The 53,517-nt window shown below is 62.7% G+C and carries 57 protein-coding genes and 2 pseudogenes (2 of these 59 cut by a window edge); 23 read left to right on the top strand and 36 right to left on the bottom strand.

Going from position 1 to position 53,517, the window contains the following annotated elements:
• The 3 genes in view from ACFOJ9_RS24475 to ACFOJ9_RS24465 are tightly spaced (at most 49 nt apart) and all read right to left on the bottom strand, a layout consistent with a single transcriptional unit that may run on beyond the window.
• On the bottom strand, positions 1-863 hold the 5' portion of the coding sequence (locus ACFOJ9_RS24475; protein WP_378982115.1) for an ATP-binding protein. Its footprint begins 553 nt before the window's first position; the window shows 863 of its 1,416 coding nt (coding positions 1-863); its start codon is at positions 861-863; its stop codon lies beyond the left edge, outside the window.
• A gap of 49 nt (positions 864-912) precedes the next feature.
• Positions 913-1,632, bottom strand: a complete 720-nt coding sequence (locus ACFOJ9_RS24470) for a response regulator (protein WP_378982113.1) — start codon at positions 1,630-1,632, stop codon at positions 913-915.
• Entirely contained in the window at positions 1,619-2,152 is a 534-nt protein-coding gene (locus ACFOJ9_RS24465) for a MarR family winged helix-turn-helix transcriptional regulator (RefSeq protein WP_378982111.1), read from the bottom strand. Before ACFOJ9_RS24465 ends, ACFOJ9_RS24470 begins: the two co-directional genes overlap by 14 nt.
• A gap of 241 nt (positions 2,153-2,393) precedes the next feature.
• On the opposite strand from ACFOJ9_RS24465, the gene ACFOJ9_RS24460 reads away from it, so the two are divergent.
• The 3 genes from ACFOJ9_RS24460 to ACFOJ9_RS24450 all read left to right on the top strand — a co-directional run bounded on the left by ACFOJ9_RS24460 (position 2,394) and on the right by ACFOJ9_RS24450 (position 4,529).
• A complete protein-coding gene (locus ACFOJ9_RS24460; RefSeq protein ID WP_378982109.1) occupies positions 2,394-3,287 on the top strand; it encodes a branched-chain amino acid aminotransferase in 894 nt (297 codons plus the stop codon).
• 146 nt (positions 3,288-3,433) lie between these two features.
• Positions 3,434-3,751, top strand: coding sequence for a hypothetical protein (locus ACFOJ9_RS24455; protein WP_378982107.1), 318 nt, complete (start codon positions 3,434-3,436; stop codon positions 3,749-3,751).
• 139 nt (positions 3,752-3,890) lie between these two features.
• Positions 3,891-4,529: an MBL fold metallo-hydrolase gene (locus ACFOJ9_RS24450; protein WP_378982105.1), complete on the top strand. Its 639-nt coding sequence runs from the start codon at positions 3,891-3,893 to the stop codon at positions 4,527-4,529.
• Positions 4,530-4,627: 98 nt separating this feature from the next.
• On the opposite strand, the gene ACFOJ9_RS24445 is transcribed toward ACFOJ9_RS24450, so the two are convergent.
• Positions 4,628-4,954 (bottom strand): hypothetical protein, encoded by a 327-nt coding sequence (locus ACFOJ9_RS24445; protein ID WP_378979101.1) that lies wholly within the window; start codon positions 4,952-4,954, stop codon positions 4,628-4,630.
• Complete coding sequence (locus tag ACFOJ9_RS24440) at positions 4,951-6,057, bottom strand: IS5 family transposase (RefSeq protein WP_378979100.1); 1,107 nt, start codon at positions 6,055-6,057, stop codon at positions 4,951-4,953. The genes ACFOJ9_RS24445 and ACFOJ9_RS24440 overlap by 4 nt, the downstream gene beginning before the upstream one ends.
• A 164-nt stretch (positions 6,058-6,221) precedes the next feature.
• Here ACFOJ9_RS24440 and ACFOJ9_RS24435 point away from each other — a divergent pair.
• Positions 6,222-7,165, top strand: a protein-coding gene (locus tag ACFOJ9_RS24435; protein ID WP_378977816.1) for an IS630 family transposase whose coding sequence is annotated in 2 segments (ribosomal slippage) — positions 6,222-6,554 and positions 6,557-7,165 — 942 coding nt in all. Because the reading frame shifts where the segments join, the coding sequence is not laid out codon by codon here.
• Between the two features lie 112 nt (positions 7,166-7,277).
• Here the strand turns inward: ACFOJ9_RS24435 and ACFOJ9_RS24430 are convergent.
• From ACFOJ9_RS24430 to ACFOJ9_RS24420, 3 genes are all read right to left on the bottom strand, one after another.
• Entirely contained in the window at positions 7,278-7,706 is a 429-nt protein-coding gene (locus ACFOJ9_RS24430) for a BA14K family protein (RefSeq protein WP_378982103.1), read from the bottom strand.
• A 183-nt stretch (positions 7,707-7,889) separates the two neighbouring features.
• Positions 7,890-8,102 carry a cold-shock protein gene (locus ACFOJ9_RS24425; protein WP_352627624.1) on the bottom strand — a complete coding sequence of 71 codons (213 nt, stop codon included), beginning with the start codon at positions 8,100-8,102 and terminating at the stop codon, positions 7,890-7,892.
• A 321-nt stretch (positions 8,103-8,423) separates the two neighbouring features.
• Entirely contained in the window at positions 8,424-8,636 is a 213-nt protein-coding gene (locus ACFOJ9_RS24420; RefSeq protein ID WP_378982101.1) for a cold-shock protein, read from the bottom strand.
• Between the two features lie 504 nt (positions 8,637-9,140).
• On the opposite strand from ACFOJ9_RS24420, the gene ACFOJ9_RS24415 reads away from it, so the two are divergent.
• On the top strand, positions 9,141-9,554 hold the full coding sequence (locus tag ACFOJ9_RS24415; RefSeq protein WP_378982099.1) for a Kazal-type serine protease inhibitor family protein: 414 nt from the start codon (positions 9,141-9,143) through the stop codon (positions 9,552-9,554).
• 85 nt (positions 9,555-9,639) lie between these two features.
• Here ACFOJ9_RS24415 and ACFOJ9_RS24410 read toward each other — a convergent pair whose 3' ends face one another.
• From ACFOJ9_RS24410 to ACFOJ9_RS24385, 6 genes and pseudogenes are all read right to left on the bottom strand, one after another.
• Positions 9,640-11,193: an EAL domain-containing protein gene (locus ACFOJ9_RS24410; RefSeq protein ID WP_378982097.1), complete on the bottom strand. Its 1,554-nt coding sequence runs from the start codon at positions 11,191-11,193 to the stop codon at positions 9,640-9,642.
• A gap of 150 nt (positions 11,194-11,343) precedes the next feature.
• Positions 11,344-11,562 (bottom strand): hypothetical protein, encoded by a 219-nt coding sequence (locus ACFOJ9_RS24405; protein WP_352773790.1) that lies wholly within the window; start codon positions 11,560-11,562, stop codon positions 11,344-11,346.
• Between the two features lie 95 nt (positions 11,563-11,657).
• Positions 11,658-11,795: a hypothetical protein gene (locus ACFOJ9_RS24400; protein ID WP_196807037.1), complete on the bottom strand. Its 138-nt coding sequence runs from the start codon at positions 11,793-11,795 to the stop codon at positions 11,658-11,660.
• A 43-nt stretch (positions 11,796-11,838) separates the two neighbouring features.
• A complete protein-coding gene (locus ACFOJ9_RS24395; protein ID WP_378982095.1) occupies positions 11,839-12,105 on the bottom strand; it encodes a hypothetical protein in 267 nt (88 codons plus the stop codon).
• Positions 12,102-12,372: pseudogene (locus ACFOJ9_RS24390) on the bottom strand (hypothetical protein). The gene ACFOJ9_RS24395 and the pseudogene ACFOJ9_RS24390 overlap by 4 nt, the downstream one beginning before the upstream one ends.
• 144 nt (positions 12,373-12,516) lie before the next feature.
• On the bottom strand, positions 12,517-12,723 hold the full coding sequence (locus ACFOJ9_RS24385) for a cold-shock protein (RefSeq protein ID WP_378982093.1): 207 nt from the start codon (positions 12,721-12,723) through the stop codon (positions 12,517-12,519).
• Between the two features lie 174 nt (positions 12,724-12,897).
• On the opposite strand from ACFOJ9_RS24385, the gene ACFOJ9_RS24380 reads away from it, so the two are divergent.
• The gene (locus tag ACFOJ9_RS24380) at positions 12,898-13,275 is read left to right on the top strand and encodes a hypothetical protein (protein WP_378982091.1); all 378 of its coding nucleotides are present in this window, start codon (positions 12,898-12,900) and stop codon (positions 13,273-13,275) included.
• Between the two features lie 181 nt (positions 13,276-13,456).
• Positions 13,457-15,091, top strand: a complete 1,635-nt coding sequence (locus tag ACFOJ9_RS24375; RefSeq protein ID WP_378982089.1) for a tetratricopeptide repeat-containing sulfotransferase family protein — start codon at positions 13,457-13,459, stop codon at positions 15,089-15,091.
• Between the two features lie 321 nt (positions 15,092-15,412).
• Here the strand turns inward: ACFOJ9_RS24375 and ACFOJ9_RS24370 are convergent, their stop codons facing one another.
• Together ACFOJ9_RS24370 and ACFOJ9_RS24365 are read right to left on the bottom strand one after the other, a co-directional pair.
• Positions 15,413-15,766: a DUF1428 domain-containing protein gene (locus ACFOJ9_RS24370; protein ID WP_378982087.1), complete on the bottom strand. Its 354-nt coding sequence runs from the start codon at positions 15,764-15,766 to the stop codon at positions 15,413-15,415.
• A 73-nt stretch (positions 15,767-15,839) separates the two neighbouring features.
• Positions 15,840-16,268, bottom strand: a complete 429-nt coding sequence (locus tag ACFOJ9_RS24365) for a VOC family protein (protein ID WP_378982085.1) — start codon at positions 16,266-16,268, stop codon at positions 15,840-15,842.
• Positions 16,269-16,505: 237 nt separating this feature from the next.
• Between ACFOJ9_RS24365 and ACFOJ9_RS24360 the strand changes: the two genes are divergently transcribed.
• On the top strand, positions 16,506-17,120 hold the full coding sequence (locus tag ACFOJ9_RS24360) for a glutathione S-transferase family protein (protein ID WP_378982083.1): 615 nt from the start codon (positions 16,506-16,508) through the stop codon (positions 17,118-17,120).
• Between the two features lie 50 nt (positions 17,121-17,170).
• Here ACFOJ9_RS24360 and ACFOJ9_RS24355 read toward each other — a convergent pair whose 3' ends face one another.
• The 6 genes and pseudogenes from ACFOJ9_RS24355 to ACFOJ9_RS24330 form a co-directional block, all read right to left on the bottom strand.
• A complete protein-coding gene (locus ACFOJ9_RS24355) occupies positions 17,171-17,344 on the bottom strand; it encodes a hypothetical protein (RefSeq protein ID WP_378982081.1) in 174 nt (57 codons plus the stop codon).
• 138 nt (positions 17,345-17,482) lie between these two features.
• A pseudogene (locus ACFOJ9_RS24350) lies at positions 17,483-17,790 on the bottom strand (HigA family addiction module antitoxin).
• A gap of 82 nt (positions 17,791-17,872) precedes the next feature.
• Positions 17,873-19,399 carry an ABC-F family ATP-binding cassette domain-containing protein gene (locus ACFOJ9_RS24345; protein ID WP_378982079.1) on the bottom strand — a complete coding sequence of 509 codons (1,527 nt, stop codon included), beginning with the start codon at positions 19,397-19,399 and terminating at the stop codon, positions 17,873-17,875.
• 451 nt (positions 19,400-19,850) lie between these two features.
• Entirely contained in the window at positions 19,851-23,132 is a 3,282-nt protein-coding gene (gene uvrB / locus ACFOJ9_RS24340; protein WP_378982077.1) for an excinuclease ABC subunit UvrB, read from the bottom strand.
• Between the two features lie 125 nt (positions 23,133-23,257).
• Complete coding sequence (locus ACFOJ9_RS24335; protein ID WP_378982075.1) at positions 23,258-24,883, bottom strand: DUF2778 domain-containing protein; 1,626 nt, start codon at positions 24,881-24,883, stop codon at positions 23,258-23,260.
• A gap of 436 nt (positions 24,884-25,319) precedes the next feature.
• Positions 25,320-26,585: a hypothetical protein gene (locus tag ACFOJ9_RS24330; protein WP_378982073.1), complete on the bottom strand. Its 1,266-nt coding sequence runs from the start codon at positions 26,583-26,585 to the stop codon at positions 25,320-25,322.
• 106 nt (positions 26,586-26,691) lie between these two features.
• On the opposite strand from ACFOJ9_RS24330, the gene ACFOJ9_RS24325 reads away from it, so the two are divergent.
• Positions 26,692-27,750: a CapA family protein gene (locus ACFOJ9_RS24325; RefSeq protein ID WP_378982071.1), complete on the top strand. Its 1,059-nt coding sequence runs from the start codon at positions 26,692-26,694 to the stop codon at positions 27,748-27,750.
• A gap of 65 nt (positions 27,751-27,815) precedes the next feature.
• The gene (locus ACFOJ9_RS24320; protein ID WP_378982069.1) at positions 27,816-28,784 is read left to right on the top strand and encodes a hypothetical protein; all 969 of its coding nucleotides are present in this window, start codon (positions 27,816-27,818) and stop codon (positions 28,782-28,784) included.
• A gap of 13 nt (positions 28,785-28,797) precedes the next feature.
• On the opposite strand, the gene ACFOJ9_RS24315 is transcribed toward ACFOJ9_RS24320, so the two are convergent.
• Positions 28,798-29,628 (bottom strand): YegJ family protein, encoded by an 831-nt coding sequence (locus tag ACFOJ9_RS24315; protein ID WP_378982067.1) that lies wholly within the window; start codon positions 29,626-29,628, stop codon positions 28,798-28,800.
• A 111-nt stretch (positions 29,629-29,739) separates the two neighbouring features.
• Here ACFOJ9_RS24315 and ACFOJ9_RS24310 point away from each other — a divergent pair, with 111 nt between their 5' ends.
• From ACFOJ9_RS24310 to ACFOJ9_RS24295, 4 genes are all read left to right on the top strand, one after another.
• On the top strand, positions 29,740-29,982 hold the full coding sequence (locus ACFOJ9_RS24310; RefSeq protein ID WP_013530037.1) for a DUF1344 domain-containing protein: 243 nt from the start codon (positions 29,740-29,742) through the stop codon (positions 29,980-29,982).
• Between the two features lie 235 nt (positions 29,983-30,217).
• Positions 30,218-31,840, top strand: a complete 1,623-nt coding sequence (locus tag ACFOJ9_RS24305; protein ID WP_378982065.1) for an FAD-binding oxidoreductase — start codon at positions 30,218-30,220, stop codon at positions 31,838-31,840.
• 18 nt (positions 31,841-31,858) lie between these two features.
• A complete protein-coding gene (locus tag ACFOJ9_RS24300; RefSeq protein WP_378982063.1) occupies positions 31,859-32,482 on the top strand; it encodes a hypothetical protein in 624 nt (207 codons plus the stop codon).
• A 105-nt stretch (positions 32,483-32,587) separates the two neighbouring features.
• A complete protein-coding gene (locus tag ACFOJ9_RS24295; RefSeq protein ID WP_378982061.1) occupies positions 32,588-33,118 on the top strand; it encodes a dihydrofolate reductase family protein in 531 nt (176 codons plus the stop codon).
• A 73-nt stretch (positions 33,119-33,191) separates the two neighbouring features.
• Here the strand turns inward: ACFOJ9_RS24295 and ACFOJ9_RS24290 are convergent, their stop codons facing one another.
• From ACFOJ9_RS24290 to ACFOJ9_RS24275, 4 genes are all read right to left on the bottom strand, one after another.
• On the bottom strand, positions 33,192-33,713 hold the full coding sequence (locus ACFOJ9_RS24290; protein ID WP_023809774.1) for a hypothetical protein: 522 nt from the start codon (positions 33,711-33,713) through the stop codon (positions 33,192-33,194).
• Positions 33,714-33,825: 112 nt separating this feature from the next.
• The gene (locus ACFOJ9_RS24285; protein ID WP_378982059.1) at positions 33,826-34,824 is read right to left on the bottom strand and encodes an alpha/beta fold hydrolase; all 999 of its coding nucleotides are present in this window, start codon (positions 34,822-34,824) and stop codon (positions 33,826-33,828) included.
• Positions 34,825-34,839: 15 nt separating this feature from the next.
• Positions 34,840-35,970 (bottom strand): hypothetical protein, encoded by a 1,131-nt coding sequence (locus tag ACFOJ9_RS24280; protein WP_378982057.1) that lies wholly within the window; start codon positions 35,968-35,970, stop codon positions 34,840-34,842.
• Between the two features lie 6 nt (positions 35,971-35,976).
• Entirely contained in the window at positions 35,977-36,411 is a 435-nt protein-coding gene (locus ACFOJ9_RS24275) for a DUF4383 domain-containing protein (protein WP_378982055.1), read from the bottom strand.
• A 699-nt stretch (positions 36,412-37,110) separates the two neighbouring features.
• Between ACFOJ9_RS24275 and ACFOJ9_RS24270 the strand changes: the two genes are divergently transcribed.
• On the top strand, positions 37,111-38,049 hold the full coding sequence (locus ACFOJ9_RS24270; protein ID WP_378982053.1) for a diacylglycerol/lipid kinase family protein: 939 nt from the start codon (positions 37,111-37,113) through the stop codon (positions 38,047-38,049).
• Between the two features lie 79 nt (positions 38,050-38,128).
• Here ACFOJ9_RS24270 and ACFOJ9_RS24265 read toward each other — a convergent pair whose 3' ends face one another.
• The 3 genes from ACFOJ9_RS24265 to ACFOJ9_RS24255 are packed head-to-tail and all read right to left on the bottom strand — an operon-like array spanning position 38,129 to position 41,870.
• Positions 38,129-39,046 carry an NAD(P)-dependent oxidoreductase gene (locus ACFOJ9_RS24265; RefSeq protein WP_378982051.1) on the bottom strand — a complete coding sequence of 306 codons (918 nt, stop codon included), beginning with the start codon at positions 39,044-39,046 and terminating at the stop codon, positions 38,129-38,131.
• Positions 39,043-40,257 carry a mandelate racemase/muconate lactonizing enzyme family protein gene (locus tag ACFOJ9_RS24260; RefSeq protein WP_057143496.1) on the bottom strand — a complete coding sequence of 405 codons (1,215 nt, stop codon included), beginning with the start codon at positions 40,255-40,257 and terminating at the stop codon, positions 39,043-39,045. The genes ACFOJ9_RS24265 and ACFOJ9_RS24260 overlap by 4 nt, the downstream gene beginning before the upstream one ends.
• Positions 40,254-41,870, bottom strand: coding sequence for a GMC family oxidoreductase (locus tag ACFOJ9_RS24255; RefSeq protein ID WP_378982049.1), 1,617 nt, complete (start codon positions 41,868-41,870; stop codon positions 40,254-40,256). Before ACFOJ9_RS24255 ends, ACFOJ9_RS24260 begins: the two co-directional genes overlap by 4 nt.
• Before the next feature lie 205 nt (positions 41,871-42,075).
• Between ACFOJ9_RS24255 and ACFOJ9_RS24250 the strand changes: the two genes are divergently transcribed.
• From ACFOJ9_RS24250 to ACFOJ9_RS24235, 4 genes are all read left to right on the top strand, one after another.
• The gene (locus ACFOJ9_RS24250; protein ID WP_378982047.1) at positions 42,076-43,017 is read left to right on the top strand and encodes a phosphoribosylaminoimidazolesuccinocarboxamide synthase; all 942 of its coding nucleotides are present in this window, start codon (positions 42,076-42,078) and stop codon (positions 43,015-43,017) included.
• Between the two features lie 128 nt (positions 43,018-43,145).
• The gene (hisC, locus tag ACFOJ9_RS24245) at positions 43,146-44,219 is read left to right on the top strand and encodes a histidinol-phosphate transaminase (RefSeq protein WP_378982045.1); all 1,074 of its coding nucleotides are present in this window, start codon (positions 43,146-43,148) and stop codon (positions 44,217-44,219) included.
• Positions 44,220-44,359: 140 nt separating this feature from the next.
• A complete protein-coding gene (locus ACFOJ9_RS24240; protein ID WP_378982043.1) occupies positions 44,360-44,755 on the top strand; it encodes an acyl-CoA thioesterase in 396 nt (131 codons plus the stop codon).
• 116 nt (positions 44,756-44,871) lie between these two features.
• Complete coding sequence (locus ACFOJ9_RS24235; protein ID WP_378982041.1) at positions 44,872-45,075, top strand: hypothetical protein; 204 nt, start codon at positions 44,872-44,874, stop codon at positions 45,073-45,075.
• 149 nt (positions 45,076-45,224) lie between these two features.
• Here the strand turns inward: ACFOJ9_RS24235 and ACFOJ9_RS24230 are convergent, their stop codons facing one another.
• A complete protein-coding gene (locus ACFOJ9_RS24230) occupies positions 45,225-45,593 on the bottom strand; it encodes a winged helix-turn-helix transcriptional regulator (RefSeq protein WP_378982039.1) in 369 nt (122 codons plus the stop codon).
• A gap of 91 nt (positions 45,594-45,684) precedes the next feature.
• Between ACFOJ9_RS24230 and ACFOJ9_RS24225 the strand changes: the two genes are divergently transcribed.
• Positions 45,685-46,290, top strand: a complete 606-nt coding sequence (locus ACFOJ9_RS24225; RefSeq protein WP_378982037.1) for an NADPH-dependent FMN reductase — start codon at positions 45,685-45,687, stop codon at positions 46,288-46,290.
• Between the two features lie 60 nt (positions 46,291-46,350).
• On the opposite strand, the gene ACFOJ9_RS24220 is transcribed toward ACFOJ9_RS24225, so the two are convergent.
• Both ACFOJ9_RS24220 and ACFOJ9_RS24215 read right to left on the bottom strand, forming a co-directional pair.
• Positions 46,351-47,073: an MBL fold metallo-hydrolase gene (locus ACFOJ9_RS24220; protein WP_378988023.1), complete on the bottom strand. Its 723-nt coding sequence runs from the start codon at positions 47,071-47,073 to the stop codon at positions 46,351-46,353.
• 165 nt (positions 47,074-47,238) lie between these two features.
• Positions 47,239-47,643 (bottom strand): winged helix-turn-helix transcriptional regulator, encoded by a 405-nt coding sequence (locus ACFOJ9_RS24215; protein WP_378982035.1) that lies wholly within the window; start codon positions 47,641-47,643, stop codon positions 47,239-47,241.
• Between the two features lie 96 nt (positions 47,644-47,739).
• Between ACFOJ9_RS24215 and ACFOJ9_RS24210 the strand changes: the two genes are divergently transcribed.
• Complete coding sequence (locus ACFOJ9_RS24210) at positions 47,740-48,720, top strand: quinone oxidoreductase family protein (protein ID WP_378982033.1); 981 nt, start codon at positions 47,740-47,742, stop codon at positions 48,718-48,720.
• 103 nt (positions 48,721-48,823) lie between these two features.
• Positions 48,824-49,750 (top strand): DMT family transporter, encoded by a 927-nt coding sequence (locus tag ACFOJ9_RS24205; RefSeq protein WP_378982031.1) that lies wholly within the window; start codon positions 48,824-48,826, stop codon positions 49,748-49,750.
• Between the two features lie 65 nt (positions 49,751-49,815).
• On the opposite strand, the gene ACFOJ9_RS24200 is transcribed toward ACFOJ9_RS24205, so the two are convergent.
• A complete protein-coding gene (locus ACFOJ9_RS24200; RefSeq protein WP_378982029.1) occupies positions 49,816-51,333 on the bottom strand; it encodes a winged helix-turn-helix domain-containing tetratricopeptide repeat protein in 1,518 nt (505 codons plus the stop codon).
• A gap of 248 nt (positions 51,334-51,581) precedes the next feature.
• Here ACFOJ9_RS24200 and ACFOJ9_RS24195 point away from each other — a divergent pair, with 248 nt between their 5' ends.
• Complete coding sequence (locus tag ACFOJ9_RS24195) at positions 51,582-51,830, top strand: DUF1127 domain-containing protein (protein ID WP_378982027.1); 249 nt, start codon at positions 51,582-51,584, stop codon at positions 51,828-51,830.
• A 27-nt stretch (positions 51,831-51,857) separates the two neighbouring features.
• Here the strand turns inward: ACFOJ9_RS24195 and ACFOJ9_RS24190 are convergent, their stop codons facing one another.
• On the bottom strand, positions 51,858-53,168 hold the full coding sequence (locus tag ACFOJ9_RS24190; RefSeq protein ID WP_378982025.1) for a hemolysin family protein: 1,311 nt from the start codon (positions 53,166-53,168) through the stop codon (positions 51,858-51,860).
• A gap of 106 nt (positions 53,169-53,274) precedes the next feature.
• Positions 53,275-53,517: the 3' portion of a hypothetical protein gene (locus ACFOJ9_RS24185; protein WP_378982023.1), read on the bottom strand. It continues 132 nt past the right edge of the window; only the last 243 of its 375 coding nucleotides appear in the window; its start codon lies off the right edge, out of view; its stop codon occupies positions 53,275-53,277.

The raw sequence follows: 53,517 nt of genomic DNA, 5'->3' as shown, positions 1-53,517 counted from the left end.
AGCTTGAAGCGGGTGAGGATGGTTCGCAGATCATGGCTGACACCGGTCAGCATGGCGGTGCGTTGCTCGATCTGGCGTTCGATGCGCTCGCGCATCTGCATGAAGGCAAAGCCGGCGCGGCGAACTTCCTCGGCGCCGCGCGGCCGGAAATCGCGCGGCATCGGCCGGCCCTTGCCGAAGCTTTCGGCTGCTTCGGCAAGCGTCAGGATCGGCCGGATCTGGTTGCGCAGGAACGGAATGGCGATCATCAGGAGCACCAGCGAGGTGCCGACCATCCAGATCAGGAAGATGTGGGTGTTGGAGGCATAGGCCTGGCTGCGGCGCACGAAGACGCGCAGCACCTTGCCCTCGAGCTGGACGCGCACCTCGACGATGTTGGAATTGCCGACCGTGTCGATCCAGAACGGCCGGTTGATCTGGCGGGTGATCTCGGACGAAAGAACGTCGTCGAGGATCGAGAAGAACGGTTTGGGTCCCGGCGGCGGCAAAGGGTCGGGCGGCAGCAGGTCGACCTTCAGCTGCATGCGGTCCTGGGCGATGCGGATGATGTTGGTGTAGTCGGCGTCGTGCGGATAGGTCTCGATCAGGTCGATGATGGCGGCGATGTCGCGCACGGTGGCCTGCGACAGGCGCTGCGTCACGGTTGCCCAATGGCGCTCCATGAAGACGAATGCGACGACCGATTGCAGCAGGATCATCGGCGCGATGACGATGATCAGCGAGCGGGCATAGAGCCGCTTGGGCATATAGAGCGAGACGAGGCGCCAGAAGCGGTTCCAGGCGCGCGGCACCGCCTTCAGCGTCCGCGCAAAGCGTGCGCTCAAGCCGCCATTGCCCGGCTGTTGCAGTTCCGTGGTTGCCATTCGCTCTTTTCGCTTGCCCGCAGCCGTTCAGCCGGCCGCAGGCGGCATTCTATTCCACGCTGAGCCGATACCCAATACCGCGCACGGTCTGCAGCCAGACCGGATTGGACGGATCGCGCTCGATCTTGCGGCGCAGCCGGTTGATCTGGACGTCGATGGTGCGCTCGCCGACTTCCGAATCGTCGCCGACAAGCTCGTGACGGGGTATCGTCTCGCCTGCCCGCGCGGCGAAGATCGCCAGGATCTCCTGCTCGCGGTCGGTCAGCTTCAGCGCCTCGCCGCCGCGCTTCAGTTCGCGCCTGGCAATCTGGAAGGTGTAGGGGCCGAAAACCAGCTGCTCGACCTTGGGCGTGGTCGCCGGGCCGCCGCGGCGCAGGATGTTGTTGATGCGCAGGATCAGCTCGCGCGGATCGAAAGGTTTTGGCAGATAGTCGTCGGCGCCGGCCTCCAGCCCGCTGATGCGGCTGTCGGTCTCCGACAGCGCCGTCAGCATCAGGATCGGTACGTTCTTTTCGGCGCGCAGCGACTTGGTCAGGTCGACGCCGGTCTCACCGGGCATCATGACATCGAGTATCAGAAGGTCGAAGTCGAGGCCGGCAAGCTTGCGCCTGGCTTCGTCGGCATTGCCGGCGACGGTGACGCGAAAGCCGTTTTCGGTCAGATACTGCTTGAGAAGATTGCGGATGCGGGTGTCGTCGTCAACGACAAGCAAATGCGGCGCGTCGTCGTCCGGCGCGGCCGCGTGATCGACCCGTTCAGTGCTCTCCATGGTTTTTCCCTGACATTTTTGCGGACCCAACGTCGATCTGCACCCTCAGTTCCGGATTGACCATCGCTTCGAGGAACCGTTCAACCAAGGTCCGTTCGGTTATTCCGGAATCTCCCAATGCAGCATGGATGCGGCGCGACTGTGGCCGCGCCAGCGCCAGTGCCAGGGCACGGCCCTTGGCCGTCGGATAAAGCTCGCGCTGGCGGCGGTCGCGCGGACCTTGCAGCTGCACGACATGGTCGGTGTCGATCAATTGCTTGAGCACGCGGGCCAGGCTCTGCTTGGTGATCTTCAGCACGTCGAGCAGTTCGGCGACCGTCAGGCCCGGCCTGCGGTTGACGAAATGCAGCACCCGGTGGTGGGCACGGCCGAAGCCGTAGTCGGCCAGGATCTGATCCGGATCGGAGGTGAAGTCGCGATAGGCGAAGAACAGCAGCTCGATGATGGCGAAGTCGATGCCATCCTCGACTGACATCGCGGTCCTGATCGGTTTCCCGGCTGCGTGGCTTCGATCCGTCATCATTTCTCCGTTGGAAAGAGAGATTATGTCAGTACTATTGACGTAATTTCCCTGCAATGATAATTTTTGACAAGCTTTTGGGCGGATTGCGAACGAAAAGGCAAGGCAAGGCGGTTTTTCCGGAACTTCCTGAGTTTGCCAGAGCGCAATTATCCGCCTACGCTCCAGCATAAAAGCCGCTTGGCGCGGCCGACACGAAACACAACAACACTATGCGGGCTGCCGCCCGCGGGAGGTTACCATGGCATCCGTTCCCTTCGATCAACTGGATGGCTTCATCTGGATGAACGGCGAATTCGTCCAATGGGGTGACGCCAAGATCCATGTGCTGACCCATGGGCTGCATTACGCCAGCGCCGTCTTCGAGGGCGAGCGCGCCTATGGCGGCGAGATCTTCAAGCTCAATGAACACACCGAGCGACTGCATGAATCGGCGCGCCTGCTCGGCTTCAAGATTCCCTATTCGGTGGCCGAGCTCAACGACGCCTCCACCACGCTTCTGAAGAAGCAGGGTTTCCAGGACGCCTATGTCCGGCCAATCGCCTGGCGCGGCAGCGAACAGATGGGCGTTTCGGCGCAGAACAACCGCATCAACTGCGCCATCGCCATCTGGCAATGGCCGAGCTATTTCGATCCGGCGCAGAAGCTGAAAGGCATCCGTCTCGATGTGGCGGAATGGCGCCGGCCCGACCCGCGCACGGCGCCTTCCAAGTCGAAGGCCGCCGGCCTCTACATGATCTGTACCATGTCCAAGCATGCCGCCGAGGCCAAGGGCTATGCCGACGCCATGATGCTCGACTGGCGTGGCCAGGTCGCGGAAGCGACCGGCGCCAACATCTTCTTCGTCAAGGACGGCCAGATCCACACGCCCAAGCCCGACTGTTTCCTCGACGGCATCACCCGCCGCACGGTCATTGGCCTGGCCAAGGATCGCGGCCTGGAGGTGATCGAACGCGCCATCCTGCCGGAAGAGCTCGAAGGCTTCGAGCAATGCTTCCTGACCGGCACGGCAGCGGAAGTGACGCCGGTTTCGGAGATCGGACCTTACCGATTCGAGGTCGGTGAAATCGCCAAAAACCTTATGAATGACTATTCTGCCGCCGTTCAACCCAAGCACGCGATCGCCGCAGAATAACGAAAGTCACAGCTTTTTTAGCAAGCAGGGGCGGTTTTAGGGCCGCCCCTTTTATTTAAGCGTTTCTGCATTTGACTTTCGTCCAATTCGGCGTCTCATGATGCTGTCGGCCCGGGAGGCTGGCAGTTTATGGAGGGACTAACCATATGGACATGAACACGCTTCTTCCGATCATCATACAGGTGATTACGGGCGTCATCGGTGGTCAGGCGGTCGGCGCGGCGCTCAAGACGGCGGCGATGGGTCAGCTTCCCAAAATCCTGGGCGGAGCCATTGGCGGCGTTGGCGGCGCGGCGATCCTCGGCAGCCTGCTTGGCGGCGGTGCGGTCGATCCGGCGGCTGCGGCAGCAGCAACGAGCGGTCTCGGCAGCGCGCTGAACCTGCAGAACATCGTCGGCGGCGCCGGCGGTGGCGCGATCCTGACCGCCATTGTCGGCGCGGTCATGGGCGCCATGAAGAAGTAAGCGGCCATTCGGTCTTTTCAAATGGGCGGCTTCGGCCGCCCATTTCCGTTTAGGAACAGCTTGATTGTTCGTCTTTTCAAGGGGTGGACGCCCTTCGCTCGCGCCTCTACATCACGGCTGAGATAGCGAAAGGACGATCATGGGTCAGCTCAATGCCGGCATCGTGCCGGTCACACCGTTTCAGCAGAATTGCACCATCCTGTTCGACATGGACGACAAGCATGGTGTCGTCGTCGATCCGGGCGGCGACATCGACAAGGTGCTGGCGGTGCTGAAGGACAATGCGATATCAGCCGGTGCGATCTGGATAACGCACGGCCATATCGACCATGCCGGCGGCGCCATGGAACTGAAGGAAGCGCTCGGCGTCGAGATCATCGGACCGCATGAGGCCGACAAGTCGCTGCTCGACAATCTGGAAAACCAGGGCAGGCGTTATGGCATCGCCGGTGCGCGCGACTGCGTGCCTGACCGGTTCCTGACCGAAGGCGAGACCGTCTCGTTCGGCGGCCATGTGTTCGAGGTGTTGCACTGCCCCGGCCACGCGCCCGGTCACGTCGTCTACTACAACCGCGCCGCCAAGTTCGCCCATGTCGGCGACGTGCTGTTTCGCGGCTCGGTCGGCCGCACCGACCTGCCGGGCGGCGACCATGCGGCGCTGATCGCCTCGATCAAGGACAAGCTGCTGCCGCTCGGCGACGACATCGGCTTCATCTGCGGCCACGGCCCCGGCGGCCGCTTCGGCGAGGAGAGGCGGACCAATCCTTTTCTCGTTTAGAGCAGTTCACCGTTTCACGGAAACGGCGAGCCGCTCTAACCCTTTGTTCTGACGCAATTCCGGACGGAAAACCGTTTCACACTTTTCCTGGAATTGCTCTAGCAGGCTGTTGAAGAAGTCCATCTGCGAGCGATGAAGTCTGCTTCATCGCCGTTGTGAAAGCAGATTTGGCCTACGATGGAGCCGTCCGGTTGGATTTCAGCCCAACCGTCTCCCTGAGCCTCGTCCATTTCGTCATTGCCTTGCCAGGAGAAGGCGACATGGTTGCCGTCGCCTCCGCCGAATATCTCTCCGGTGACGCAGCCGAAGGCGAATTCGCCGGAACCGTTGGCTTCAAAGAGAATGTGAGCGGGCTCGGCCATGTCGGGATAGTCCTCGACATAGTCGGGCATCTCAACGATCCGCCAGCGTCCCACGAGGCTCATGCTGGCGCCGCCAGCAGCTTGGGCAGGCGGATCAGGTTGTAGGCCGCCAGGCCCAAGGTGAAAGCCGCGCCCACACGGGCGCATCCTCGCAGCTTGACCTTGGCCATGCCGGCGGATGACTTGATCCAGCCGAACACCTCTTCGATCCGCTTGCGGCAGCGCTGGCTGGCTTCATAGCCCAGATGGCGCTTCGTGCGGCCATCGATTGCCGTTACGCGGGGCTTGCCCGTCTTGCTGAGATGGCCATCGACGGCAATATGCGGCGTAACCTTGCGCTCGCGCAGGTCCTTGATGAACTGACGCACGTCGTAGGCTTTGTCGGCGCCCAGCGTGATGCGCCGTCGCGATTGCCTGCGGTCCAACATGGCGAGCGTGGCCTCCCGCTCGGCCGTGCCCGTAGCCTGGGTGATGCCGCCGTCGACCGCCAGCCCATGGCGGTTCTCCATCAGCGCATGTCCCATATAGCAGAGCTTCGCCGGCCGGCCGTCGCCCTTCTTGTAGAGCCGCGCCTGCGGATCGCTCGTGCTCTGGTGCGTGTCGTTAGAGCGCTTCTCCTTATGAAAGCCGCGCTCGGCGTTGCGGCCAGCACCGTCCGGATCATTGTCGCCGCCATCCTTGCGCCGGAAGCTCTTGATCGAAGCCCAGGCGTCGATCAGCGTCCCATCCACCGAGAAGTGGTCCGAGGACAAAAGCCGCTTCACCTTCGGCTGTGCAAGAACCGCGCGCAGGAACTTCGCCGCGATCTCGCCTTCGAGCAGACGCTCCCTGTTCTTGGTGAAGCTCGAATGGTCCCAGGCCGGATCATCAATGCCAAGACCTACAAACCAGCGGAACAGAAGATCGAACTCCATCCGCTCCATCAACTGGCGCTCAGAGCGGATGCCGTAGAAGGCCTGTAACAGCATCGCACGCAGTAATCGCTCCGGCGCTATCGACGGGCGGCCGAGCCCAGGCGGATAAATCACCGCGAAATCGCCGTCCATCTCCGCTAGCGCCGCGTTGACGATTTCCCGGATCGTGCGAAGCGGATGATCACCCCGAACGCGCTCCTCAAGATCGACATACGAAAACAGCGACCCTGTCCGCTCGTCCAATCCGCGCATCCACGAATCCCCAATCGATCAAGGATCAGTGAATCACGCTCCCAACAACTGCGCTAGCACTTCTTCAACAGCCTGCTAGAGCGGGATGGGATTTGTAAGAGTCGTGGGATTCCCAAATCACCTTTGTTCTGATTCAACCTTCATACTGGAGGAGGCCAGTATGGATGGCAGGATATTCGATGGACCTTCGCGAGCGGGTTGTCGCCGCGGTTAAGACGGAAGGGCTCTCGCGGCGCGCCGCGGCGGCTCGATTTGGCGTCAGCTATAGCGCGGCCATTGCGTGGCTTAAGCGTGTTGAAGAGACTGGCAGTGCCGCGCCTCGCCAGGTGGGCGGCTACAAACCGAAGAAACTCTCGGGAGCGTGGCGCGACTGGCTGATCGAGCGCTGTCACGACGGGGACTTCACCTTGCGCGGCCTTGTGGCCGAGCTTGGTGAGCGTGGTCTGAAGGTCGACTACCGTTCGGTATGGGAGTTCGTGCATGCCGAGAAGCTCACTCACAAAAAAAGACGCTGATCGCCGCCGAACAGGATCGTCCCGATGTCGCGCGACGGCGGCTGCAGTGGACGAAGTATCGGGGCCGGATCGATCCCACGCGACTGGTCTTCATTGACGAGACCTGGACCAAGACCAACATGTCGCCGCTCAGGGGCTGGGCGCCGGTGGGCCAGCGCATCAAGGCCAAAGTGCCGCACGGCCACTGGAAGACCATGACCTTCCTGGCCGCGCTGCGCCACGATCGCGTCGATGCGCCTTGGCTGATCGATGGGCCGATCAACGGCGAGAGGTTCCTCCTCTATGTCGAGAAGGTTCTCGCGCCGACCCTCCAGCCGGGGGATATAGTCATCATGGACAATCTCGGCTCGCACAAAGGCAAGGCGGTGCGCCGCGCCATACGCGCCGCCGGCGCAAGGCTCTTCTTCCTGCCGAAATACTCGCCCGACCTCAATCCGATCGAGCAGCTCTTTTCAAAGCTCAAGCACTGGCTGAGAAAGGCCGCAAGCCGAACCGTCGAAGCCGTCTGCGACGCGATCGGCCAAACCCTCAATCGCGTCACACCGGCAGAGTGCTCACACTACTTCGAAAACTCCGGCTATGACCGAAACTAATCTCATCCCGCTCTAGGGCGTGCCGATATTCGCCGGTCCCAAATCCTGCGATGCTCCAAACAAAAAAGCGCTGGCCTTGCGGTCAGCGCTTTTTGTTTGGGGCAGGGAAGCCTCAGTTGGCAGTGCAAAAATGCTGTTCGCCGTCATTGCCGGTGAACGTGCCGGTGCGGGAATTGAAGGTGCGGTAGCGGTCCGAGCAGTATTCGTACCAGTCACGCGTCCACGGCTCGGCATAGCGATCGGCGTAGACCACCTGCGGCTCCGCGTAGTAACGGCGGACCGGGGCCGGGCGCACCACTACGTCACGATCGTAACCGTCATCGTAGTAGCGGTCAGCGTAGGGCGGGGGCTGGTCATTGGCCAACGCGCCACCGATTAGGGCGCCGGCCGCGAGGCCGAGGACGCCGGCGGCAATGGCATCACCGTTGCCGTGATGGCCATGATGACGGCGCCAGTCGCGCGCATTGGCCGCGGGCAAGGTCGCGAGCGTGGTGGCGACCACGGCAGCGGACAGGACGGCGATCTTGAAAATTCGGTTCATGTCGGTCTCCTTCGTGCCGGCCCGTGCAGTTTGGGGGGATGCGGTCCGGCTTTACCAAAGACTAATATGCGACCGTGGCTGAATGGGGGCTGAACGGATTTCGACGTGTAGATTCAAAACAGGCGCCAAAAATCCACGCTCTCAAGGGAGCGAAATCGCCGCCGCCGCCGGTCTGAAACCGGCTCAGCCGACCGACAGGTTGACGGCCTTCGGACCCTTGCCACGCTTGTCCGGCTCGGTGTCGAATGACACTTTCTGGCCATCCTCGAGACCGGAAAGACCCGATGCCTGCACGGCTGAAATATGGACGAAAACATCCTTCGCGCCATCATCGGGCGTGATGAAGCCGAAGCCCTTGGCATGGTTGAAGAATTTGACGGTGCCGGTCTGCGGCATGGGAAGCTCCTTTGTCCCATAAACTCCAGTCTCGGGCCGGCAAATGCCCGAGTGGAAATTTGTCCTTTATTTTAGCGTCATCGGCAAGAGAAAGTTTTGCGGGCAGCTAAAGCCCGTTGCGACGCGCCTTGGGTCTTCGTTTTCATGCATATCGTTCCCCAAAACCGGGGGGCACTTCTGGGCGGCATGCATTGGTCTGTGCTTTCGGCACGAAAAAGGCGCGGCAAAGATCGCCGCGCCTTTCAAAAAATTCAAATCCCTCTCCAAGCCAGGTTCAGGCATTGGAGCCTCCGTCGCGCGTCCGAGAGACGTCCCGATGGCTCAGGCGGCGTGGAGATTGACCGCCTTGGGGCCCTTGCCCATGCGATCCGGCTCGACGTCGAAGGTGACCTTCTGACCGTCGACGAGCGTGCGCAGGCCGGAAGCCTCGATCGCGGAAATATGGACGAACACATCCTTGGCGCCGCCATCGGGCGTGATGAAACCGAAGCCTTTGGTCGCGTTGAAGAATTTAACGGTGCCGGTCTGGGGCATTGGGGAAACTCCTTCACCCGTTCAGTCTTTGGTGGTCCTGCCCGCCGCCTGGCGCAAAGGGCAAGTCCCGGTGGATGCTTCGGCAGTCATGCATTGGCGCATGGTATCAAACCCCCGCCGAAAACGGGGCCGTCAGAGATTCACAGTATCGGGGAAAGGTCGTCCAAAACGTTCCGCTCTCCGGGTCGCAAATGCCCGAACACGGAATTTATCGCACGGAAACGTGAAGGTTGCAAGATAGCGCCGCGGGCCGCCGCGTTGGCGCATCCCGACGCATTGATCGACTGACCTGAGCATCGATCGGCTCGGCATAGGCTTGCTTGCCGGCGAGGTCATCGGCCAGAGCCGGGCCACGAATGGGCCAGATGTCGAGGTGGCCGAGGAGGCTGATGCCGACCTCGGCTCCAGGCGCCGTTTCCGGCTGAAAGGGCAGCAAACGGGGGTTGCATTTGGCAAGGGAATGGCGAGGATCGGGATCCGGGGACGCGATCGTGGGAGATCATCATGAAATTTCTGGCGGCAATCTTTTCACGGCAAGGTTTTGTCATCCTGTTACTGTCGGCAATTCTTGCCGCCTGCACCGTCGTTGTCGATGAAGGACCGGGGCCGCGTCCGCCACGGCCCGAACCGCAATATTGCAGCAAGCAGTACGAGCCGGTCTGTGCCCGGCGCGGCGGCGACCGCCAGACCTTCGCCAATGCCTGCCTTGCCGACCGGGCCGGCTATCGCATCGTGCGCGACGGTCCATGCCGCGACGGCGGCGATGGTGGTGGTGGCGGTGGCGGCGGTGAGCAGACGTTCTGCACCCGCGAATATGCACCGGTGTGTGCCCGCCGGCATGGCGAGATGCGTACATTCCCCAATTCCTGCGAGGCCCGCGCCGCGGATTACCGCGTCGTTGATGACGGGCCGTGCTGAGGAGGCCGGTTTCCTTGCCTTCTCCCACACGAAGGTAGAAGGCAAGTGCCACCTGCAGACTCGCCAGACAATGTCCTGTTTGCCTTTAAGCCGGCAGCTTCACCTGGCGACAGTAGGCGATGAACTCGGGCGCAGGCATGGGTCTGGCGAACAGCCAGCCCTGGCCGTAGTCGACGTCGCGCTCCACGAGGTAGTCGGCCTGTGCCTGCGTCTCCACGCCTTCGGCAACGATCTTCAGTTTCAGCGTCTTGGCCATGTCGATGATGTGCGGGGTGACGGAACTGGTAGCGGAATTCGTGCTGATCGTATCGATGAACGATTTGTCTATCTTGAGTGCATCGAGCGGCAGCCCTTCGAGGTAGGACAGGCTGGAGTAGCCGGTGCCGAAGTCGTCGATTGCCACTGCGTGGCCAAGTTCGCGGGCACGAATGAGCGTCGAACGCGCCGAGTTGATATCGACGAAGCCGCGTTCAGTCGCCTCGAGCCAGATTTGCTGCGGCTGGATCCCGGTGTGCTGCAATGCTTTCTCGATAATGGGCAGGACCCGCGCCGTGCTGACATCGGTTGGGCTGAGATTGATGGCGATGTGAAGCGAGCGATCGGCAACCAGAAGCCTGTTCAGGTCGAACACAACCAGCGCAATGACCTGATCGGTGATCGCCGTGATCAGGCCACTCTCTTCCGCCAGCGGAATGAAGAGATCGGGCCGGACCAGGGAACCGTTCGGCCGCTTCCAGCGCACCAGCGCTTCCGCCCCGATGCAATTGCCGGTCCTGAGTTCGACGATCGGCTGATAGTGAACGATGAATTCGCGCTTGCGCACGGCGATCTGCAATTCTCCCAGGGGTGAAAGCCGCCTTCGCGACAGCCAGACAACCATGCCGATGATAAAGGCGGCCATGAAGGCGCCGAGCGGGAGCAGCAGAAATTGCTGCTGGCGAACGCTGCCCAGAATCTGGCTTGTCGGTTCGGTGGCGACAGCGATCCAGCCCGTCTCGCGCGCGGTGGCAAACAGGAGATCGTCATCGATGCCTTCGCTGGAGCCGGCGATGATCTTCTCGATGCGGGCGGGATCAGGGCCGTTCAGCGCGCCAAGCAGGATGCCCGTTTGCGTCGTCAGGGCGATCTGGACACCGGGATCGACGATGACGTCGACAAAGCGTACCGGATCGACAAGGACGTTGTGGTCCCTGTATTGCAGCGCCATCAGCGAATGGCCCTCGCTCATCACCGGCTGCATACGGGCGGTGACGGCGATGCCGTCCCTGGTGGTGAAGTCCGGGGTGGATTGCGCAACGCGCCCTTCGGTCAGTCCCCAGGAAGAGCATTTGAGCAGGCCATTTTCGAAATAGCCCATTTCTTCGATCGGGCGTGTGCTGATGGTGAGTTGCCGCATGCGGGCTATGTGGTCCGCCGAACAGCGGATGCCGGTGAACTGGTCGATCTGCCGCAAAGCGACGGTCGCATCGTCAAGCGAAATGTCGGCCCTGGCGATGGCGCGGCTGGCGAACAGCTGCAGCCGTTCATGTTCCTTTTGGACGGCCTGGATCCATGAAAGGTGAAACATCGCAGCGATGGGCACGATGGCGCCCAGCACGGCCAACACCACCGCCGTCACGATGATGCGCGACCTGTCCATGCGCCTCCTGCCCTCGGACGCGAGCGGCGATCATGGTGGTCGCCCGCAATGTCTCGGGCCGCCAATTGCGGCAGCGGCCCGGTTCAAGCGGATCTTATGGCGTCGATCTTACATGAACTTTAATGGAGCCATGCGGCAAGCACCGCTCCTCTACACCGGATACGCCCCGTCGGCCGGGCCGGCGTAAAGCTCGCTGCCACTGTCGTCGCAAATGCGCAGGCGATCGGGGATTTGCGGCATGGCCAGCGTGTGGAACAACGCGGTGGCGCCCTGCAGCGCGGCACGCAGGTTCGGCGCTTCCAGCGACACCTTGTCGAGCGTGGCTTCGTCGGCGTCGCGCGACCGGTAGAACTCGATGACGAAGTTCAAGCGCGCCTCCGTGGTGGGCAGGTGTTGCGCAGGCCTGTTGTGTCAGTCCGTCGCCTCACAAGCGACGGAAAGGGCGCACGAGGCGCCCTTGGCTGTCAGCCCTTCGATTTCGGCTTCAGGCTGCTCTCGGCCTGTTTGACCGACGAGCCGAACGGGGAGGCGGGCTTGGCCGCGACCTTGTCCTTCTTTGGCTTGCGCGTTTCGCGGTTGCTTCGCTGTTGACCCTTGGACATGGTGTGCTCCTGTTGCATGTTGGCTCGGCTTTGCGGTGGGGTCTCAGACGACCGGGTTGTTGGCAACAACCGGGTCGTTGGCCGGTTCGAGATTGTCTTCGGTGGTGACCCGCTCATGGGTCTCCTGCTCGCTGCGGATGCGGTATTGCGGCGAGCCGTCCTTGACCGGCAGCCTGCTCTTGATCTGGAACAGTTCGGCGGTCTTCTGGACGAGGCCGGTGCGGCTCTTCATGCGCACGGTCTGACCGATCGCAAACTGGTGCGCGGGCGTGTCGGTGCGCGGGCGCGCATTCTGCTGGAAACGGATCATGCTGCATTCTCCCTGTCGCGCTTCAGCGCTGTTTCGAGTTCGAGGTAATCGATGGCGACAAGCTGGCTGGTGGGCGGGTTTTTCACTGCCCTTGCCGGCAGATGGATGAAGGTGGCGACGCGGCGCCAGGCAAGCCGGGACATGCCCTCGATCACCTCTTCGTCGTGATCGATGTCGTAGGTCGCCGGCCGGCAACTGCCCCTCCAGTCCGCCGAGCACGAAGGGTGCCGCGAAATGCGCGATGGAGTGGGTGGTGCGGTCCGGCATTGTATTACCTATGCAAAGCAGCGGTCCTGAAAGCAAAAAAGCGGGGACGAGCCCCGCTTTCCTATTTCCGGCAGTCGCTGGAAATAAGCCGCTTTCGAGAGCTGCCAGTACATCCGTGGTCAGCGTTCATCGAATTCGGCCGGATCAGATCAATTGCAAATTGGCGGCCGACTCGCGGCCCTTGGTGTTACGCTCCAACTCGAACTGCAGCTTCTGGCCTTCGGCGAGGCCGGGGAAGCCGGCGCGCTCCAGTGCGCTGACATGGACGAAAACGTCCTTGCCGCCATCGGTCGGCTGAATGAAGCCGAAGCCCTTCTGGCCATTGTAGAACTTCACGGTTCCGGTGTTCATGTGGGTCTTTCGAAGAATGAGACATGGCCGCGGAGCGAATATGCCGCGCGCCCGGTATCGATGATTTGGAATGATATTGGCGGGTCGAGAACCTCTGACGCCGCGAGATGCCAATTCTGGCCCAAAGCGATCCTGTCTATATAGGCTGATGGGGCGGATTGTTCAAGAAGATTCATGAAAAACTCGGATGACGGCAAAAAAATAGATCGCTGTAATTATTTGAAAAACCCTGATATGGCTCAGTGGCTTTCAAAAAAATGCTTAAATTCACGCTGGGTCGATTTTCCCGGCACTTGCATTTTATTTGTTCCCCGGAAGGATAAAACCATGGTTTCCGTCAGAACCCCGAGAGGCATGACCGTAGCGATCAACCCGATCATCAAGCCAACCAACATACACGCCGTTGCCGCCGGCCCGACCGCCAAGCCGATGGTCGTCAAGTCGGCACGGCTGACCATCAGAAGCGATGAGGCGGCAAGGCGAACGCTCGCCGATACCGATGGCACCGTGAGGCGGGCCAGACAGGTCGCCGAGACCAACCGCCTGATTTGATATCGTCGCTGAGAGGGCAAGATACCAAGCGAAGCCTTGAACCTGTCGCGCCGATGGCCTAGATCGCCACAGGCGGACAAAACACGGCAGGTTTCCCATCAACAGAGATCAGAGACGAGCGGCGGGCGCGGGAACCAGATCTGGTGCTGGAGGGCAGCCACCGCTGGGGCTCGACCAGCATGTGCAGCAGGCGCTGCAGCTGCACCAGGCCGGGCGTCGGCAAGAAGCCGAGGCGATCTACCGGCAGGTGTTGGCGCAGAAGGCCAATCACGCTGCGGCTGCGCATTTCCTGGGGCTGCTGCTGCATCAGACCGGGCGCAGCGCCGAGGGGCTGGACCTGATCGAACAGTCGGTGCGCCTGCAGAGCGGCAATCCGGATTTTCAAAACAATCTAGGCACAGTGCTGCGCGACCTCGGCCGGGTCGCTGCTGCCGTCGACTGCTTCCGCAAGGCGGTGACGCTGCGGCCCGACCAGTTGGCGGCGCGCGACAATCTTGGTTCATCGCTGAAGCAGCTCGGCCAGTTCGAGGGTGCGGAGGAGATCTATCGCGGCACGGTCGGGCGCAATCCCTTCCATGTCCGCGCCCGCATCGGGCTTGCCGAAACGCTGCAGGAAGCCGGACGCTTGGACGAGGCGCTCGCCGTCTTCCGCGAAGCGCTGGCGATCCGACCGAAGGATGCCGACCTGCTGCACGGGCTGGGCGTCGGGCTGATGGAAAAGGGCAAGCTCGATGAAGCAATCGACCTTTTCCGGCAGGCGCTGGCCGTCGATCCCGGCATGGCGAGAGCCTGGCTGATGTTGACGCAGGTCAAGCGCCAGAAGGAGCACGACAGCGAACTGAGCAGCATGGAGGCTCAGCATGCCAAGGCGCCTCAGGACAGCCTGGCGCGCATGCAATTGTCCTTCGGTCTCGGCAAGGCCAATGACGATCTCAGGGATTATGGCAGGGCCTTCGACTATTTCGCCGAAGGCAATGCGATCCGCCGCAAGGGTATAGATTACGACCAGGCCAAGACGCGGGCCGAGTTCGAGGCGATGAAGGCAACCTTCGATGCCGGCTTCTTCGAAAAGCATCAGCCGAGCACGATCAGCGACGACGCGCCGATCTTCGTCGTCGGCATGCCGCGCTCAGGCACGACGCTGGTCGAGCAGATCATCGCCAGCCATCCCCAGGTCTACGGCGCCGGCGAGCTCAGCATCCTGAAAACGGCGGTCGGCAAGCAGTTTCCCTTGACCATGAAGGGCGGCTTTCCCGCAGGCATCGCCGACATGCCCGACAAGGCTTTTGCCGAGGCCGGCGAGGCCTATCTCGACATGCTGCACGCCCGCTATCCCGGCTTCAAGCATGTCACCGACAAGATGCCGGGCAATTTCCTGCTCGTCGGCTTCCTGCATCTGATGCTGCCGAAGGCCAAGATCGTCCATTGCGCGCGCGATGCGGCAGCCACCTGCCTGTCGATCTACAAGGTGCATTTCCGTGGCGACAGCCATCGCTATGGCTACGATCTCGGCGAGCTCGCCGACTTCCACAATCTGTACACCGACATCATGGCACATTGGCACACGGTGCTGCCCGGCGTCGTGCACGATGTGCGCTATGAGGATTTCGTCGCCGACCAGGAAGGCCAGACGCGGGCACTGATCGCCCATCTCGGCCTGCCTTGGGACGATGCGGCGCTGTCCTTCCACGAGACCGACCGGCCGGTGCGCACGGCATCGGCCGCGCAGGTGCGCCAGCCGATGTATCAGGGCTCGGTCGATCTGTGGAAGCGCTATGGCGACAGGCTCAAGCCGCTGCTGGATAGGCTGGATTAGCGGCCTGGTTACAGTTTAGCCGAAGCACAAGCTTCGTCATCCACGGGCGAAGCAGGAGCGAAGCTCCGTCGCGAAGACCCGAGGATCCATTCCGTGCCCTCGATCGAAGGATGCAGCGGAGCAGAATTCTTGACCGTTTTCAACGCTTTAACGTCACGGCATGGATCCTATGGTCTGCGCCGCGTCGCTTCGCTCCTTGCTCCGCCATAGGATGACGAAGCGATGGGCGATTAGGTCAAGAGCAAGGAAGCGCCGCGCGAAAGGACCTCGCGCGACGCGCTTGGAGTATCTCGTGTACAGGCCACCTTGGACCGGGCGCGCCTACAGCTCTATGAATGGCTTGAAGCCACCGAAGATCATGCGCTTGCCGTCGAACGGCATGTCCCCCCAATCGGTTTTCAAGCGCGGGTCTGCCATCACCTTGGCCATGACGGCATCCCGGCTCTCCCGCGATTCATAGACCGCCCAGGCGAAGACGACGATCTCGTCGTCCTTGGCCTGCACGGCACGCGGGAAGGACGTGACCTCGCCATAGGGCACGTCGTCGCCGATACATTCGACATAGGCGAGCGCGCCGTGTTCCATCCAGATAGGGCCTGCGAGGTTGGCCAGCTTCTTGTAGTCATCGAGTTTTGCCTTGGATACGGCAAGCACGAAACCATCGACATAGGACATTGTGGGTCTCCTCCTGAAGTTCAAAGCGCCTCACCGACTCCAGCCGGTGAGGGACTGCGCCATTGGCGATAGGTCAGGTTTTCTTCACCGGCGCGTTCATCGCCCACTCGACGCCGAACGGGTCGCGCATATTGCCCCACTGGTCACCCCAGAACATGACCTGGAGCGGCACGGCGACTTCACAGCCGGCATCGACGGCGCGCTTCCACCAGGCATCGATGTCGTCGCTGCCGAGGTGAAGCTGCATGGTGTAGCCCTGCGGCTTGACGGCGGGCATCCCGTTTTCGGGATAGAAATCGGAGAGCATCAGCGTCGAGCCGTTGATGTGGAGATGAATGTGCATGGTGCGGCCTTTTTCGTCCGCCGGATAGGCAAAGACCTGCTCCGCACCAAAGGCCTTCTTGTAGAATTCGGCGGCCTTGAAGGCGCCGTCCAGTTGCAGATAAGGGGTCAATCCGCCGAGCACTTTGGCCGGGGGCTGAACGGGGGTCTGATCAGTCATGTCTTGCTCCTCTTTGCGTTTGGCCTTGCGAGCCATAGGACGGATGAGGTGACGGCGATCCTACATGGCCGCGAAATTTTTTTGGCCGGCCGGCCCTAGATGGGCCACGCAGCCGGCGGCTGAACGAGAGGCGTGAAACGAACTTGCGTCGACCGCCCCCAATCAGAGCGCAATTCTCGCGGCTCGCAGGCTAGAACAGATGGATCACGCGAACGCCTCTTCAACCCCGGGACGACAATGATCCTCTACTATCAGACCCACTCACCCTTCGCGCGCAAGGCGCTCGTCTTCGCCCATGAGGTCGGCATTACCGATCGGCTCGAGGTCATTCATCACGAGACCAGCCCGACCTTGCGCAATGCTCGCGTCTACGCCGAAAATCCGCTCGGCAAAGTGCCGGTGCTGTTGCGGCCCGAAGCGTCGCCGATGTTCGATTCCGATGTCATCTGCGCCTATCTCGACACGCTGCATGATGGCCGCAAGCTGCTGCCGCAAGATGGCGAGGCGCGCTGGCAAGCGTTGCGGCTGCAGTCGGTCGCCCAGGGCCTAGCGCAGACGGGCATAGCTTTCCGTTGGGAGACGGAAAGAAGACCCGAACAGCTGCGTTATGGTGCTCTCGCCGACGGATACCGGGAAAAGATCGAGGCGAGCTACGACTGGATCGAAAGCACGCTGGACGACGAGGCGCCACTCCATATCGGCCATATAGCCTTGGCCACCACGCTGTCCTGGATGGCGTTCCGCCACCTGCCGCCTTTTCGCTCGCGGGCGCGGCTGACGCGCTGGTTCGAGGCTTTCGAAAAACGCGTATCGATGCAGGCGACACCGCTTTCAGGCGAGACGCATGACTGATTGGCGGCGTAGCAGTTGCCATCGATAGCCTGGTTCCCCGGCCGCATGGGTCAGGGAGCCCTGCAGATCCGGGGGCCATTTTGCGCGTCGGTCACGATTTCTGGCCAGCCGATGTCCTTGCGCAATTCGATCGGCAGCGAAAGCAGGGCGCGCTCGCTGCGATAGCGGGCGCGGGTGGCGGCGTAACGGGTGGCGATGCGGCCTATGGATGACAGAATGGACATGATGCTTTCTCCTCGGTTGAAGCCGGCATCATTGTGTCGGCATCCCAAGGACGTGGTGCGTGGCGCTCATCCGACAGACCGTCGAAAATTTTTTGCGGGCAGCGTTTGATATTTTATTCGGGCGCCGCCGAACGGCGCCTACGCAACCTTGAGCGTCGGGATAGCTGAAACATCAACTTCACGCTCCGCGTGCCAAGCATCGAAAGCCGCCTGCATTCGAAGCCAGATCGCGGCTCCGTCACCGAACAGCTTCCCAAGGCGAGCGGCTACAGCCGGCGAAACCGGCTTCTTTTCGCGGATGATGTCATAGAGCTGCTGCCGGGAGATCCCGAGCAGATTTGCAATTTCCACCTTGGTCTTGCCAGTTGCCGGGATAATGTCCTCAAGCAGCGCTCCCGGGTGGAGGGACAACGCTCAATAGGACGCGTCGGCTCGTGCACGGTCATAAGTTGAACTTCTCCAATCGGCCGCCTCGGTGATATTGCTCGAAATCGACGAGAAATCGAGTCGCATCAATCCCGTTGCTGCTCAACCCGCGGCTTCCGCCACCTCAAGGAAAAAGTCCTCGGGGTCCTCGACTTCGATCAGCCGCCGCTTCTCGATCAGCCAGAAGCGATTGCCGATGGCGCGGATGAAGGAGCGGTCGTGCGAGGCGAGCACGCAGCTTGCCTGATGCGCCAGCAGCTCCGCTTCCAGCGCCTCCTGGCCGTCAATGTCGAGATGGTTGGTCGGCTCGTCGAGCAGATAGAAGTTGGGATTGGCGAGCCTGAGCGCCAGCATCATCAACCGCGCCTTCTGGCCGCCGGACAGCACGCCGATCCGGCGCTCCTGCATGTCGATGCCGACACCGGCACCGGCCAGCAGCGAGCGGGCGCGCTGCTCGCCGACGTCGTAGCGGCGCGCGACCATCGCCAGCGCCGTGTCGTCGCCGCTGATGCCCGACAGCGCCTGGTCGCTGTAGCCGAGCACCGTCGACGGCGTCACCTTCACATTCTGCACCGTGTCCGGTTCGACAATGGCATTGCGGATCAAGGTGACGAAGCGGGACTTGCCGACGCCGTTGCGGCCGAGCAGGACGATGCGGTCGCCTTGGCAGATATGGCGCTTGCCGGTCCTGAACAGCAGCGTGCCGTCGGGTGTTTCGACAGCCGCGTCGTCGAGCGTGATCAGCACCCTGGCGTGAGTGCCGCGATTGGCCAATTTTATGGCACCCGCCGACTTTTCGCGGTGCGCCGGAGCTGCCGCCTCTTCCAGTCTTTCCGCGCGCTGGTTGAGCTGCTTGGTCTTCACCGTCAACAGGTCGCTGCCTGAATTGATGCCGATGTTGTTGAGCTTGGCGGCCTGCCGGCGCAATTGCTGCGCCACCTTCATGTCGCGCTGGAACTTGCGCTCCGTCGAGGCGTCGACGTCGTCGAGCGCCTGCCTGGCGCGAGAGTAGGGCAGCGCAAACACCGGCGACTGTTCCGGGCGCAGGAACAGCGTCCGGTTGGTGGCGGCGTCGAGGAAGGCGCGGTCGTGGCTGGCGATGACGACAGGCACCTCGCGCGGCAGCGTATTCAGCCAGGTTTCGAGCTGGCTGATGCGGGCAAGGTCGAGATGGTTGGTCGGCTCGTCGAGCAGCAGCACATCCGGATCTGTGACCCAGACGCGAGCGATCAGCGCCAGCCTCTGCCAGCCGCCGCTCAGCGCCTGCATTTGCCGTTCGCGCATCGGCTCGGGCACATCGAGCGAATCGAGAACGACGTCGACACGCCACATCTCACTGTCGGCCTGCTCGGCCGGCAAGGCATCCGCCACCACCTGGTGGAACGTACGGCTGAGAAGAGCCGGGGCAACGGATTGCTCGACATGACCGACGCGCAGGCCGCGCGTGCGGGTGATGTCGCCTGATGTCGGCTCCATCTCGCCGGTCAGGCATTTCAGCAAGGTCGACTTGCCGCGGCCGTTGGCGGCAACGATGCCGAGCCGGTCGCCGGCGCCGATGGTGAGGTCGAGATTGGCAAACAGCGGCGCACTCATGGTGACGCCGAGGGATTTGAGGCTGATCAGGGCCATTTTGATTTCTCTGGTCTTGGCCGCCTCTTTGTCGGAGCATGATCTTTTCCGAAAACCGGTTCCCACTTTTCGGGATCATGCTCTAGCGGCTCAATGCACTTTGACGGTGCGCGTGCCGGCCATCAGGCTCAGCGTTGCGGCACCACGAAGGGCAGACCAAAAAATCGAAGCGGGAAAAAACCCGGACCGTCCCTGGTCAGCCCTGCAAGCAAGCTCGCAGGGCAGAAATCGGGCCACGCTGACGATGGTGACGATGAAACGTAAACACGTGAGCCCTCCTTTCAAGACGTTCGAGTGTGAGGAGCGATTACATCAAAGGCAGGGCCGATGGCAAGTGGGCGGTCTACCGGTCTAGGAGGGGCGATGCGCTGAAGCTGCCAATCTCCCCCCTCGTGGGGGAGATGTCCGGCAGGACAGAGGGGGGCGCTGCCTCGCCGGCGTTTCGAACGAACTACTTCCCCGGACGCCCCGTCTTGCCCGGCCGGCGCTTTTCGCGACGGGCGTCGCTCGGGTCTTCGTAAGAACCGATGCCGGCGCGCTGGCGAACGATTGGTTTGCCGTCGTGTTCCTTCGCGCCCCCCTCTGTCCTGCCGGACATCTCCCCCACGAGGGGGGAGATCGGCTGCGGCTTGGCCGGCACTTTTCCCTCGACCGGCTTTTCCGTCCGCCGTACAGTCATCTCATCAAGCGTATTCTTCTTGAACAGCGGTTTGACCGGTTCGCCGGGAATGCCGAAGTCGGAGCCGTGCGCCTCTTCGGCGGACTGTTTCTTGAACAGCGAGCGCGACACCGCACCAGCCGGCGTCGGCATGTCGGTGCCCGGGCCCATGGCGTCGAGCGAGGGTTTCGAAAACAGCGGCTTCTTCACCGGCACCGCTCCGTCGGCGCCCATCTCGTCGAGATCAGGTTTGCGGAAGAGGTTGGGCCGGGCAGCCTTGGCCGCCTCTTCGGCGGCACGCGCTTCGTCGAACTTGCGGAAACGCTCCTGTTCCTCTGCTGTCCGATGTTTGGCCACGCCCTTGTTATGCTTGCCCTTTTCGCGGCCTGAGGCGGGACTTTCCATGTCGGCATATTTGGCCAGCGGATCTTCGGAGATGGACAATTCCATCTCGCGCAGCCGCTTGATCTCGTCGCGGATGCGGGCTGCCTTCTCGAAGTCAAGATTGGCGGCAGCATCGCGCATCTGTTTCTCCATCGCGTCGAGATGGGCCTTCAGATTGTTGCCCATCATGGCGCCGGCGCTGTCGGTGAACTGCGAAATGTCGGCGCGGACATGGTCCTTCTCGTAGACAGAATCCAGAATATCGGAGATGCGCGACTTGACCGATTCCGGCGTGATGCCGTTGGCCTCGTTCCACTCCACCTGCTTTTCGCGGCGGCGGTTGGTTTCGGCCATGGCCCGTTCCATCGAGCCGGTGACCTGGTCGGCATAGAGGATGACCTTGCCATCGACGTTGCGGGCGGCACGGCCGATGGTCTGGATCAGCGAGGTTTCCGAGCGCAGAAAACCTTCCTTGTCGGCATCGAGAATGGCGACGAAGCCGCATTCGGGAATGTCGAGGCCTTCGCGCAGAAGATTGATGCCGACCAGCACGTCGAAGGCGCCGAGGCGCAAGTCGCGCAGGATCTCGATACGCTCCAGCGTGTCGATGTCGGAGTGCATGTAGCGGACGCGGATGCCTTGCTCGTGCAGATATTCGGTCAGGTCCTCGGCCATGCGCTTGGTCAGCACGGTGACCAGCGTGCGGTAGCCGGCCTTGGTGGTGTCGCGGATTTCACCGACGACATCGTCGACCTGGCTCTTGGCGGGGCGCACCTCGACCGGCGGATCGATCAGCCCGGTCGGACGGATGACCTGTTCGGCGAAGACGCCGCCGGCCTGCTCCATCTCCCAGCCGCCTGGCGTCGCCGAGACTGCGACGGAGAGCGGGCGCATGGCGTCCCATTCCTCGAAGCGCAGCGGCCGGTTGTCCATGCAGGACGGCAGACGGAAGCCGTATTCTGCCAACGTCGCCTTGCGGCGAAAGTCGCCGCGATACATGCCGCCGATCTGCGGCACGGTGACATGGCTTTCGTCGATGAAGACAAGCGCGTTGTCGGGAATGTACTCGAACAGCGTCGGCGGCGGATCGCCCGGTTGGCGGCCGGTGAGATAGCGCGAATAGTTCTCGATGCCGGCGCAGGAGCCGGTAGCCTCCAGCATTTCGAGGTCGAAGCGGCAGCGCTGTTCCAGCCGCTGCGCCTCCAGCAGTCGGCCGGCGCGTTCGAGTTCGACCAGCCGGTGCTTGAGCTCTTCCTTGATCGACTTGATCGCCTGGTTCAGCGTCGGGCGCGGCGTCACATAGTGCGAATTGGCGTAGATCTTGACGCTTTTCAGCTCGCCGGTCTTCTGGCCGGTCAGCGGATCGAACTCCGTGATCTGCTCGATCTCGTCGCCGAACATCGAAATGCGCCAGGCGCGATCTTCCAGGTGGGCCGGGAAGATCTCGATCGTGTCGCCGCGCACGCGGAACGAGCCACGGACGAAATTGATGTCCTGCCGCTTGTATTGCTGCGCAACGAGATCGGCGAGCAGAGCGCGCTGGTCGAGCCGGTCGCCGATCTGCATCTGGAAGGTCATCGCCGTGTAGGTTTCGACCGAGCCGATACCGTAGATGCAGGACACCGAGGCAACGATGATGACGTCGTCGCGCTCGAGCAGCGAGCGCGTTGCCGAGTGGCGCATGCGGTCGATCTGCTCGTTGATCGAGGATTCCTTCTCGATGAAGGTGTCGGTGCGCGGGACGTAGGCTTCCGGCTGGTAATAGTCGTAATAGGAGACGAAATACTCGACGGCGTTTTCCGGGAAGAATTTCTTGAACTCGGAATAGAGCTGTGCCGCCAGCGTCTTGTTCGGCGCCAGGATCAGGGCAGGGCGCTGCGTCTCCTCGATCACCTTGGCCATGGTGAAGGTTTTTCCGGAGCCGGTGACGCCGAGCAGCACCTGGGTGCGGTCATTGTTGTCGACGCCTTCGACCAGATCCTTGATGGCGGTGGGCTGGTCGCCGGCCGGCTCGAAGTCCGACACCATCTTGATGGCGATGCCGCCTTCGGATTTTTCGGGGCGGGCAGGGCGGTGCGGCGTCCACAGCACGCCGTCCTTGTGCAGCGGGTTGCCGGATTCGATCAGCGCCGACAGCGCGGCGACGGTAGCGGTGACGCTGCCCGAGGCCATCGTCTCCGCGTCTTCCAGCGAGATGTCGAGACCGGCGACCGGATTGAGGCCGGCTGCCGTGCGCTCCCTGGCCGTTGCCGCGCCACCCATCGAGGTGCCGCGCGAGCTGCGCCCCGGCGAGCTTGAGCGTTCGGGTATCTTCTTCGACTTGGCGCTTTCCCTCCCCCCTGAGGGGAGGGTGGCGGCGGAGCCGCCGGGTGGGGTCGGTTCGACCGGGTTCGACGTCCTGGTGGTGCCTTCTGTGACGACCCCCTCTGTCGCCTTCGGCGACATCTCCCCCTCAAGGGGGGAGATTCGGCGCCCGTCTCGTTCGGCTTCCTGCTCGATCTGCTCGGCCCAATCCGCGATCGAACCGGTCAGCGGCGTGCCCGAGAGCTCCGGCTGCGGCATCTCGGCGAAGCCGCCTCTGTGCAGCGGCTCAGAGGCATCGAGGAAATCGGTCAGCGGACTGCGCCGCTTCGGCGCGGCGCGGTCGTCATTCGCCGTCGGCGGCGCTTTTTTGTCGGGAGATTTGGCCATGTCCCGAATATGGGATTTCCTGGCCAAAATGGAAAGAGTGGGATGAGGTGAGGCGCCTCGCCGGATGCGGCTCCTGACAGAAGGCTGTCAGGAGGAGACGGTGGTTGCGTGCCTGCCCAGAAGGATCAGGCGCCGCGTGCGTTGTCCGCCGCCACACGGGTCGGCGATCCGTTCAGGCGCGGCACTACCACGAGGCGCTTGATTTTGCCCTTCTTGAAGGCGGCGAGGAAGCGCGCATAGTCCTTGAAGGCGACGCAACCGCTCGACTGGGCGTAGCGGCCCCGAAGCAGGTAGGTATGGGCTAGAAACCCGTCGCGATTGTATTTGTTGCGGCCATCGACCGGTGTCAGGCGCAAGGCCTCCACACCATGAAAGCGCGACTCGCGCAGCGACAGATTGTAGGTGTTGGGCGGTGTCGGTCCGCGGTTCTTCTGGTTGGCATAGCGCGGCTGGTCCGTCATGGCGCCGATGCCCGAATGCGCCTCGAGCCTCGAGCCGTCAGGCATGTAGACGGTGCCGGCGCTGATGTCGTAGACGGCGACGCCATTGCCGGCTCCGCTCCTGGACCCCGGCGAGTTGAACAGGTTCCTGAATGCCTTGCCAAGGCCGCCCGAAGGCGCGTCGGGCTTGGCATAGGCCAGAACGTCGCCGCCATCGGCCGGCCGTCCGTTCCGCGCCGGCTTTGCCGTTTGGGCCTGCTGGACCGTCTCACGCGCCGGCTTCGGCTGCTGGACGGGCTTGGACTGCTGCTGCATGATTTTGGGCTGCTGCGGTGCGTCGAATTGCGGGCGGCGGGTCGGCAACGGCACGTCGTCGGTGAGCGCGTCCGGCAGCGAGGCGGCATCGCCGGGTTGGTCCTGCTGGGTTTCGACGGGCGAAACCGCGACGTCAGCCGGCGATTCCTCGATCGGCAGCGGTGAGGCAAACGCCTCGTCGTCGACCGGCAGCGACTGCACGAGGGCCAGCGCCAACTGCGAATTGTCCGGCGTCTCGGCGTCCGACTGGGCAAAGCCCGTCGGTTGCGGCGCGGTCTGCACGACCACTGAGCCGGTATTCAGCCGGGCGAAGCGTTCCGCCGCCGGAGCCGGCATGTCATCCGACAGGCTGGCCATGACCTGGACGGATGGCACCAGCGACGCCTCGGTAATTTGCGGCGCGACACTGGAAATGACCGGAAGTGCGGGGGAAATGACCGGAAGTGCGGGTGTGTTGGCTGCCAGGGCAGGCTTGCCGGCACTCGCGAAGACAGCGGCGAGCTTCATCGGCGACAGCGACGCTTCCATGCGTTCGAAGCGTTCCTGCGATTTCGACTTTGCAACGGTGGGTACGGGCTTTGCCCGCGCCACAAGGCGCGCGGATTTCTCCGCCAGAGGGCTCACCTCAGCCAGTTTGAAGCAACTGGCGCCGCATTGCACGGCATGGTCATGCAGCGCCTGAGCGCCGCCATGGGCATTGGCCAGCACGAAGGGTGCTTTCAAGAAATGCTGTTTCAGCGGATCGACAAGGGCGAGCGATCCCGACATCGACAGCGTCTGCGGCAGGCCACCCGAGGTCGCCGAGAGCGAGGCGCCGACGGAGCTGAGCCCGGCCATGGTGCCGATCAGCCACAGGCCGATGGCGGTGCTGACGCACGGCACGGCGGCCCAGCGGACGATCCGGCCGGTGTTCAAGGAAGAGGAGCGCGGCGCATCGACGAACTCGCCGCCCTCACGCTGTTCCCAGATTTTTTTGTGTTTACTCGACAACGCCATGCAACCAATCTTGCTCCAATCGGTTTCCCCCGTACGTGGCCTTGAGAGCCGCGACGACCATTCTGTGAGTGATCCCAGGTGGTCCCCGACGCGTTTGCCGCGCCCGTCGTTGGTTGCCGATTGCTTCAAAATATGGACAAAGTTGGTTAATCAATCCCTCTCAAAACCAACGACGAGATGTGGATTTGGGCCAAATCAGGCTTCGTCCACGGCCAGGAAAGTGGTGTTGTCGCCCTTCCGACCTTGTTTTGCTGCCTGTTTTTGACGGCCGAGTCAAGCAAAACAGGCCTTGCTAATTTTTACACAGCGCCTTCCAGCGATAAATGCAGCGAGCGACTGCCGACAGGAATTGCCTAAAAAGACGCCTGTCTCCGGCAAAACTGTTGCCTGCTCGCCACGATTTCCCCCGGGACGGCCGCCTCAAACAGCCTCTCCTTCAGTTGAACCAAAGCGCAAACGTCAAAAACCCGCCGCCGCCGAACTGGCGCTGGATCTGATCGAAATCGCTGCTGGTTACGATCTCGCCGCTTTCGAGGTAGGGCGCGATGGCCGGGCCGGTGATCGACAGCACCAGGTCGAAGTTTTTTGGGTCATCGAAGAAACGCTTCATGTTGATGCCCTGGCCGGTGCTGGCGGTGATGCGGAAATGCGGCAGCAGTTTGCGGCCTTCCAAAAGATCCTCGGCCATGGTCAAGGTGGCGAGCCAGGCCTGGACCTGCTCCTCGCCGACTTCGAGGCCGGTGAGCGGGTTCTCGCCCTTCTGTTGCGGTCCCGGCAGCCATTCGCGGTCATTGTCGGTCTCGGCGCGGATCGCCTTCCAGTCCTCGCGCGACAGCCGGATCATTTCCAGCAGATGGCGGCGCGCCGCTTGCCGGCGCTCCGGCTCGACCACCGGCCAGTTGATGAGATGCACCATCGAGATGAAATCGGCGATGCGCCATTCCGAGGAGAAGATGCTGCTGCCCATGTCGCCGGCCGGGGGCACGAGAATATCCTGCAACGGCAGCTTGGCGCGCGGGAACAGCATGTGGAATGAGCCGTCGAAGGTGCTCCTGAAATCATGCGCCAGCCAGAAATCGGCCTGCGCCATCAGGAATTCTGCATAGCCCTGCAGCCAGAAACCGTCGGCGCGGTCGAAGCGGAATGTCAGCATGGGGACGGCGTCGTCCGACGAGATGCCGCCGCGTGACAACGAGGCGATGATCGCCGCCATGCTTTCATCCGGCGCGATGGTGCCGTCCTCGTTGAGGTCGATGCCGGTGTGGGTGAGGTCGATGACCATGCCGATATCGGCGTTTGCCGGCACCGACGCAAACGTGGCGGCGGATTTCTCCAGCCGGTCGCGGAAGCCGACCAGGATGGTGCGGAACTGCTCATAGGTCAGCGGCTCGGGATTGGGATTGTCCGGCACTGGCAGCCGCATCAGCGGCAGCATGAAGGATTGCGGGCTTTCGAAACCATGGCGGTGCAGGCCGCTGGCCAGCATCTCCAGCGCGGTGAAGAACTCGCCGGCCCCGGCGGCGTAGGCTGATGCCGGGTCTTTTGGCGCGGCGGCCTCCAGTGTCGACAGGACGCTGTTGCGCGCGGCCACGGTCTTCGCCTCGAACAGCGCGGTTGCCGCTTCGGGCATTGCCGCCGACGCGGAAGACAGCGGCACAATCAGCATGAAAGCGGATGTCAGCAGGCTTGCCAGTCGTGTCATCTTTTCCCCCAAAAATTTGTCGCGCAGGCAAATATACACCATTTGCAGCGTCGCGCTTCAACCCGCCCCGCGGACGGTCTACACAGGGCAAACAATTGGGCGCCGCGTGTCGAATTATCCGCTTTCCTACAAGCTGTCCTGGCTGCCGCGTTTCGTGAAGCCGTCGCTCGTCGGCGACGCACGAGACTTTGCGCCGATGGCGGGAACGCTGATGGATCCGCCGCCGAAGCGGGCGGTGCGGCTTGCCTTCGTTGGCGACATCTCGGCGGTGGCCAACCGCAGCGCGCCGGACTGCGATCCGGAGATCAAGGCGCTGCTCGGTGCTGCCGATCTGGTGATCGGCAATTGCGAAAGCCCGGTTGTGGACAGACCAAGGGCGATGCTGGGCACGAGGCTCGGCACGCATCATGCGATGAGCGAGCGTTTTCTTGATGGGGCGTTGGCGGCGGTCGGCATCCCGCGTGAAAAACTCGTGCTGTCGCTGGCCAACAACCATGTGCTCGACCAGGGCATCGCCGGTTTCGACGAGACGGTGGCAGCGTTGCAGCGGCTCGGCATCCGTACGATCGGCCTGGTAGCCAATGGTCCGGTGGTGCCTGTCCAGGTCGGACCGCTTGATATCGGCTTTGCCGCCTTCACGCTGTGGCGCAACGCCGATGAAAGCGTGTTTACCAGGCGCGTATCGATGAGCAGCGATCCGGCACACTGGCCGCGCGATGGTCTCGATCTTCTCTGCGCCGTGCCGCATTGGGACTGGGAGTTCCGGCATTTTCCGCGCGACGAGACCCGAGCGCTGGCCAGGCGGCTGGCCGGGCAGGGCGTCGGCTTGATCGCTGGCCATCACGCCCATGTCGTGCAGCCGGTGGAAAAGATCGACGGGACAATCGTCGCCTATGGGCTCGGCGATTTTCTCGGCACCGCCCTTGCCCGCCAGCCATGGCCGGGCCGCATCGGCGGCATTCTCATTGTCGATGTCAGTGCCGATGCAGGCTCGCGGGGCGCCATTGCGTCTTACCGGCTGCATCCCTTTATGCGGCTGCGCGACGGCGACCATGAGCGGCTGCTGTTGGTGGAAGGGGTGGAGGGGCGAATGCGCGGCAAGGTCGAGGGGCGGCTGAGAGCGATCTTTCCTTCTTCTTCAAGCGAAGAGGGCGTCACCGCTTAACCGTCTGGCGGCCCCTGCAAAACCGACTATCATGCGACGGCAGAGGCAGGCTTGCGGGGGTGGCGGTGGAAACAGCGGATTTCATGCCTGGAGAGGCGGTGATTGCCGGTATCCGGAAAGACATCGAGACCTATGAGGCGGCGAGGGCTTCGGCGGTCCGGCAGGTGCGCTGGCGGGTGCCGGTGTTCGTCGGACTGGTGCTGGTGGCCGTGGTGCTGGTCGCCTGGCTGTTCAACAAGGTTGCCGACCCCAACGAGCAATGGGTCTCGACGCCGCATGTGTTCCTCTATGTCATCGGCTTCGCGGCTTCGATCCTGCTCTACTTCCAGGCCAGGAAGCCGGCGACGCGGCTGCAACAATCATTCCGCGAGACGCTGCTGCCGATCATCTTCGGCTTCATCGCCGACATGCGCTACCAGCACGGCGTGACGCCGAATTCCTTCGACCGGTTGCCGCGCACGGCGGTCGGTCCTTTCAACCGGCAGGCGTTCGACGACATCGTAGCGGGCCGCTACGAAGGGTTTCCGTTCGAGCTCTACGAGGCGCATCTGCGGGAAGGGTCGGGCAAGGGCTCGTCGACGGCCTTCCAGGGCGTCATCGTCGCTTTCGAGACCATCGCGCCGTTCCCCGGCATATTGGTGGCGACGCGGCGGACCAACGCTGTCATCAGCTTCTTTCGCGGCATGTTCGCCAGCAAGCTGCAAGAGCTGTCCAGCGGCGACGCGGTGCTCGACGCCGCCTACGAGTTCCGCACCGACAATGTCGGGGCGGCACAGAAGCTGGTCAGCGGCCGGCTGGCGCAGGCGCTGAAATGGCTTGGCGAAACCTGGCCGGACGATCCGGCCCGCGTCGCGCTCAACGGCAGCGATGGTTTCCTGCTGCTGCCGCAGACGAAGAACTTCTTCGAGCTGCCGGATATTTCGGTGCCGCTCGACTACACCACGCATGTCGCGCCGATGATATCAGACATGGGCGCGATGCTGGCGACAGCAGCGCTGGTGCGCAAGATTGGCGCGAAAGACGAGGAGGGTTAATCGGGCCGCGTTGTCAGCAGTCGAAGCCGTATTGGTCGCGCATGGTGTCCGTCTCCTCTTTCGACATTTTGTTGAACATCACACCGACGGTGAAGCTGCCGACCTGGCGCCCGTCGCGTCTGTATCCCCAGTCGGAAACATCGTCCCTGGTGAATTCTATATTCTGGCCGAGGACGACATTGCGCACTGCCTCCGGCTGGTTTGCCAATATGCCGACAAATCCGGTTTCCGTGCGGCGGAACGGGATGACCCAGAAGTGCTCGCTGACATTCCCATCGCGCACCTCGACCTTCAATTTGAACCTGTCCGTGCCCGAGGGCGGTGCTTCGGCCAGGGCCAGGAACTCATCCAAGCTGGCATGCGCCTTCGCAGTCGCTACCGCCATCTCGGGATCGTCCCTGGCAAACATAACCGTTTTGTCGTCGTTCGGATCCGTGGCTTGTGCGCCGGCCAATCCCGGAGCAAGCGCGAGCATCAGGGACATCATGGTCCGGAATGCAAGCTTCATGGAAGGCCCCCCTTCATCGTAACGGTCGACACCATCCTGCATCCATTCCCGGTTTGCAACCGGAGCGCGAGTTTCATCCACTTTGGAGTGGCGGTTTTGAACTGATCCATGAAACAAAATGTGTACCGAAGACTGGTCGGCAGTCTGTTTCGTGATGCCGCCCGAGACGGATTGCGGCGGCCGCGCCGTGATCGAAACCGCCCGCCACAATCCGGCTAAACGACTCTTTTCGCGGACAGAAGTGCGCTCATTGGAGGAGTCGAAGCGGCCTGAAATGATGTCGGCAGCAAGCAATGTGTCGGAATTAAGCCTATGATATTGTTCGCGAAAATTCACTCAACGTGATTTGCGGAGGGACAGCTTTCCGTACCAGTTTCGAGCCGTCCGGTGCTGTCGCTTCCCAAGGCGGCGGTCCCGGAAAAGTGAAACAGCACGGAGTGCTTACCAATGAAGAAGACCCTCGCAACCACCGCCGCTCTGCTCGCCTTCCTCGGCACCGCTTATGCCGCGACCGTTCAGGGCACCATCCAGGCCGTCGACCCGACGACCAAGTCGATCACCCTCGACGACGGCAAGATCTACCAGCTGTCGCCGGAAGCGACGATCGGGAAACTGAAGGTCGGCGCTAAGGTGGCGGTGACTGTCGATGACAAGACCGGCATCGTGACGTCGATCAAGAAGGCTTCGTAAGGCGTGAGCGTCGTGCGTCAGCAGACCTGCTGACCGAACTTTCAGACCCTGTTCCACTCCTGGCCGGTCCCTTTGGGGATCGGCCATTTTCATGCTTCGTCTCCCAATGCCAGGCGAGTTGGATGAGGTCTCCCGGCTGGACATCCCATGGATGGCTGGCGGAACGCCGTCCCGGCACCATCGCTATGGTTTTTGCCAGGAAGCCGCGCTATCCCTTGGCCAACGGGGGATATTCATGGCTGACGAACAAAAAAGGTTTCGCCTGTCGCGGCGGCTGCTGCTGGGTGCGGCTGTCGTCGGCGGCGCGGTGCTGTGGGGCGGCACCACGGTGGCGCGGCTGGCGCGCGGACCTTCGGGACCAAAGAACGCCGGCCGGATTGCCGATATCGATGGCATCGCGCTGCCGTTGAAGCCGCTGGAGAATGCGCCGGCCTTCGATCCTTCGCTGCCCTGGTCGGCAAAAGGCGGCGACATCAACGATGCCAGCGGCCTGTCGATAACGCCGGTCTACGGCGTCGTCGAGGTCGGTGAGGAGGAGCACATCGCCAAGGCGCTGGCCTTCGCGCGCGCCAATGGCTTGAAAGTCTCGCTGGCCGCCATCCGCCATTCGATGGGCGGGCATGCCTTCGACGACAACGCGCTGGTGCTCGACCTCAGAAAGTTCAACAAGGTGACGGTGGATGCGGCGGCGAAGACCATGACGCTGCAGCCGGGCGCGCGCTGGCACGACATCCAGAACCTCTTGCATCCGCACTTTGCGGTGAAGGCGATGCAGTCGACCGACATTTTTTCGGTCGGCGGCTCGCTGTCGGTCAATGCGCATGGCATGGACCATCAGGCGGGTTCGGTGGCAAGCTCGATCCGCTCAATGCGGGTGATGCTGGCCGACGGCTCGGTGACGACCTGCTCGCCCACCGAGAACGCCGATCTGTTCCGCCACGTCGTCGGCGGCTACGGCCTGTTCGGCGTCGTGCTGGAGGCGACGCTCGATATCGTCGACAACGCCGTCTACCGCACCTCGCGCGAAATCATCAAATCGGACGATTTTCCGAAATTCTTCGCCGAGGTGCTGGAGCCGAACAAGGAGATCGGCCTGTTCTACGGCCATCTGTCGACGGCGCCGGGCAATTTCCTCGAGGACATGATCGTCTACCGCTATGACAAGGTGGCCGACCAGCCGCCGGCCGACCAGCCAGCGATTGGCGAACCGGGATCGGTGGGGCTGAAGCGGGTGATCATCAATCTGGCGAAATGGGGTAGTCTGTTCCAGGAGCTGAAATGGTTCACCGAAAAGACGCTGGAGCCAAAATTCGAAAGCTGCACGGTGGCGCGCACCTCGGCCATGGCCGAGGGCGAGGCCTGCCTCGTCACCCGCAACAATCCGATGCACGATTCGGTGCCCTATCTCTTCAACGATCAGATGGATGAGACCGACATCCTGCACGAATATTTTATTCCGCGCGCCGCCTATGTCGAGTTCATCACGGAAGCCCGCGAGATCCTGCGCAACCAGACGCTGCCGGTGCTCAATGCCTCGGTGCGCATAGTCCACAAGGAGGATGTGGCGCTGACCTACGCGCCGGAACCGGCCTATTCGCTGGTGCTCTACATCAACCAGCCGACCGACGCCGACGGCAATGCCAGGATGCGGGCGCTGACCCGGGCGCTGATCGACGTGACGATCAAGCATGGCGGCCGGTTCTTCTTGCCCTACCAGCTGCATTATACGGCCAAGGAGTTGCTGGCCTCCTATCCCGAGCTGCCGGCCTTCCTGGCGGCGAAGCGGCAATATGACCCGACGGAACTGTTTTCCTCGACCTTCTACCGTGCCATCAAGGCGCTGAGCGGGGTGGCATAAAAAGCAGGAGAACAAGCCATGCGGATGGTATCAGCGGCGGCACTCACCCTCATCGCGCTGTGCGCTGGACCGGCCGGAGCCGAGGATCTCAAGGCCTTCAAGCTGACCATCGACGGCGTGACGGTCGATATCGATCCCGGCGAAAGCGTTGATGTGACGCTGCCCGGCGGCAAACAGAGCAAGGTGACGCTCGAGCGCAACGACTTCGCTACCTTTTCCGGCAGCGATTTCTCCTTCGTCCATCCGAGCAACATTTCGGTGACCAAGACCGATCTCGGCGATGATATCACGCAGTATCTGATGGCGTCGGCGCTGGGCACGATCGTCGTCGTGCAGGAATATGGCAAGATGAATCCGGTGTCGCTCAACCAGCTGATGCTGCAGGAGATGACCAAGGAATCGGTGCAGGCCGGCGCCACGCTGACGCAGGAGCCGACGACGCGCAAACTCGCCGACGGCAAGGAATTGACCGGCATCCGCGCTGAGGTGAAGACACGCTCCGACACCGCCGATTTCGAGATCGTCGGCTTCGGTCTGGCCGATCGGGGGCTGCTGTTCATCACCCGCATTGCCGGCGAGGATGCAGCGACCGAAAAGCCGTTGATCGACAAGTTCTGGCAGAGCCTGAAGGTGAAGCTGTAGGAGACCAGGGTTGCGTCTCAGCTTGGATTTCGGCCGCGGGGCCACACTTTTGCGCAACTGTGGTCCAAGTTATTCTGACGATCCGGATGTTGGAGATATTACAGCATGGCGAAGCTCATTTTCAGAATGAATCAGTCCCTCGACGGCTACGTCGACCACCAGAAAATGCCGTCAGGCCCCACAATCTTTCGTCACTGGATAGAGCAAGTGCGCAACTTGAGCGGCAGTGTGTATGGTCGCGGCATGTACGAGGTCATGCGTTATTGGGACGTAGACAGTCCTGAGTGGAGCGCGGAGGCGCACGAATTCGCGGCGGCGTGGCGGAGCCAACCGAAATGGGTTGTGTCGCGCTCGCTGAAGTCGGTCGGCCCCAACGCCACACTTGTCGAGGATGACGTCGAGGCGGTGATACGTGGGCTGAAGGCAGAGCTCGTCGGGGAGATTTCAGTTTCTGGACCAAACCTGGCACGAAGCCTGACCGACCTTGGTCTTATCGATGCGTACCAACTCTACCTCCATCCGTTCGTGCTTGGTCATGGCAAGCCATTCTTCGCCGGCCCCCGGCCGCCGCTTCGCTTTGTGGCCAGCGACCTGATTGGCGATGACGTGATTAGGTTGACCTATGTTCCTGCCTAATCTCGGACACCAGGTGCGATGATAGGATGCCGCGCTTGCATGTTGCGGTCGTCAAACCGAGACGCTAGCGGGACTACAGCCCCTTCGGCACCAAGCCGGCCAGCCAGTTCACAGAGCGTTTCGCGGCGTCGGCGGTCGCCGAGGCGGCGCGGCCAAGATCGGTCTTGACCACCGCGTAGCCGTTCTTGGTGCGATACAGCACACCGGTTCCGCCATCGACCACTTGTTCATAGGCGACCGGCCGCGCGGCGTCCGCTTCCATGGCCGTCGTCGGCGAACCGACCGAGACGCTCGGCCGGTGGCTCAGTTCAGGCGGCAACGGGCTTTCGGTTCTAACCACCCGGCTGGCGGGCTTCAGTTCCGGGCGCGACGCGGTCGCGGCGAGTTGCGAGGAGGACGACGAGCCCTTCGTGCGGCAGATGCCGGAGACGAGCGGATAGTTGAAATTGCGCTCGTGCAGCATCTGGCTTTTCATCGCTGCTTCGCACTCGGCGACCGTCGACCACTTGGCCGGTGTCTCGCCGATATATTCGCAAAGCTTGGCGTCGCAGTCGCAGCCGACGATGGTCATGGCGACAAGGGCGGTCTTGATCACGGTCTTGTCCCTTCGAGATGCCCCCGGGCAACCCATCCATTCTTTCGCGCGCGAACAAGGCGGGATTTGGCCGCGATTGTGAAATGAGCGTGGCGGCGCGCCAAACAGCGGCCTATCGAGCGGCCGGCAAGGTCCGCTTGAGGAAATTCGCGATCAGCCGCACCACCTCGTGTGGACGTTCGACCTGCGGGATGTGGTTGACGCCATCGAGAACCGCCAGTTCGGCGTGCGCAAACAGCGAGGCAATCTCCTCACCCTGTTCGAGGGGCGTGGTCGTATCCTCTCGCCCCCAGATAACGAGAACGGGCGGCGTGAATGCGCGGTAGTTCGCCGGGTTGGCGGCAAGTGATTTTCGCTCGTCGTTGAAAAGGCCGCTGAACAGCCAATGGCCAACCGCATGGGTCGTGCCCTCAACGTTGAGTGGACGTGCGTAAACCGCGATGCGCTCAGGGGTCACCACGGCGTCGTTCCCGATGAAGGAGCGCAGACCCGGCCCGACCATGAGCGAATTGGTGAAGGTTGAGGCGGTCAGCAACTGGCGTGGCCAGGCCATGTTCAGGAAGGATGCGAACGGCAAAGCCGGCGTTTCGGTCCGGCCGAGGCCAAGTGCCACGTCGAGCAGGATCAGCGAGTCGATGCGAGCCGGGGCGGAGAACGCCGCTTCGATCACGCCACCGCCGCCATAGGAGTGGACACCGACGCTGAAATGACGAAGGCCGAGCGCATCGGCGAAACCGAGGACGCGTTTGGCGTGGGCGGCGCGCGAATAGTCCTGGTCGGCCGGCCTCTCGGAATAGCCAAAGGGAGGCATGTCGGGCGCGATGACGCGAAAGCCCTGTTCTCCCAATGGCGCGGCGATATCGCGGTATGTTTCGGCCCAGGAGGCCGTGCCGTGGAACAGGAGCAGCGGCGGCCCGTCCTGCGGACCCCAGGCCTGATAGTGCATCTTCAGGCCGTCGACCGTTACGAACAACGCTCCCGGCGGGGCTGCTTGCTCGGGCGACAGGTTTTCACGCAACGCCGCCGCACCGCGAAAGCCGACAAGCACGACGGCAACAAGCACGACCAGCGTGAGCGCGAGCCAGCCGACAATGCGGATCAACCGACGCATTGCGGGGCTATCGTCTCAATAGTCATAGACGTGTTCGAGCCTGGCGCCTGACTTGATCAGCGCCGGCAGCACGAGATGCAGCTTGCGCACGGCAACCGTCAGCCCGGTGCGGCGCGTCGACGGGTCGGCCGGGAGCGGATAGCTGAACAGGATGCGCATGCCTTCGGGGATGGCGATCGTATCGGTGGACAGCACGGTGACCATGATCTCGTCATTGCCGCCGATCTCGACGAAGGAGACGCCCTTGTCGATCAGGCGCGGGATCATTTCGGTGAACACCTGATAGCGCTTGGTGACGAAGATGGTGCCGTCGGTTCCCAGGTCGCGTTCCAGCAAGGTGTCGGGCTCGTTGCGCGTGGCTTCGCCGACAGGCCCCTTGGCCCAGACATGGACGTCGAGGAAGGCGGGGTCCATCGTAGCGGCGAGCGCCTTTTTGATCAGGTCCGCGTAGCCCTGCTTGATGGTGTCGGCGAGGCCGAAGGCGAGCTTGCGTTCGCTGGTGCGGACGGAACTGTCGCCCGGCGCCGGCTGCACGGCAAACAGGCCGGCGCGCTTTTCGGCATAGGGAAACTGATACCACGGCACCTGGTCGAGGAACGCGGCATAGTCGGCCGCCACCTTGGCCTGATAGATGTCGGCGGCGGTGCGCTTGCCAGATGTCGCCTCGGTGATGCGGCCGACCGTGTTCTCATAGGCCCACTGCAGGATATGCTCGATCGAGTGGCTGGTGCCGATGATGACCAGCATCTGGTGGTTGGCGTAGTTGAACTTGTAGGGAGAGCTGGCGCGGATCACCATGGCGTAGTCCTGCCAGAAGCGGCCGACATAGGACCAGTAGGGGAAGCCGCTCGGCTGGTCCTTGTCGACAAAGCCGGCATATTCGCGCGCGGCGTAGACGATCGCCCATTCCGGATAGGTCAGGAAGGTCGATTCCTCCGGCCGCTGGTAGCCGGGAATCTCGGCGCGGACCTTGTCGGCCAGCGCCTTGGGCGGGGCGCCGTCGGCAATGCCGGGCAACGGCGTCTTGTCGAGCGACGACGTCGTCAGGAAGCCGTAGCTCAGCCCGACGATCGGGATGAGAATGACGATGACGATCAGCCAGAGGATCGTCTTGATGATGCGCTTCAGCCAGCGGAACAGGAACATGCCCGATCAGGCCGTGGCGAAGTGGTCGTGTATGCGCTTGGCCAACCAGAAGCCGACATAGACGGCGAAGCCGCCAATGACGATGTGCGGCAGGTTGGCGAAGAAGCGAGCCGGGAATTCGATATCGTTGAGGGAGCGGAAGCCGTTGATGAAGATGCCGGCATCGAGGCAGCCGGAACCGGTGATCAGCCCGAGCACGCCGTCGAACAGGTAGACCGAACCGAACAGCTTGAAATAGAACACTGCCTGGCGGTGCGAGATGAAGGCGGCGGCCAGCGCCCAAACGCCGGAGAAGGCGTGCAGCAGGTCGTCATACCATTGCAGCGAGAACAGGCCGAACAGATTGCCGTCGGCATCGTTGAACGCCGGTATGTAGCCGATGGCGACGACACCGAAGAACAGGAAGGCATAGGCAACGGCAAGCTTCTGGATCAGCGTCATGAAGTATCCCCCTCCGAGTGACGCCGAACGTTAGCCGATTTTACCGCCGGTTGCAGCCCCAGCCGAAAACACCGTAAAAATGTGGGAAATAGGTCACAAACACAGTCGGCGCCGGGATTTCTCCCAGCGCCTCCCTGTCAGATCAGGACACGGTCGCGGCAGCAACTTCCGTAAAGTCGTCGCGCCTTGCCGGCCTTGATTTTGACGGTCCTGCCAGTCCGCCACCCGAAAGCAGCGTCCGTTCGGGACCACGCCGGTCTCCACCCTTGCGAGCTTTGCCCTGCGCACCATCGAAGGTTTTTGCCGTCCTTCATGGCAGCATCGGTCCGCCGTAGGCGTTGGCACGCTTTCCGCGGCCCCGTAGGTCTCGGCATCCATCCCTCGACCAGGCAAGCCTGCTCTCGATCCGGGCCGTACGGGCCTCAGGAAATCCGCCTTTCACTTCGCCTTTCGGCTGGGCGATCGGTAGCCGCCTGAGATGGGTTTAACGTACGCCGGGTAAGGGTCTTAGGGAATGGCCATGGGCCTGTGGATAACGGGATTATCGGGGATCAATCAGGGATAGCGGGATTTTCCTATCCCTCATGATGGGCGGCAGCGGCGGACATTCGGCCCTTGCCCTGCCGGCCGGTGCGGGCTTCAATGCCGGCAAAGGATTCGAGGTGCCAAGCGTTTCGATGTCCTTGCGGGAGGGTGTGCTTGAAAGTCGGGGTGGTTCTCAATCCGATTGCCGGCGGCGGCCGGCTCAAACGGCATTGGCCTGAGGTCGCCGCGTCGCTGAAGAAGCATTTCGGCGAATTCGAACTGCGCGAGACGCAGGCCGAAGGTGATGCCGAAAGGCTGGCAATCGATCTCGCGATGAGCGGCTTCGATCTGGTGATCGCGGCCGGCGGTGACGGCACCGCCAGCGAAGTGGCCGACGGGCTGCTGCAGGCAGCCCAGGAGAGTGGCCGGATCACTGAACTTGGCCTGTTGCCGTGCGGCACCGGCATCGATTTCGCGCGCGGGCTCGGCCTGCCGAAGGAGGTGGATGCGACACTGAAATGGATCGCCGAGGCCAAGGCCCGCAAGGTCGATGCCGGGCGCATCTGCTACATCGACGAGCATGGCGCGCTGGCCAGCCGGCACTTCATCAACATCGCCAGCCTCGGCCTGTCGGGCGCCACCGACCGCGCCGTCAACGCCGACAAGCGCAAGGGCAAGATGTCGGCCAAGGCGCTGTTCCTGTGGCGCACCGTGGTCGAGTTCATCCGCTACCGCTTCCAGGACGTCAGGATCACGGTCGACGATGGCGCCCCGGTGGAAGCGCGCATGGCGTTGGTGGCGGTGGCCAATGGAAAATTCTTCGGCGGCGGCATGATGATCGCGCCGGATGCCGAATTGACCGACGGGCAGTTCGACATCGTCATCCTGCGCGCCGCCGGCAAGCTGAAGCTGATCTGGGACATCCGCCTGCTCTATGGCGGCCGGCACCGCAATCATCCTGACATCACCATCCTGCGCGGCAGGAAAGTGGTGGTCGAACCGCTCGGCGACGTCGAGAAGAATGGCGCGCTGGTCGACATAGACGGCGAGTCGCCGGGACGCATACCCGCGACCTTCGAGATTCTGCCCGGCGCGCTGACGCTCAGATACTGAATCAAGTCATTAACGGATTGATTCAGATGGATCCACCAATCCATCCAACAACCTGAAATCGCTTGATATCCAGCTGGCGTCAGAGTTCGAGTTTGGCCGGAAAACCGGGCGCCCGCAGGTCGGTGCCGACCGCGTCTTCCAGCAATTTGACGATCTGGGTCGACCAGGCGGCGCCGCCATAGGCGGCCTTGCCTTGCTGAAAAATCGCGTTGACGCGCGATGCCAGGTCGAGCGGCACGCCTGACTGCTCGCCCATGGCGAGCGCGAAGCCGAGGTCCTTCAGCGCCAGATCCATGGTGAAGCCGATGTCGTAGGAGCCATTGAGAATGAGCTGGCTTTCGGTCTCGTGGACGAAGCTGTTGCCGGAGGAGGCAACGATGGCGTGGTAGGACTGAGCAAGGTCGAGCCCGCCCTGTTTGGCCAGCATCAGCGCCTCACCGGCGGCGACGAGATGGATGAAGGCGAGCATGTTGGTGATGACCTTGATCACCGCCGCCGAGCCGACCGGGCCCATCAGGAAGGAGCGTGCGCACATCGCTTCGATGGCCGGACGATGGCGCGCATAGAGCGCCGCATCGCCGCCGACCAGCGCGGTGATCTTTCCGGCCGCCGCCAGATGCACGCCACCAGTGACCGGGCATTCCAGTGTCTCGACGCCTTTCGCCGAGGCGAGGGCCGCCAGACGCATGATATCGTCGCGGCCATTGGTCGACATCTCGATCCAGGTGCCGCCCTGGGGCAAGCCCTCGAGCAATCCGCCGGGGCCGGCCAGCACCGCTTCGCTGACCTTCGGCGAGGGCAGGCAGGAGATGGCGTTACCGGCCCGTGCTGCGGCATCGGCAGGGCTACTCGTTGCAGTGGCGCCGAGCGCGACGAGGCGCTCGACGGCGGTGGGATCGCGGTCGAAGACGGTGACGGCAAAGCCGTTGCGGATCAGGCTGGCGGCAAGGTTGCCGCCGAGATGACCAAGGCCGATGAAGGCGTAGCTTTCGCTCACGGCATCAGCGGCGTCTGCATCATCTGCAGATGCAGGTCCTTGCCCGTATAGGGGTGAGCGTCGCAGACCGCTTCGTTGAGCTCGACGCCGAGGCCGGGCTCCTTCGAGGGGATGACATTGCCGTCCTGCCATTCGATCTTCTTCTTCAGCAGCGTGGCGTGGAAACCGTCCCACTGCTTCAGCGATTCCAGGATGAGGAAGTTGGGCAGCGTTACCGCCAGCTGGATGTTGGCGGCACCGACGATCGGCCCGCAATAGCAATGCGGTGCGATCTGGATGTGGTAGGCCTCGGCCATGGCAGCGATCTTCTTGGTTTCGAGAATGCCGCCGGAACGGCCGAGATCCGGCTGCAAAATGGTCGCGGCGCGGTTCTCGATGACGCGGGCGAACTCGAACTTGGTCGTCAGCCGCTCGCCGGTGGCGATCGGGATCGAGGTGCCACGGGCGACCTGCGCCATGACTTCGGGCATATCAGGCGGCACCGGCTCCTCGAACCACAAGGGATCATAGGGTTCGATGGCGCGCGCCATGCGCAGAGCGCCGGACGCGGTGAACTGGCCGTGTGTGCCGAACAGGATGTCGGCGCGGGTGCCGACCGCCTCGCGGATCGCCTTGATCATGCGGGTGGAGACATCGATGTCGACGAGGCGCGGCTGATGGCCGTCGAAGGCGGTATAGGGGCCGGCCGGGTCGAGCTTGACGGCATTGAAACCCTGTTCGACATATTCGAGCGCGCAGGCGGCGGCGAGATCGGGGTCGTTGTAGACGTTCTTGCCGTCAGGCGCGTCCTCGGAATGGACGCTGCCGGTGTGCGGGTAGAGATAGGTGTAGGAGCGCAGCGTCTCGTGCACCTGGCCGCCGAGCAGTTTGTAGACCGGCTTGTTGGCCTCCTTGCCGATGATGTCCCAGCAAGCCATTTCCAGCGCCGAGAAGCAGCCCATTCCGGACACATCGGGGCGCTGGGTGAAGCCGGACGAATAGGCGCGGCGGAAGAAGTTCTCGATGTCGTGCGGATCGCGGCCGACGAGATAGCGCTCGGCCATGTCCTCGACCATCTTCGCCGTGACATGGGCGGAGAAGGTGGCGTTGTAGGCCTCGCCATAGCCGACCACGCCGCCATCGGTGGTCAGCTTGACGAAGATGAAATACTTGCCGCCGATGCCGGGCGGCGGGTTGCCGACAACCCAGGTCTTGACGTCGGTGATCTTCATTTTTGGTCCTCCAGAACCAGTTCGGCGCCCTTCCAACCGGTCATGATCGAGGCGGCGTTGGTGTTGCCGGTGATGTTGTCGGGAAAGATCGAGGCATCGATGACGCGCAAACCTTCGAGGCCGTGTACCTTGAGGCGCGGATCGACGACGGCACGCGAGGGGTTGGGCCCCATGCGGCAGGTCGAGACCGGGTGATAGACGGTGCCGGAGCGTTTCCGGAAATCCTGGATCAGATCGGCGTCCGAAGTGATTGAAGGGCCAGGCAAAACCTCTTCCTCGATGATCTCGGCCATTGCGGGCATCGAGGCGATCTTGCGCACGAACTTCACCGCCGCCAGCATCTCCTCGACATCGGCATTGGTGGAGTAGGCGTTGGCGACAATTTTGGGATAGTCGCGCGGGTTGCTGGAGCGGATCATGATCTCGCCACGGCTCGATGGCCGGCAGTTGGACAGGCCGATGGAAAAGCCCGGCCACGGGTCCGGCGTTAGGATCGGGCGCTCGCCGCTCTTGGGAATGACGGTCGAGAAGGCCTGGAAATAAAGCTGCATGTTGGGCCGCGTCGCCGCAGGGTCGGTGCGAAAGAAGCCGCCGGCATTGTTCATCGACAGCGACAGCGGGCCGGAACGGGTCAGGATGTATTGCATGCCGACCAGCAGCTTGCCCCACCAGGGACGCAGCGTCTGGTTGAGCGTAGGCAGCCGGCCCTTGAAGGTGTAGTTGATGCCGACATGGTCCTGCAGATGCGCGCCGACATTTTCGTTGGCATGGAGGACGGGAATGCCCAGACCACCAAGCAGAGCGGAGGGGCCGATGCCGGACAGCTGCAGCAGTTGCGGCGAGTTGACCGAACCGCCCGACAGGATGACCTCGCGGCCGGCACGTGCCGTCTTGGTCTCGCCGTTCTGCAGATATTCGACGCCGACGGCGCGTTTGCCCTCGAACAGCACTCTGGTCGCCAGCGCATTCATCTCGACGCGGACGTTGGCGCGCTTCATTGCCGGGCGCAGGAAAGCGCGCGCCGCCGACATGCGGCGGCCGTTGCGAGTCGAGATCTGGTAGATGCCGACGCCTTCCTGGGCCGCACCATTGAAATCCGGATTGAGCGGCAGGCCGGCCTGCTGACCGGCGGCCAGATAGCGTTTGGTCAGCGGATGGACGGCCTCCGAACAGTCGGTGACATGCAGCGGGCCGCCCGTGCCGCGCCATGTGTCGGCGCCGGCCTGATTGTCCTCGAGCGCCTTGAAGGCGGGCAGCAGGTCGTCATAGCCCCAGCCGGGATTGCCGGCGGCGCGCCAAGCATCGAAATCCTCGCGTGCGCCCCTGATCCAGACCATGGCGTTGATCGAGCTCGAACCGCCGAGCAGCTTGCCGCGCGGCCAGTGGTCGGTATTGCCGGCGAGCCCAGGGTCCGGCTCGGCCTTGTAGTTCCAGTTCACCGCCGGATCGAAGAAGGTCTTGCCGTAGCCGAGCGGCATCTGCACGTAGAAGCGGCGGTCGGTGCCGCCGGCCTCCAGCACCAGCACCGAGAAGCGCCCCGAGGCGGAGAGCCTGTCGGCCAGGACCGAGCCGGCCGAGCCGGAGCCGACGATGATGAAATCATAGGTCTGCATGATTGAAATGGGCGGCTCCGGAAAACTGGCCGCAGCCTAGACGCGACGGGGTTGCCAAGTCGCTGTGCCTTCCGGCATCAGTTGTGAAAAAAGCGACCGTCGAACCGGTCGGGTTTGCGGGGATTCCCGACAATCGCGCTTGATATGCACCGGCTTGACGGCCTATGCGATGGCATCGGCCAATCTGCGGAAGGCAGGAAATCACATGCGGACCCTTCCTGACGCGTTCATCCCCGAACTGCCGGGCCACTACAGCGGCAAAGTCCGCGAAAACTACGACCTTGCGGATGGCAGGCGCATCATCATCGCCACCGACCGGCTCAGTGCCTTCGACACCATCCTGACCTCGATTCCCTACAAAGGAGAGATCCTCACCCAGACGGCGCGGTACTGGTTCGAGGAAACCGCCGATATTTGCCCGAACCATGTTCTCGAATACCCCGACCCGAACGTCGTCGTCGGCACAAGGCTCGACATCCTGCCGGTCGAGATCGTCGTGCGTGGCTATCTGGCGGGAACCACCAGCACCTCGATCCTGACGCGCTACAAGCGCGGTGACCGCGACATGTATGGGATCCGCTTGCCGGACGGCCTGCGCGACAATGAGAAGCTGGCGGAGCCGATCATCACGCCGACCAGCAAGGCCGCGCATGGCGGTCATGACGAACCGCTGTCCAAAGCCGAGATCCTCGAACAGGGCCTGCTTACGCCAGCGCAGTGGGAGACGGTATCGGACTATGCCTTGCGGCTGTTCGCCCGTGGCCAGCAGCGTGCCGCCGAACGTGGCCTGATCCTGGCCGACACGAAATACGAATTCGGCACCGACAAGAACGGGACCATCATTCTTGCCGACGAAATCCACACGCCCGACAGCAGCCGGTACTGGATCGCGGCAAGCTACGAACAGGCGCTCGCGGGCGGCACGCGGCCGGAGAGTTTCGACAAGGATTTCATCCGGTCGTGGGTGTCGGCCAGATGCGATCCTTACAAGGACCCGATTCCCGAGATACCCGACGAGATCGTCGAACAGGCGTCGCGGGTCTATGCGCAGGCCTATGAGGCAATCACCGGCAAGGAATTTTCTCCGGATCTTTCCGGGCGTACCGTTCTGGATCGCATCCGCTCGAACCTTGAGCGTTACTTTTAGACTAGCAGCCAAGTGAGCTTCGCTGGGTGATGCAGTCGGCAGAACGCGACATTATCCAGTCGCGCGCCTTGACCGCAGGAATCCGAAACTTCATCACTGTTTGGGACTATGCAGCGGGAGAGGAATGCATGAGCCGCTATTGGTCGGAGCTTGCCCGCGGTCTGTCGCCATACCTGCCCGGCGAACAGCCTAGGATTCCAGGCTTGGTGAAACTGAACACCAATGAAAGCCCCTTTGGGCCGTCTCCAATGGCGATCGAAGCCATCCGATTGGCTGCCTCCGACACGCTGCGCCTCTATCCGGATCCGCAATCCACGCGTCTCCGGGAGGTGCTGGCCGAATATCACGGTGTTGTGCCTGAGCAGGTCTTCGTCGGCAACGGTTCGGACGAGGTGCTCGCCCACGCCTTCGCGGCGTTGCTGAAGCAGTCCAAGCCCGTGCTTTTTCCGGACGTCACCTACAGCTTTTATCCCGTCTACTGCCGGCTGTTGGGCATCGATCACGAGGCGATCCCGCTCGACGGCAAGATGAACGTTCGCATCGCCGATTATCGCGATCGGGGCGGCTCCATCATCATCGCCAACCCGAACGCACCCACGGGGATCGCCCTGTCGCGCGCGGAGATCGAACGCCTTGTGAGCATGCGGGCCGATGTGCCTGTGGTCATCGATGAGGCTTATGTCGACTTCGGCGCTGAAAGCGCCACGCCCTTGATCCACGACTATTCCAATCTCCTGGTGGTCCAGACCCTGTCGAAATCCCGCGCGCTCGCCGGCCTTCGCGTTGGCTATGCGATCGGCGACCGGGCACTGATCGAAGCCCTGACGCGGGTCAAAGACAGCTTCAATTCCTACCCGCTCGGGCAGCCAGCGCAGGCGGGTGCCATTGCCGCAATCCAGGACGAGGCGGATTTCCAACAGAAACGATCAATCATCATCGAAAATCGGGACAATCTGACCGCCAGCCTGATCCAGCTTGGGTTCGATGTTCTGCCTTCCAGCGCCAATTTTGTCTTTGCCCGTCACCCAAGCCACACCGGCCAAGCCCTGTCAGCGGCACTGCGTGAGCGCGCCATTCTCGTCCGGCATTTTTCCGGACCGCGGGTGTCCGACTTCATCCGGATCACCGTCGGATCGAAGGCGGATCTGGACCGTCTGACGGACGCTCTGGCAGAGTTTCTTGAGACGCCGCCGCTAATGTAGGCCCGCTGTCAGGCAGATCGCAACGGCAGCGTTGCACACCCATGGCTGAACTGCACCGGCGACATTGTCCAGTGGCGCGTTGACCTGTCGGCGCCATGACGATACGGGATCGGGGGCAACCGGTCTCGAAGGATTTTCCCATGGTGCAGTACGCTGAAGGACGGCCGCTCGGCGATCTGACGCTGCGCACGCTGGCCATGCCTTCGGACGCCAATGCCGCCGGCGACATTTTCGGCGGCTGGGTGATGGCGCAGATGGACCTTGCCTGCGGCATACGTGCCGCCGAGCGCGCCAAGGGTCGCGTGGTGACGGCTGCCGTGAAAGAGATGTCTTTCGCCAAGGCGATGAAGATCGGCGACACGCTGTGCATCTACACCCATGTCGAGCGTGTCGGCCGCACCTCGATGACGCTCAAGGTCGAAGCCTGGGCGCAGCGCTACCTCTCCGACCTGATGGAAAAGGTCACGCATGCCGATTTCGTCATGGTGGCGCTGGATGGCGACGGCAAGCCAAAGGCCGTTCCAGCGGAGAGTTGACGAAAGCCCGTTTCTCCTATCCAGGGCAATTGTAACAGTGCCTGTGCGAGAGACGCGTTTCGCGACATCCAATGGTTGCCTCCATGCCCGATTGTGCGGGCGTCGGAGGGGAGACAATGCGTCAACATATGCTGAACGGCTGGCTCGTGGCAGCCTTGGTCGCGACGACCTGCCTGCTCGGCGTGACCGCTTATGCCGAGGTGCAGGCAGACATCTCGCGCATTGCCTGCACGCATGACCACAAGGACCTCGGCGAGCGGGCTGCGCGGTGTGATATCTGTGCCGCGGTTCGATGCGACGACCTCACGTCAGGAGCCTGAGCGGCAGCCGTCAGAAGATGGGCACGAGGGCAATCCGCCTGTGAGCACAGCGCGTCCCAGCGGGCAACGACTCGAGCGACCGAAATGGAATCCCGGATCAGGTGAAGCCGTCGTCACCCACGGATGGCATCCCTTGCAACGCAAGGGTTTCAGGCATGCATGCCGTCGAATTTTTCGCGCGCCGCCTTGACGCGGGTGGTGTTCTTGCGCGCCCATTCGCCCAGCGCGCTGACCGGGACCAGCAGTTCGTGACCGAGCTCGGTCAGCTCATAGTCGACACGCGGCGGAATGGTCGGGAACACGGTGCGGGTGACGAAGCCGTCGCGCTCCAGCCCGCGCAAGGTGGTGGTCAGCATCTTCTGTGAAATGCCGCCGACGGCTGCACGCAATTCGTTGAAGCGCAGCGGTCCGTCGCCCAGCTTGCCGACGACCAGAACGGTCCATTTGTCGCCGACGCGCTGCAGGATTTCCGAGATGGCGCGGCAGTCTTCGGTGCGGTGGGGGTGCCTCGGTAACAAAAAAGTGCCTTCTTGTGCATTGCGTTTGCAGTATCTCATATAGCGCAGGTATCCAAATGATACCAGTACTTCCTGCAAGGAGAGCCCCCTTATGTCCAAACCCAAAATTGCCATCGTCGTCGGATCGACGCGCGCCGCGCGTTTCGCCGACGTGCCAACCCAGTGGATCGCCAAGATCGCCAAGTCGCATGCCGACATCAACGTCGAAGTCGTCGACCTGCGCGACTTCCCGCTGCCGTTCTTCGACGAGGTCGCATCCTCCGCCTGGGTGCCGTCGACGAATGAAGTGGCACAGCGCTGGCAGAAGAAGGTCGCCGAATTCGACGGCTTCATCTTCACCGCCGCGGAATACAATCATGGTCCGACGGCCGTGCTGAAGAACGCCATCGACTACGCCGCCAATGAGTGGAACAAGAAGCCCGCCGGCTTCGTCGGCTATGGCAGCGTCGGTGGCGCGCGCGCCGTCGAACAGCTCCGCCTTCATGCCGTCGAGTTGCAGATGGCGCCGGTCAAGTCGGCTGTCCATATCGCCTGGGGCGATTTCCTCGCCGTCCGTCAGGGCGAGAAGAAGCTGGAAGATCTCGAGCATCTGAACCAGGCCGCCACGGCGCTGGTCAACGATGTTGCGTGGTGGGCCAAGGTGCTCAAGGCAGCGCGTCAGGCCGACGCCGTCGCCGAGGAAGTCAAGGCGGCCTGATCGCCGGTTCGAATTATCCTCCCAAGGATCCGGGGCGGCGCTTGCGCCGCCCTTTTTCAATTATAGCGGCTCAAATCGAAAGCTGGCGTCGGATCGGACGACGCGGCCAATGCCGGGCGAATCCAGATGCGCGCCGGCAACGAAATAATGATCGTCGGCTGCAAGCGCCAGCAGCCGCAACCGGCTTTCGCGCGCTTGGTCCTGATCCGCATCGAATTCCCACGTCACCTCAGGTCGATCGAACTGAAGCGATGGGACGTGAACGGTGTCGCCCCAAATCAAAATTCGTTCGCCGCCGCTCGAAACACGAAAGCAGCTGTGTCCCACTTCATGGCCATGGGCGTCGACAATGTCGACATGTGTCCCGATACGGTCTCCGGCTTCGAATGGTTCCGCCATGCCGTGAAATCGTTCAAGCCGGGCTTCGGCGCGAAAAAGGCCGAGTTCTTCCCTGGGAACGAGCAAGCGCGCCAGGCGCGGGAAAGCGTCCCGGCTGTCGGCAAGCACAAGACCATGGATGTGGTCGAGATGCGTATGGGTGAGGCAGACGGCGCGGACTCGTCCGACATCGATGCCAGCTTCGTCCAGCGCCTCGGGAAGTCGGCCCATAGTGGGATGCCAGGCATTCGAGGCGCCAGTATCGATTAAGATGATCTCATTTCCATCGTCAATCGCGAAGGCATTGACGGAAAGCCTGAGTTGACCACCAACCAACGGGACTTGTTCCGGCAATTCATCGCCAAATGGCTTGTTGCCGCGTTGCCGAAGCCGTCCGATCGGCATGTCGACATAGCCATCGCGCAAGGAGGTGATGCGCAAGTCACCAAGATTGTAGGTCGAATGAAGGTCGCCCGAAGCTATGCGGTGCATTTTTTCCGATCCGTTCTGTAGACAATCGAGAATTTGAGATGGGCAGCCCGCGTCGGCAACCCGCCCCGTCAATTCGATTTATGCCATTTGTGCGTGCGTCGCCTGTCTCGGCCGAATGATGCAGTCGACGAGGCGATCCGCCTCGTTGAGCTCATCGGCGTGGTGCTGGCCCCATTGGCAGAGCGCCAGCAGGATCGGCTCGAGGCTGAGGCCGAGGCGCGTCGCCGAGTATTCGACGCGCGAGGGCACTTCGGCAAAGATCTCGCGGCTGACGAGGCCGTGCTCTTCCATCTCCCGAAGCTGCTGGATCAGCACTTTCTGGGTGATGCCCGGCATCAGCGCCTTGAGCGCCGACAGCCGCCGGGGGCCGTCGAAGAGATGGTAGAGGATAACCGCCTTCCAGCGCCCCGAGATCACTTTCAGCGCCCGTTCCGCCGGCAGCATCGGCAGTCTCTTGATGGGCATTTTCTTGGGATCGGGCATGGTCACCTCCTGGTCAGCAGGGGACAAATGAGTGTGTAGTCGAGGCTCCGCAGATAGTGGCAAACCACGGCCGATGCCAGTGGATCGGAGTTTGCCATGAAAGCCATTCAACTTAGCCGTTTCGGCGGTCCCGACCTGCTGGAGGTGATCGAGTTGCCGGCACCGGTGCCGCAGACCGGCGAGGTGCTGATCCGCGTCCATGCCGCAGGCATCAACTTCTTCGAAGTTCTGATGCGGGCGGACCGCTACGCGGTGACGCCACAACTTCCCATGATCCCGGGCGTCGAGGCGGCGGGCGTCGTAGAGGCAGTTGGGCAAGGGGTCGATGCTGCGTTGCTGGGAACTCGGGTCGCGGCGCCGCTGTTCATGTCGCAGCGTCCTCACAGCGGCTATGCGGAGCAGGTGACGATGTCAGCCGACCTCGCCGTGCCGCTGCCGGATGCGCTTTCGTTCGAGGATGCGACGGCGTTGATGGTGCAGGGGCTGACGGCCTTTCATCTGCTTCGGCAAAGCCCGCCGCGAGCCAAGTCAGTGCTGGTGCCGGCCGCCTCGGGCGGCGTGGGAACGTTGCTTGTCCAGCTGGCCAGGCTGAAGGGTGCACGCCAGGTGATCGCGGCCGCCGGCGGCAAGGCCAAGCTCGATCTCGCTTTGTCGCTCGGCGCTGATGCCGCGGTCGACTATATCAAGCCGGATTGGCCCGCCCGCGTCCGCGACATTACAGGCGGGGAGGGCGTCGACATCATCTACGATACGGTCGGCGGCGCACTGACGGCTGCGTCGCTGCAGGTTCTGGCGCCTGGCGGCGAACTGGTGTTCGCGGCACTTGGCCGCTATGCGCTCGCGGCTTCCGATCTGGAGGCGATGATCGGCCGCAACCAGTCGCTCAGGGGGTTCGCCTTGCTGCCGTTGTTGTCCGGGGACGTGCTGAGAGCCAGCCTGTTCGAGCTGTTCCAGTTGGCGGCAAGCGGCCGGCTGCAGGTTACGATCGGCGGCCGCTTTCCACTCAACCAGGCCGGCGAAGCGCACCGGCTGCAGGAGGAGCGGCGCTCGACCGGCAAGGTGGTGCTGGTGCCTTAGCGTCGCGGCGGACACGACGCCAATCGGGATTGGACCTCTACATCGATGGTCCTGCCATCTGGTCCTGCCCCTTGCTCTGGGATATCCGGCTGCAATCCGTCACATGAGTGAAGCCGTGAAGACATCCAGCCTGACCGGCGCCGTTTCCCCGATGATACCCGTGCTCGTATGTGCGCTCGGGATCTTCCTGCTGTCGGGGATGGATGCGGCGATGAAGACCCTGGTTATTGCGGTCGGCGTCTACAACACGGTGCTGTGGCGTAGCATGGTCGCGACTGTGGTCGCGGGCGCGGCCTGGTCGGCAGGGCCGCGCTCAAAGCCGACCCTTCCGGTGCTGAGGCTGCATGCGCTGCGGGCCGCAATTGTCGGCATCGTTCTGATATCCTTCTTTTGGGGCCTTGCCAGGCTGCCGCTGGCGGAGGCGATCGGGCTCAGCTTCGTCGCGCCCCTGTTTGCGCTTTTCCTCGCCGCGCTGCTGCTGGGCGAACGGATCCGGCGGCAGGCCGTCTGGGCATCGCTGGCCGGTATCGCCGGCGTCGCGATCATCATGGCCGGCCAGTTCGGGCAGGCAAGCTATTCGCAAGATGCCATGCTCGGCACGGCAGCGGTGCTCGTATCGACGGTGTTCTACGGTTACAATCTGATCCTCGCCCGGCAACAGGCGCAGTTGGCCAAACCGGTCGAGATCATGTTGTTCCAGAACCTTTGCGTTGCAATCATCCTCGGTGTCGCAGCGCCTTGGCTTGCCGTCGCCCTACCGACCGATCTTTGGCTTCCCTTGGCCGGGGTGACGGTGCTGTCGCTTGCCGGCCAATTCCTGATGAGCTGGGCCTACGCCCGCGCCGAAGCGCAATATTTGATCCCGACCGAATACTCGGCCTTCATCTGGGCGGTCGCGCTCGGCTGGTTCTTCTTCGGCGAGGAGGCGACCTGGACCACGCTGACCGGAGCATGCCTGATCGTCGCCGGCTGCCTGATCGCCGCGCGGGCAAATCCCAGGCTTGCCGAGCCAATCGAGGCGGCGGTTTGAGGGAGCAAGTCATCCTGTCTTGGAGTCCCGTCGGCGCCATGTGATGCCCGGGTCGCGCCCGCGCGTCAGTCCGGAAGACCGGCCTTGCGAAAACCATCGACGAAATGCTCAAGCATAGCTGCGTCGCGGAATGGCTCGGTCGTCGCCCAGTGATGGGTTGTGAAATGCGGGTTGCCGACGAGGAACAGTTCGACCTCCGCGCGCGCCTCGTCGAGCCGGCCGAGTTGCGCCAGGCTTGCCGCCAGGAAACGGCGTGAGCTTGTGCGATAGGTCTCGTCCCTGCGCAGTGTCTCGATAGCGGCTTCGTAGTCGCGCGCCGCATATTGCGCCTGGCCGAGCGTCAGATAGTACCAGCTTGCCGGAAACGGGTTCAGCCGGAACGCCTTGCTGATATGCTCGAGGCCCTCTTCGATCCGCCCGGCCAGGACCGCGATGTCGGACAATGCCGCCCAGGTGTCGGCCTCGTTCGGGTCGAGCTCGATCGCCTTGGCGAATTCGGCATCCGCCTCGGCGAAGCTGCGCTCATAGGCAAGCAGGTAAGCCAGGATCCAGCGACAGCCGGCATCGTTGGGATCGATCGCCACGGCCTTGCGGGCCAGCTCCAAGGCAACGCTGCGGGCAACTTCAGTTGGTCCGCCCCAATGCACCCGTCCCATCCAGTGGTTCATGGCAAGCCAGCGATAGGGCTCGGCGTAATCCGGATCGAGCGACACCGCGCGCGTGAGCATCAGATGCGCTTCCTGCGCCATCTGCGGTGAGTCGTCGATCAGCTTGCGCGCCCGCACGCAGAGGTCGTAGGCCTCGAGATTGTTGGGCCGATTGCGCGGCGGCGGCGCGCGCAGCCGGCCGAGCAACGCCTCCACGATCTTGGCCGTCACCTCGTCCTGAACGGCAAAGATATCCTCGAGGCCGCGATCGAAGCGTTCCGCCCACAGATGATCGCCACTCACCGCGTCGACCAGCTGAGCGTTGATGCGCACGCGCCCCGCGGCGCGTCTTGCGCTGCCTTCCAGCAGGTAGCGCACGCCAAGATCCTCAGCAATCTCGCGCACGTCCGTCGCCTTTCCCTTGTAGGCAAAGGCCGAGTTGCGCGCGATGACGAACAGGCCGGAGATCCTGGACAGGTCGGTGATCAGGTCTTCGGTCAAGCCATCGGCGAAGGAGTCCTGTTCGGGATCGTTGCTGACATTGACGAAGGGCAGCACGGCTATCGATGGTTTGCCGGGCAGCGGCAAGGGCTTTCGCTTGGCGCCAGCGAGCTGTTCGACGGTGCCTGCGAAGCGGTAGCCGACGCGCGGAACGGTGGATATCCATTCACCGCCGTCAGCGGCCGGGCCAAGCAGCTTGCGCAGCTGTGCGATCTGGACGGTGAGGTTGCCCTCCTCGACTGCCGTGCCCGGCCACGCCGCGTCCATCAACTCGGCTTTGCCCAGGATTTCGCCGGGCCGTCCGACGAGCGCCGCGAGCAGACTTAGCCCGCGGTAGCCAACGGCAACGGGCACATCGTTCCGAAGCAGCGTTCCCGCACCCGGATCAAGCACGAACGGACCAAAGGCAAAGCGCGATCCCTGCATAGGGCGCATCTATAGAGCAATTCCAGGAAAAGTGTGAAACGGTTTTCCCGGGAAAAGCGCGTCGCGCTTTCCCTTGGGAGTTGCGTCAAAACAAAGAGTTAGAGCAGTTTGCCGGTTCCGTTAACCGGAAAACTGCTCTACCCGGTTTGGAAGTTTTGAGAACTATTTGGGAGGGCTTAATTACGGCGCTGTCCGTATCGCGCAGAATTCAACCTCATTCGAGAGCCCCTCGGCCCTCAAACCATATGGAGGTTGCCATGACCAATACCCTTGCCCCGCATTGTGCAGCGCGGCCGGAAACGGCCGTGGAGCCGGCTTCGCGTCGGCACCTGACGGCCCTGCGAAGCATTATCGCGATCTGGCATGATCGGACCTGGCGCGAGCGGATACGCTTTCGCTGGCAACTCAGGCAAATGTCGAAGGACAATCCGCATTTGATCGACGATATCGGTCTGACGATACAGCAGGTAGAGGGAGAGATCGCCAAGCCCTTCTGGCAGCGATAGAGCGAATGCTGCACATCGCGTCGACAGTCAGCGCACCGCCTCGCGGTGAACGCCGGGCAGGCGGGTGGCGATCAGCTTGTCGATGCGGCGGCCGTCAAGATCGACCACCTCGAAGCGCCAGCCCTGTGCATCGACGCATTCGCCGGTCGCCGGCAGGTGGTGCAGGTGCGCCAGCACATAGCCGGCGACGGTCTCGTAGTCGCGGTTTTCCGGCAGGTCGATGCCGAGAATGTCGGCCATCTCGTCGGCCTGCATGTAGCCGGCGAGCAGCCATGAGCCGTCCTCGCGTTTGACGGCGTTCTCCTCGTCGCCGGCGTCGGTGTCCGCGCGGAACACGCCGGTGATGGCTTCGAGGATATCGGCCGGGGTGACGATGCCTTCGAAATGGCCGTATTCGTCATGCACCAGCGCCATCGGCACGTCGGATTCCTTGAGCTTCTGCAGCACATCCAGCGCGTCGGCCTGATCATAGACGATGGGTGCGGCGCGCACATGGCTGCGCGGATCGAGCACGCGGCCGGCAAGCAGGGCGGCCAGCACGTCGCGCGTCTGGACGACGCCGACCATGATATCGACACCGCCGTCGCCGGCCGGCAGGCGCGAATGCTGGGTTTCCATCAGCAGCTTGCGGATCGCGCTCTCGTCGGATTGCAGATTGATCCAGTCGACCTCGGTGCGCGGCGTCATCACCGCGCGCACGGCGCGGTCGCCAAGCCGCATGACGCCGGCGATCATGCGGCGCTCGTCGGATTCGATGGTGCCGTGATGCTCGGCCTCGGCGACCAGCATCTTGATCTCCTCGTCGGTGACCTTCTCCTCGCTCTCGCCGCGCTGGCCGAGCAACCACAGGATGGCGCGGCCGGAAAAGTCGAGCAGGAAGACCAGCGGCGCCGAAACGGTGGCGAGGATGGTCATTGCCGGAGCGACCCTGGCGGCGACCCTTTCAGGGTCACGCAACGCGATCTGCTTGGGCACCAGTTCACCGACGATCAGCGAGAAATAGGTGATGATGGCGACGACGATGCCGACGCCGAGCGGATCGGCGACGGCCTCGCGCATACCGGTCGAAGCCAGGAACTGCGCCAGTCGTTCGCCGAGCGTGGCGCCGGAAAAGGCGCCCGACAGCACGCCGACCAGGGTGATGCCGATCTGCACCGAGGACAGGAATTTGCCGGGATTTGAGCCAAGCTCGAGCGCGCGGCCGGCGCCATTGACGCCGCGGTCGATCATCGCTTTCAGCCGGGCCGGCCGCGACGAGACGATGGCAAGTTCGGACATCGACAATAGGCCGTTCACACAGATGAGGACGACCACGATAGCGATTTCGACGTATAGCATGAGCGGTCAATAGCATTGCCGCGGGGTCTTCGAAAATAGTCCGGCGTGTTTTTTGAGAAATGATCGGTATTTCGGTCAGGCTGCATCCGCAGCGGTGAGGGAACCGTCAGAGATTTGGCATTGCTCTGAAGGGTCCGAAAAAGCCCACGACCATCGACAGCTTTCCCTGCTTGGAAACGCGGCACATATCCATGCTGTCGGTGCCTCGAAATCCGTTTTCGCCTCTCTGCACCCAGCCAAAACGCAGGAAGTCATGATGAACGTCGACCAAGGTCGTCCGTTCGAGCCAGAAGCCCGGACGGGCTTTCAGCACCTGATCAATGTGATGGAGCAGCGCCTCGGCTCCGGA

This window comes from Mesorhizobium cantuariense (assembly GCF_042647205.1).
GTDB lineage: Bacteria > Pseudomonadota > Alphaproteobacteria > Rhizobiales > Rhizobiaceae > Mesorhizobium > Mesorhizobium cantuariense.
Note: the sequence above shows the minus strand (reverse complement) of the source record. Positions and strands in the feature narration are given on the sequence as shown.

Bases quoted from the DNA above. Each gene is read 5' to 3' on its own strand.
- ACFOJ9_RS24345 (WP_378982079.1), bottom strand. From the start codon at position 19,399: ATGGCCCTGATCAGCCTCAAATCCCTCGGCGTCACCATGAGTGCGCCG.
- ACFOJ9_RS24295 (WP_378982061.1), top strand. From the start codon at position 32,588: ATGGCGAAGCTCATTTTCAGAATGAATCAGTCCCTCGACGGCTACGTC.
- ACFOJ9_RS24450 (WP_378982105.1), top strand. From the start codon at position 3,891: ATGGGTCAGCTCAATGCCGGCATCGTGCCGGTCACACCGTTTCAGCAG.
- ACFOJ9_RS24220 (WP_378988023.1), bottom strand. From the start codon at position 47,073: ATGCCGATCGGACGGCTTCGGCAACGCGGCAACAAGCCATTTGGCGAT.
- ACFOJ9_RS24370 (WP_378982087.1), bottom strand. From the start codon at position 15,766: ATGTCCTATGTCGATGGTTTCGTGCTTGCCGTATCCAAGGCAAAACTC.
- ACFOJ9_RS24280 (WP_378982057.1), bottom strand. From the start codon at position 35,970: ATGTTCCTGTTCCGCTGGCTGAAGCGCATCATCAAGACGATCCTCTGG.
- ACFOJ9_RS24465 (WP_378982111.1), bottom strand. From the start codon at position 2,152: ATGACGGATCGAAGCCACGCAGCCGGGAAACCGATCAGGACCGCGATG.
- ACFOJ9_RS24400 (WP_196807037.1), bottom strand. From the start codon at position 11,795: ATGTCCAAGGGTCAACAGCGAAGCAACCGCGAAACGCGCAAGCCAAAG.
- ACFOJ9_RS24410 (WP_378982097.1), bottom strand. From the start codon at position 11,193: ATGGACAGGTCGCGCATCATCGTGACGGCGGTGGTGTTGGCCGTGCTG.
- ACFOJ9_RS24285 (WP_378982059.1), bottom strand. From the start codon at position 34,824: ATGCGTCGGTTGATCCGCATTGTCGGCTGGCTCGCGCTCACGCTGGTC.
- ACFOJ9_RS24385 (WP_378982093.1), bottom strand. From the start codon at position 12,723: ATGAACACCGGAACCGTGAAGTTCTACAATGGCCAGAAGGGCTTCGGC.
- ACFOJ9_RS24425 (WP_352627624.1), bottom strand. From the start codon at position 8,102: ATGCCGCAGACCGGCACCGTCAAATTCTTCAACCATGCCAAGGGCTTC.
- ACFOJ9_RS24445 (WP_378979101.1), bottom strand. From the start codon at position 4,954: ATGAGCCTCGTGGGACGCTGGCGGATCGTTGAGATGCCCGACTATGTC.
- ACFOJ9_RS24215 (WP_378982035.1), bottom strand. From the start codon at position 47,643: ATGCCCGATCCCAAGAAAATGCCCATCAAGAGACTGCCGATGCTGCCG.
- ACFOJ9_RS24310 (WP_013530037.1), top strand. From the start codon at position 29,740: ATGAAGAAGACCCTCGCAACCACCGCCGCTCTGCTCGCCTTCCTCGGC.
- ACFOJ9_RS24420 (WP_378982101.1), bottom strand. From the start codon at position 8,636: ATGCCCCAGACCGGCACCGTTAAATTCTTCAACGCGACCAAAGGCTTC.
- ACFOJ9_RS24195 (WP_378982027.1), top strand. From the start codon at position 51,582: ATGACCAATACCCTTGCCCCGCATTGTGCAGCGCGGCCGGAAACGGCC.
- ACFOJ9_RS24260 (WP_057143496.1), bottom strand. From the start codon at position 40,257: ATGAAGATCACCGACGTCAAGACCTGGGTTGTCGGCAACCCGCCGCCC.
- ACFOJ9_RS24380 (WP_378982091.1), top strand. From the start codon at position 12,898: ATGAAAAACTCGGATGACGGCAAAAAAATAGATCGCTGTAATTATTTG.
- ACFOJ9_RS24360 (WP_378982083.1), top strand. From the start codon at position 16,506: ATGATCCTCTACTATCAGACCCACTCACCCTTCGCGCGCAAGGCGCTC.
- ACFOJ9_RS24395 (WP_378982095.1), bottom strand. From the start codon at position 12,105: ATGATCCGTTTCCAGCAGAATGCGCGCCCGCGCACCGACACGCCCGCG.
- ACFOJ9_RS24235 (WP_378982041.1), top strand. From the start codon at position 44,872: ATGCGTCAACATATGCTGAACGGCTGGCTCGTGGCAGCCTTGGTCGCG.
- ACFOJ9_RS24455 (WP_378982107.1), top strand. From the start codon at position 3,434: ATGGACATGAACACGCTTCTTCCGATCATCATACAGGTGATTACGGGC.
- ACFOJ9_RS24200 (WP_378982029.1), bottom strand. From the start codon at position 51,333: ATGCGCCCTATGCAGGGATCGCGCTTTGCCTTTGGTCCGTTCGTGCTT.
- ACFOJ9_RS24460 (WP_378982109.1), top strand. From the start codon at position 2,394: ATGGCATCCGTTCCCTTCGATCAACTGGATGGCTTCATCTGGATGAAC.
- ACFOJ9_RS24305 (WP_378982065.1), top strand. From the start codon at position 30,218: ATGGCTGACGAACAAAAAAGGTTTCGCCTGTCGCGGCGGCTGCTGCTG.
- hisC (WP_378982045.1), top strand. From the start codon at position 43,146: ATGAGCCGCTATTGGTCGGAGCTTGCCCGCGGTCTGTCGCCATACCTG.
- ACFOJ9_RS24250 (WP_378982047.1), top strand. From the start codon at position 42,076: ATGCGGACCCTTCCTGACGCGTTCATCCCCGAACTGCCGGGCCACTAC.
- ACFOJ9_RS24355 (WP_378982081.1), bottom strand. From the start codon at position 17,344: ATGTCCATTCTGTCATCCATAGGCCGCATCGCCACCCGTTACGCCGCC.
- ACFOJ9_RS24255 (WP_378982049.1), bottom strand. From the start codon at position 41,870: ATGCAGACCTATGATTTCATCATCGTCGGCTCCGGCTCGGCCGGCTCG.
- ACFOJ9_RS24240 (WP_378982043.1), top strand. From the start codon at position 44,360: ATGGTGCAGTACGCTGAAGGACGGCCGCTCGGCGATCTGACGCTGCGC.
- ACFOJ9_RS24205 (WP_378982031.1), top strand. From the start codon at position 48,824: ATGAGTGAAGCCGTGAAGACATCCAGCCTGACCGGCGCCGTTTCCCCG.
- ACFOJ9_RS24430 (WP_378982103.1), bottom strand. From the start codon at position 7,706: ATGAACCGAATTTTCAAGATCGCCGTCCTGTCCGCTGCCGTGGTCGCC.
- ACFOJ9_RS24210 (WP_378982033.1), top strand. From the start codon at position 47,740: ATGAAAGCCATTCAACTTAGCCGTTTCGGCGGTCCCGACCTGCTGGAG.
- ACFOJ9_RS24300 (WP_378982063.1), top strand. From the start codon at position 31,859: ATGCGGATGGTATCAGCGGCGGCACTCACCCTCATCGCGCTGTGCGCT.
- ACFOJ9_RS24330 (WP_378982073.1), bottom strand. From the start codon at position 26,585: ATGACACGACTGGCAAGCCTGCTGACATCCGCTTTCATGCTGATTGTG.
- uvrB (WP_378982077.1), bottom strand. From the start codon at position 23,132: ATGGCCAAATCTCCCGACAAAAAAGCGCCGCCGACGGCGAATGACGAC.
- ACFOJ9_RS24470 (WP_378982113.1), bottom strand. From the start codon at position 1,632: ATGGAGAGCACTGAACGGGTCGATCACGCGGCCGCGCCGGACGACGAC.
- ACFOJ9_RS24440 (WP_378979100.1), bottom strand. From the start codon at position 6,057: ATGCGCGGATTGGACGAGCGGACAGGGTCGCTGTTTTCGTATGTCGAT.
- ACFOJ9_RS24190 (WP_378982025.1), bottom strand. From the start codon at position 53,168: ATGCTATACGTCGAAATCGCTATCGTGGTCGTCCTCATCTGTGTGAAC.
- ACFOJ9_RS24225 (WP_378982037.1), top strand. From the start codon at position 45,685: ATGTCCAAACCCAAAATTGCCATCGTCGTCGGATCGACGCGCGCCGCG.
- ACFOJ9_RS24275 (WP_378982055.1), bottom strand. From the start codon at position 36,411: ATGACGCTGATCCAGAAGCTTGCCGTTGCCTATGCCTTCCTGTTCTTC.
- ACFOJ9_RS24365 (WP_378982085.1), bottom strand. From the start codon at position 16,268: ATGACTGATCAGACCCCCGTTCAGCCCCCGGCCAAAGTGCTCGGCGGA.
- ACFOJ9_RS24415 (WP_378982099.1), top strand. From the start codon at position 9,141: ATGAAATTTCTGGCGGCAATCTTTTCACGGCAAGGTTTTGTCATCCTG.
- ACFOJ9_RS24335 (WP_378982075.1), bottom strand. From the start codon at position 24,883: ATGGCGTTGTCGAGTAAACACAAAAAAATCTGGGAACAGCGTGAGGGC.